Origin of the sequence: Streptomyces sp. NPDC059582 (assembly GCF_042735715.1) — a bacterium.
Taxonomy (GTDB): domain Bacteria; phylum Actinomycetota; class Actinomycetes; order Streptomycetales; family Streptomycetaceae; genus Streptomyces.
Genome location: NZ_JBHWCC010000001.1, coordinates 394,690 through 449,863, shown reverse-complemented (window position 1 = coordinate 449,863; position 55,174 = coordinate 394,690). Strand labels below are relative to the sequence as shown.

57 protein-coding genes (2 of these 57 running past the window's edge) are annotated in these 55,174 nt (G+C 71.9%); 32 read left to right on the top strand and 25 right to left on the bottom strand.

Annotated features, from left to right (window positions below; translation table 11 throughout):
- On the bottom strand, positions 1-111 hold the 5' end (the start) of the coding sequence (locus ACFV0T_RS02025) for a hypothetical protein (RefSeq protein WP_385773385.1). It extends 474 nt beyond the left edge of the window; 111 of the gene's 585 nt are visible here — the first part of the coding sequence; it begins with the start codon at positions 109-111; the stop codon falls past the left edge of the window.
- 577 nt (positions 112-688) lie between these two features.
- Between ACFV0T_RS02025 and ACFV0T_RS02020 the strand changes: the two genes are divergently transcribed.
- Positions 689-2,206: a glutamate--cysteine ligase gene (locus ACFV0T_RS02020; protein ID WP_385773383.1), complete on the top strand. Its 1,518-nt coding sequence runs from the start codon at positions 689-691 to the stop codon at positions 2,204-2,206.
- 473 nt (positions 2,207-2,679) lie between these two features.
- Positions 2,680-3,480, top strand: a complete 801-nt coding sequence (locus ACFV0T_RS02015; protein WP_385773381.1) for a CPBP family intramembrane glutamic endopeptidase — start codon at positions 2,680-2,682, stop codon at positions 3,478-3,480.
- Positions 3,481-3,509: 29 nt separating this feature from the next.
- Here ACFV0T_RS02015 and ACFV0T_RS02010 read toward each other — a convergent pair whose 3' ends face one another.
- The 3 genes from ACFV0T_RS02010 to ACFV0T_RS02000 form a co-directional block, all read right to left on the bottom strand.
- Positions 3,510-4,319: a PhzF family phenazine biosynthesis protein gene (locus ACFV0T_RS02010; protein WP_385773380.1), complete on the bottom strand. Its 810-nt coding sequence runs from the start codon at positions 4,317-4,319 to the stop codon at positions 3,510-3,512.
- 273 nt (positions 4,320-4,592) lie between these two features.
- Positions 4,593-5,333, bottom strand: coding sequence for a VOC family protein (locus ACFV0T_RS02005; RefSeq protein WP_385773378.1), 741 nt, complete (start codon positions 5,331-5,333; stop codon positions 4,593-4,595).
- A gap of 1,130 nt (positions 5,334-6,463) precedes the next feature.
- Positions 6,464-7,672 (bottom strand): nitrous oxide reductase family maturation protein NosD, encoded by a 1,209-nt coding sequence (locus ACFV0T_RS02000; RefSeq protein WP_385773376.1) that lies wholly within the window; start codon positions 7,670-7,672, stop codon positions 6,464-6,466.
- 631 nt (positions 7,673-8,303) lie between these two features.
- Here ACFV0T_RS02000 and ACFV0T_RS01995 point away from each other — a divergent pair.
- Positions 8,304-8,930: a PadR family transcriptional regulator gene (locus tag ACFV0T_RS01995; RefSeq protein ID WP_385773374.1), complete on the top strand. Its 627-nt coding sequence runs from the start codon at positions 8,304-8,306 to the stop codon at positions 8,928-8,930.
- A gap of 96 nt (positions 8,931-9,026) precedes the next feature.
- Here the strand turns inward: ACFV0T_RS01995 and ACFV0T_RS01990 are convergent, their stop codons facing one another.
- Complete coding sequence (locus ACFV0T_RS01990; RefSeq protein WP_385773372.1) at positions 9,027-9,455, bottom strand: SRPBCC family protein; 429 nt, start codon at positions 9,453-9,455, stop codon at positions 9,027-9,029.
- 478 nt (positions 9,456-9,933) lie between these two features.
- On the opposite strand from ACFV0T_RS01990, the gene ACFV0T_RS01985 reads away from it, so the two are divergent.
- From ACFV0T_RS01985 to ACFV0T_RS01975, 3 genes are all read left to right on the top strand, one after another.
- A complete protein-coding gene (locus ACFV0T_RS01985; protein WP_385773370.1) occupies positions 9,934-10,497 on the top strand; it encodes a Clp protease N-terminal domain-containing protein in 564 nt (187 codons plus the stop codon).
- A 402-nt stretch (positions 10,498-10,899) separates the two neighbouring features.
- Complete coding sequence (locus ACFV0T_RS01980) at positions 10,900-11,904, top strand: DMT family transporter (RefSeq protein ID WP_385773368.1); 1,005 nt, start codon at positions 10,900-10,902, stop codon at positions 11,902-11,904.
- A 192-nt stretch (positions 11,905-12,096) separates the two neighbouring features.
- Positions 12,097-13,056 (top strand): DMT family transporter, encoded by a 960-nt coding sequence (locus tag ACFV0T_RS01975; RefSeq protein ID WP_385773366.1) that lies wholly within the window; start codon positions 12,097-12,099, stop codon positions 13,054-13,056.
- A gap of 259 nt (positions 13,057-13,315) precedes the next feature.
- On the opposite strand, the gene ACFV0T_RS01970 is transcribed toward ACFV0T_RS01975, so the two are convergent.
- Complete coding sequence (locus ACFV0T_RS01970; protein WP_385773364.1) at positions 13,316-13,948, bottom strand: FMN-binding negative transcriptional regulator; 633 nt, start codon at positions 13,946-13,948, stop codon at positions 13,316-13,318.
- On the bottom strand, positions 13,948-14,631 hold the full coding sequence (locus ACFV0T_RS01965) for a pyridoxamine 5'-phosphate oxidase family protein (protein WP_385773362.1): 684 nt from the start codon (positions 14,629-14,631) through the stop codon (positions 13,948-13,950). The genes ACFV0T_RS01970 and ACFV0T_RS01965 overlap by 1 nt, the downstream gene beginning before the upstream one ends.
- Before the next feature lie 35 nt (positions 14,632-14,666).
- On the opposite strand from ACFV0T_RS01965, the gene ACFV0T_RS01960 reads away from it, so the two are divergent.
- Both ACFV0T_RS01960 and ACFV0T_RS01955 read left to right on the top strand, forming a co-directional pair.
- Positions 14,667-15,998, top strand: a complete 1,332-nt coding sequence (locus ACFV0T_RS01960) for an aminotransferase class I/II-fold pyridoxal phosphate-dependent enzyme (protein WP_385773360.1) — start codon at positions 14,667-14,669, stop codon at positions 15,996-15,998.
- Between the two features lie 143 nt (positions 15,999-16,141).
- Complete coding sequence (locus ACFV0T_RS01955) at positions 16,142-17,044, top strand: LysR family transcriptional regulator (protein WP_385773358.1); 903 nt, start codon at positions 16,142-16,144, stop codon at positions 17,042-17,044.
- Between the two features lie 6 nt (positions 17,045-17,050).
- On the opposite strand, the gene ACFV0T_RS01950 is transcribed toward ACFV0T_RS01955, so the two are convergent.
- Positions 17,051-17,518, bottom strand: coding sequence for a pyridoxamine 5'-phosphate oxidase family protein (locus ACFV0T_RS01950; RefSeq protein ID WP_385773356.1), 468 nt, complete (start codon positions 17,516-17,518; stop codon positions 17,051-17,053).
- Positions 17,519-17,686: 168 nt separating this feature from the next.
- Here ACFV0T_RS01950 and ACFV0T_RS01945 point away from each other — a divergent pair, with 168 nt between their 5' ends.
- Positions 17,687-18,337, top strand: coding sequence for a cysteine hydrolase (locus ACFV0T_RS01945; RefSeq protein ID WP_385773354.1), 651 nt, complete (start codon positions 17,687-17,689; stop codon positions 18,335-18,337).
- A gap of 6 nt (positions 18,338-18,343) precedes the next feature.
- Here ACFV0T_RS01945 and ACFV0T_RS01940 read toward each other — a convergent pair whose 3' ends face one another.
- A complete protein-coding gene (locus tag ACFV0T_RS01940; RefSeq protein WP_385773352.1) occupies positions 18,344-18,781 on the bottom strand; it encodes a Rieske 2Fe-2S domain-containing protein in 438 nt (145 codons plus the stop codon).
- A 153-nt stretch (positions 18,782-18,934) separates the two neighbouring features.
- Here ACFV0T_RS01940 and ACFV0T_RS01935 point away from each other — a divergent pair, with 153 nt between their 5' ends.
- The 7 genes from ACFV0T_RS01935 (at position 18,935) to ACFV0T_RS01905 (ending at position 24,982) form a co-directional block, all read left to right on the top strand.
- Entirely contained in the window at positions 18,935-19,690 is a 756-nt protein-coding gene (locus ACFV0T_RS01935) for a HipA family kinase (protein ID WP_385773350.1), read from the top strand.
- Entirely contained in the window at positions 19,687-20,070 is a 384-nt protein-coding gene (locus ACFV0T_RS01930) for a DUF3037 domain-containing protein (protein ID WP_385773348.1), read from the top strand. Before ACFV0T_RS01935 ends, ACFV0T_RS01930 begins: the two co-directional genes overlap by 4 nt.
- A gap of 137 nt (positions 20,071-20,207) precedes the next feature.
- Entirely contained in the window at positions 20,208-20,969 is a 762-nt protein-coding gene (gene fabG, locus ACFV0T_RS01925; protein WP_385773346.1) for a 3-oxoacyl-ACP reductase FabG, read from the top strand.
- 11 nt (positions 20,970-20,980) lie between these two features.
- A complete protein-coding gene (locus tag ACFV0T_RS01920) occupies positions 20,981-21,733 on the top strand; it encodes an SDR family oxidoreductase (RefSeq protein ID WP_385773344.1) in 753 nt (250 codons plus the stop codon).
- Between the two features lie 239 nt (positions 21,734-21,972).
- Positions 21,973-23,553 carry an ABC transporter substrate-binding protein gene (locus tag ACFV0T_RS01915; protein WP_385773342.1) on the top strand — a complete coding sequence of 527 codons (1,581 nt, stop codon included), beginning with the start codon at positions 21,973-21,975 and terminating at the stop codon, positions 23,551-23,553.
- An 81-nt stretch (positions 23,554-23,634) separates the two neighbouring features.
- Positions 23,635-24,318 carry a uracil-DNA glycosylase gene (ung, locus tag ACFV0T_RS01910; RefSeq protein ID WP_385773340.1) on the top strand — a complete coding sequence of 228 codons (684 nt, stop codon included), beginning with the start codon at positions 23,635-23,637 and terminating at the stop codon, positions 24,316-24,318.
- A 124-nt stretch (positions 24,319-24,442) separates the two neighbouring features.
- A complete protein-coding gene (locus tag ACFV0T_RS01905; RefSeq protein WP_385773338.1) occupies positions 24,443-24,982 on the top strand; it encodes a hypothetical protein in 540 nt (179 codons plus the stop codon).
- Positions 24,983-25,122: 140 nt separating this feature from the next.
- Here ACFV0T_RS01905 and ACFV0T_RS01900 read toward each other — a convergent pair whose 3' ends face one another.
- On the bottom strand, positions 25,123-25,581 hold the full coding sequence (locus ACFV0T_RS01900) for a hypothetical protein (protein ID WP_385773336.1): 459 nt from the start codon (positions 25,579-25,581) through the stop codon (positions 25,123-25,125).
- Between the two features lie 112 nt (positions 25,582-25,693).
- Positions 25,694-26,206, bottom strand: a complete 513-nt coding sequence (locus tag ACFV0T_RS01895) for a DinB family protein (protein WP_385773334.1) — start codon at positions 26,204-26,206, stop codon at positions 25,694-25,696.
- A gap of 184 nt (positions 26,207-26,390) precedes the next feature.
- On the opposite strand from ACFV0T_RS01895, the gene ACFV0T_RS01890 reads away from it, so the two are divergent.
- On the top strand, positions 26,391-27,302 hold the full coding sequence (locus ACFV0T_RS01890) for a Gfo/Idh/MocA family protein (protein WP_385773332.1): 912 nt from the start codon (positions 26,391-26,393) through the stop codon (positions 27,300-27,302).
- On the opposite strand, the gene lnt is transcribed toward ACFV0T_RS01890, so the two are convergent.
- The 6 genes from lnt to ACFV0T_RS01860 form a co-directional block, all read right to left on the bottom strand.
- Complete coding sequence (lnt, locus tag ACFV0T_RS01885) at positions 27,220-28,794, bottom strand: apolipoprotein N-acyltransferase (RefSeq protein ID WP_385773330.1); 1,575 nt, start codon at positions 28,792-28,794, stop codon at positions 27,220-27,222. The two genes, ACFV0T_RS01890 and lnt, sit on opposite strands and share 83 nt — an antisense overlap.
- Positions 28,795-28,868: 74 nt before the next feature.
- On the bottom strand, positions 28,869-29,384 hold the full coding sequence (locus ACFV0T_RS01880) for a nuclear transport factor 2 family protein (RefSeq protein WP_385773328.1): 516 nt from the start codon (positions 29,382-29,384) through the stop codon (positions 28,869-28,871).
- A 541-nt stretch (positions 29,385-29,925) separates the two neighbouring features.
- Positions 29,926-30,801 carry a YhjD/YihY/BrkB family envelope integrity protein gene (locus tag ACFV0T_RS01875; RefSeq protein ID WP_385773326.1) on the bottom strand — a complete coding sequence of 292 codons (876 nt, stop codon included), beginning with the start codon at positions 30,799-30,801 and terminating at the stop codon, positions 29,926-29,928.
- Positions 30,802-31,077: 276 nt separating this feature from the next.
- A complete protein-coding gene (locus tag ACFV0T_RS01870) occupies positions 31,078-32,286 on the bottom strand; it encodes a PP2C family protein-serine/threonine phosphatase (RefSeq protein WP_385773324.1) in 1,209 nt (402 codons plus the stop codon).
- Between the two features lie 141 nt (positions 32,287-32,427).
- Complete coding sequence (locus ACFV0T_RS01865; protein ID WP_385773322.1) at positions 32,428-32,607, bottom strand: hypothetical protein; 180 nt, start codon at positions 32,605-32,607, stop codon at positions 32,428-32,430.
- Between the two features lie 204 nt (positions 32,608-32,811).
- Positions 32,812-33,687, bottom strand: coding sequence for an undecaprenyl-diphosphate phosphatase (locus ACFV0T_RS01860; RefSeq protein ID WP_385773320.1), 876 nt, complete (start codon positions 33,685-33,687; stop codon positions 32,812-32,814).
- Positions 33,688-33,999: 312 nt separating this feature from the next.
- Here ACFV0T_RS01860 and ACFV0T_RS01855 point away from each other — a divergent pair, with 312 nt between their 5' ends.
- Genes ACFV0T_RS01855 through ACFV0T_RS01840 form a run of 4 tightly spaced genes read left to right on the top strand, consistent with a single transcriptional unit; the run spans position 34,000 to position 37,365 of the window.
- Positions 34,000-35,199 (top strand): Gfo/Idh/MocA family protein, encoded by a 1,200-nt coding sequence (locus ACFV0T_RS01855; protein WP_385773318.1) that lies wholly within the window; start codon positions 34,000-34,002, stop codon positions 35,197-35,199.
- Positions 35,196-36,125 (top strand): PmoA family protein, encoded by a 930-nt coding sequence (locus ACFV0T_RS01850; protein ID WP_385773316.1) that lies wholly within the window; start codon positions 35,196-35,198, stop codon positions 36,123-36,125. Before ACFV0T_RS01855 ends, ACFV0T_RS01850 begins: the two co-directional genes overlap by 4 nt.
- Positions 36,119-36,850, top strand: a complete 732-nt coding sequence (locus tag ACFV0T_RS01845; protein WP_385773314.1) for a cupin domain-containing protein — start codon at positions 36,119-36,121, stop codon at positions 36,848-36,850. Before ACFV0T_RS01850 ends, ACFV0T_RS01845 begins: the two co-directional genes overlap by 7 nt.
- A complete protein-coding gene (locus ACFV0T_RS01840) occupies positions 36,847-37,365 on the top strand; it encodes a GNAT family N-acetyltransferase (RefSeq protein WP_385773312.1) in 519 nt (172 codons plus the stop codon). The genes ACFV0T_RS01845 and ACFV0T_RS01840 overlap by 4 nt, the downstream gene beginning before the upstream one ends.
- Positions 37,366-37,642: 277 nt before the next feature.
- On the opposite strand, the gene ACFV0T_RS01835 is transcribed toward ACFV0T_RS01840, so the two are convergent.
- The gene (locus ACFV0T_RS01835) at positions 37,643-38,164 is read right to left on the bottom strand and encodes a winged helix-turn-helix transcriptional regulator (RefSeq protein ID WP_385773423.1); all 522 of its coding nucleotides are present in this window, start codon (positions 38,162-38,164) and stop codon (positions 37,643-37,645) included.
- Between the two features lie 166 nt (positions 38,165-38,330).
- On the opposite strand from ACFV0T_RS01835, the gene ACFV0T_RS01830 reads away from it, so the two are divergent.
- Positions 38,331-39,500, top strand: coding sequence for a thiolase family protein (locus tag ACFV0T_RS01830; RefSeq protein WP_385773310.1), 1,170 nt, complete (start codon positions 38,331-38,333; stop codon positions 39,498-39,500).
- A 7-nt stretch (positions 39,501-39,507) separates the two neighbouring features.
- On the opposite strand, the gene ACFV0T_RS01825 is transcribed toward ACFV0T_RS01830, so the two are convergent.
- Complete coding sequence (locus ACFV0T_RS01825; protein WP_385773308.1) at positions 39,508-40,281, bottom strand: TVP38/TMEM64 family protein; 774 nt, start codon at positions 40,279-40,281, stop codon at positions 39,508-39,510.
- 50 nt (positions 40,282-40,331) lie between these two features.
- On the opposite strand from ACFV0T_RS01825, the gene ACFV0T_RS01820 reads away from it, so the two are divergent.
- The 3 genes from ACFV0T_RS01820 to ACFV0T_RS01810 all read left to right on the top strand — a co-directional run bounded on the left by ACFV0T_RS01820 (position 40,332) and on the right by ACFV0T_RS01810 (position 43,494).
- Positions 40,332-41,054, top strand: a complete 723-nt coding sequence (locus tag ACFV0T_RS01820) for a DNA alkylation repair protein (RefSeq protein ID WP_385773306.1) — start codon at positions 40,332-40,334, stop codon at positions 41,052-41,054.
- 306 nt (positions 41,055-41,360) lie between these two features.
- Positions 41,361-42,539: an elongation factor Tu gene (tuf, locus tag ACFV0T_RS01815; protein WP_385773304.1), complete on the top strand. Its 1,179-nt coding sequence runs from the start codon at positions 41,361-41,363 to the stop codon at positions 42,537-42,539.
- 109 nt (positions 42,540-42,648) lie between these two features.
- Positions 42,649-43,494 (top strand): spermidine synthase, encoded by an 846-nt coding sequence (locus ACFV0T_RS01810; RefSeq protein WP_385773302.1) that lies wholly within the window; start codon positions 42,649-42,651, stop codon positions 43,492-43,494.
- Here ACFV0T_RS01810 and ACFV0T_RS01805 read toward each other — a convergent pair.
- Positions 43,456-44,766, bottom strand: coding sequence for an MFS transporter (locus ACFV0T_RS01805; protein WP_385773300.1), 1,311 nt, complete (start codon positions 44,764-44,766; stop codon positions 43,456-43,458). The two genes, ACFV0T_RS01810 and ACFV0T_RS01805, sit on opposite strands and share 39 nt — an antisense overlap.
- Before the next feature lie 109 nt (positions 44,767-44,875).
- Complete coding sequence (locus ACFV0T_RS01800) at positions 44,876-45,901, bottom strand: hypothetical protein (RefSeq protein ID WP_385773298.1); 1,026 nt, start codon at positions 45,899-45,901, stop codon at positions 44,876-44,878.
- Between the two features lie 134 nt (positions 45,902-46,035).
- Between ACFV0T_RS01800 and ACFV0T_RS01795 the strand changes: the two genes are divergently transcribed.
- Positions 46,036-46,473 carry a DUF4442 domain-containing protein gene (locus ACFV0T_RS01795; protein ID WP_385773421.1) on the top strand — a complete coding sequence of 146 codons (438 nt, stop codon included), beginning with the start codon at positions 46,036-46,038 and terminating at the stop codon, positions 46,471-46,473.
- Positions 46,474-46,681: 208 nt separating this feature from the next.
- Here the strand turns inward: ACFV0T_RS01795 and ACFV0T_RS01790 are convergent, their stop codons facing one another.
- A complete protein-coding gene (locus ACFV0T_RS01790) occupies positions 46,682-46,897 on the bottom strand; it encodes a hypothetical protein (RefSeq protein ID WP_385773296.1) in 216 nt (71 codons plus the stop codon).
- A 322-nt stretch (positions 46,898-47,219) separates the two neighbouring features.
- Between ACFV0T_RS01790 and ACFV0T_RS01785 the strand changes: the two genes are divergently transcribed.
- Complete coding sequence (locus tag ACFV0T_RS01785) at positions 47,220-49,154, top strand: ricin-type beta-trefoil lectin domain protein (protein WP_385773294.1); 1,935 nt, start codon at positions 47,220-47,222, stop codon at positions 49,152-49,154.
- Positions 49,155-49,294: 140 nt separating this feature from the next.
- On the top strand, positions 49,295-49,945 hold the full coding sequence (locus ACFV0T_RS01780; protein ID WP_385773292.1) for a DedA family protein: 651 nt from the start codon (positions 49,295-49,297) through the stop codon (positions 49,943-49,945).
- Positions 49,946-50,143: 198 nt separating this feature from the next.
- Here ACFV0T_RS01780 and ACFV0T_RS01775 read toward each other — a convergent pair whose 3' ends face one another.
- Positions 50,144-50,698 (bottom strand): gamma carbonic anhydrase family protein, encoded by a 555-nt coding sequence (locus ACFV0T_RS01775; RefSeq protein ID WP_385773290.1) that lies wholly within the window; start codon positions 50,696-50,698, stop codon positions 50,144-50,146.
- Between the two features lie 109 nt (positions 50,699-50,807).
- Between ACFV0T_RS01775 and ACFV0T_RS01770 the strand changes: the two genes are divergently transcribed.
- Positions 50,808-51,566 carry an acyltransferase gene (locus tag ACFV0T_RS01770; protein WP_385773288.1) on the top strand — a complete coding sequence of 253 codons (759 nt, stop codon included), beginning with the start codon at positions 50,808-50,810 and terminating at the stop codon, positions 51,564-51,566.
- 22 nt (positions 51,567-51,588) lie between these two features.
- On the opposite strand, the gene ACFV0T_RS01765 is transcribed toward ACFV0T_RS01770, so the two are convergent.
- Complete coding sequence (locus ACFV0T_RS01765) at positions 51,589-52,446, bottom strand: EamA family transporter (protein WP_385773286.1); 858 nt, start codon at positions 52,444-52,446, stop codon at positions 51,589-51,591.
- A gap of 134 nt (positions 52,447-52,580) precedes the next feature.
- Here ACFV0T_RS01765 and ACFV0T_RS01760 point away from each other — a divergent pair, with 134 nt between their 5' ends.
- Both ACFV0T_RS01760 and ACFV0T_RS01755 read left to right on the top strand, forming a co-directional pair.
- Entirely contained in the window at positions 52,581-53,153 is a 573-nt protein-coding gene (locus ACFV0T_RS01760; RefSeq protein WP_385773283.1) for a helix-turn-helix domain-containing protein, read from the top strand.
- Between the two features lie 43 nt (positions 53,154-53,196).
- Entirely contained in the window at positions 53,197-53,754 is a 558-nt protein-coding gene (locus ACFV0T_RS01755) for a YbaK/EbsC family protein (protein WP_385773281.1), read from the top strand.
- 2 nt (positions 53,755-53,756) lie between these two features.
- Here the strand turns inward: ACFV0T_RS01755 and ACFV0T_RS01750 are convergent, their stop codons facing one another.
- On the bottom strand, positions 53,757-54,998 hold the full coding sequence (locus tag ACFV0T_RS01750) for a cation diffusion facilitator family transporter (protein WP_385773279.1): 1,242 nt from the start codon (positions 54,996-54,998) through the stop codon (positions 53,757-53,759).
- A gap of 93 nt (positions 54,999-55,091) precedes the next feature.
- On the opposite strand from ACFV0T_RS01750, the gene ACFV0T_RS01745 reads away from it, so the two are divergent.
- On the top strand, positions 55,092-55,174 hold the 5' portion of the coding sequence (locus ACFV0T_RS01745) for an ArsR/SmtB family transcription factor (RefSeq protein WP_385773277.1). The gene runs 277 nt beyond the window's last position; 83 of the gene's 360 nt are visible here — the first part of the coding sequence; the start codon lies at positions 55,092-55,094; its stop codon lies beyond the right edge, outside the window.

Here is a 55,174-nt window from a genome sequence, read left to right as displayed (position 1 = left end):
GGCGGTGCGCAGGGAGGGGGTCCGGGCTTCGCGGACCGCGGTGGGGGAACCGAGTGCCGTGAGGACGGAGCGGAGGGCTGGCGCGGGAGCCGGGGGGACATGCAGCGGCATGGTGGGTCGCCTCTCATTCGACAGGCACGGTGGCGCGACGGCGGGGCGGTGCGGCGTGGGGCGGTGCGGACGGCGTTGTCAGCTCGCGGGTCGGAGAGGCAGGGGCCGGGGTCTGTGAAACCAGGGGTGCGGGTGTGCCTGCCGTTCGTCACCTCGACGACAGATTCCTTCGACCGTGGGCGCCAACCTTCTCCGCCTTGTTTCGCGGAGTTTATACGACGAGCGTTCACCCTGTGTTTCGTCTAGCCGTTTCCCGCGGTTTCGGCAAGGGTTCATTCGGTCGGCAGTACGCGGGAATCATCCCGATTCTTGGCCCGCTGCACGGCGATGACCTCGGGTTATGCATGTGCAGCGGTCGGCCAATTCTCGTCGGCGTTTTTCACGAGGAGAAGGGGGTACTCGAAGCGCCGCACTGTTCCATGCCCCGTGAATGTGCCGCCGGTCACTTCCGACCAATGTAGCGGCTGCCCGGCCCGGTGGAGGCGTTATCGATCGCTTCCGCTGGGCATCATCCCACCTGACCCAGGACACCGGCGGCCGGAATCACCGGGCCGCCCCGCGTAGGAGGGACGCTTCCATGGGGGAGAAGGTCGCGGCAGGTCGGTTCGACCTGTCCGATCGCCAGCACTACCGCGACAAGCTCCGGCGGTGCCTGGCGGGGCTGGAGCGGCTTCTGGAGGAGAAGCGGTTCGATCGCCCGAGGAACCTCATGGGGCTGGAGATCGAACTGAATCTGCTCGGAGCCGACGGCATGCCGAGAATGCTCAATGCGCAAGTGCTCGAACGGATCGCGAGTCGTGATTTCCAAACAGAACTCGCCATGTTCAATCTGGAAGTGAACATAGCTCCCCATCGGCTGGGCGGGCGGGTATTCGATCGGCTCGCCGAGGAACTTCGTACGTCCCTGGCATATGCCGACCGGAAAGCCGGCGAACTCGACGCCGGAATCGTGATGATCGGTATTCTGCCGACCCTCGACCGGGACGACCTGGTGTCCTCGAACCTCTCCGCCGTCGACCGCTACACCCTGCTCAACGACCAGATCGTGGCCGCCCGCGGGGAGGACTTCGCGCTCGACATCGACGGCGTCGAGCACCTCACCTGTACCTCCAAGTCCATCGCCCCCGAGGCCGCCTGCACCTCCGTCCAACTGCACCTCCAGGTCACCCCGGGCCGTTTCGCCGACGTGTGGAACGCCGCGCAGGCCGTCGCCGCCGCGCAGATCGCCGTGGGCGCCAACTCGCCCTTCCTGTTCGGCCGCGAGCTGTGGCGCGAGTCCAGGCCCCCGCTGTTCCAGCAGTCCACCGACACCCGGCCGCCCGAACTCCAGGCCCAGGGCGTGCGACCGCGGACCTGGTTCGGCGAGCGGTGGATCTCCTCGGCGTTCGACCTGTTCGAGGAGAATCTGCGCTACTACCCGGCGCTGCTGCCCATCTGCGACGACGAGGACCCGCTCGACGTCCTGGACGCGGGCGGTATCCCGAGCCTGGGCGAACTGGTCCTGCACAACGGCACGGTGTACCGCTGGAACCGCCCCGTCTACGGCATCGCCGACGGCCGGCCGCACCTGCGGGTGGAGAACCGGGTACTGCCCGCCGGACCCACCGTCACCGACGTCCTGGCCAACGCGGCCTTCTACTACGGCGTGGTGCGCGCCCTGGCCGAGGAGTCGCGGCCGGTGTGGACCCGGCTGCCGTTCGAGGCGGCCGCCGCCAACTTCGACGCGGCGTGCCGGTACGGCATCGACGCCCGCCTCGAATGGCCCCGGCGCGGCCGGCTGGGCGGCACGACGGAGGTCGACGCCGTCGGCCTCGTACGCGACGAGTTGCTGCCGCTCGCCGAGGCGGGACTCGACGCCTGGGGTGTCGAACCCGCCGACCGGGACCTGTATCTGGGCGTGATCGACGAGCGCTGCCGGCGGCGGACCAACGGCGCGTCCTGGCAGTCGGCCACGTTCCACCGGGCCCTGGAGAAGGGCCTGTCCCGGGAGGCCGCGCTCGCCGCCACCACCCGGCGGTACCGCGAGCTGACGCTGCTCGGGGAGCCCGTGCACACCTGGCCGGTGGGACTGCCTGAGCCGGTGCCGCTGGGCTGAGCGAGCCGCGGACGCGACTCCGGGATCCATCGGTGCGGGCCGTCTCGCCGTCTCGGTGGCGCGCCGACGTGGTGCGTGGCGCCGTGGTGTGGCGTCTTGGTGTGCGCTGACGTCGTGCGTGGCGTCTTGGTGCGCGCCGACGTCGTGCGTGCTGTCGCTGTTCATGGCGCGGCCGTCGCGCCGCCCATGAACGGGCTGACGAGGACGGTCGTGAGGGGCGACGTCCGGCGACGACGGTGAGGACGGGGGGCGGCCGCGCCCGCGTCGTACCGATCGGGCAAGCTGTGACGTCCCATGACAGTGGTGCCCCTGCCTGGCTCGTGCCGGACGACGGCGCACGGCGTACGAAGGGCAGCAGGCGCGCCCCGTACGGAGTCCGTCCCCCCGACGGCCTGTCGCGCACGATCCTCGCAACCTCTTTCGAGACCCTGGCGATGACGGGCACGGTGCGGGATCACCCAACGGAAGCAGGTGTGCAGGTGGAGACGGGCTCGGTGGCCGATTCTTTTCCGCAGGGGCGGCCCTCGCGGCGCATTCTCCGGGATGAGACGCTGCTCGTACTGGGGCTTTCGCTCGGTGCGAGTGGTGTGTCCGCCTTGATCAGTTTCGTCGGATCGGTCACCAAGCCAGGGGGGCTCAAGGACCAGGCGGCCACGCTCAACGCCTCGGCCGCGCCCGGCCGTCCCTGGCTCGACCTCGCGTGGCAGCTCTTCGGTATCGCCTCGGCGCTGGTGCCGGTCGCGCTGGTCGCCCACTTCCTGCTGCGCGAGGGCCAGGGACTGCGCACCCTCGGGTTCGACCGCACCCGGCCCTGGTCCGACCTGGGCCGCGGGGCGGGCGTCGCGGCCGTGATCGGGAGCACCGGGATCGCCTTCTACCTGGCCGCCCGCGGCCTGGGCTTCAACCTCACGGTGGTGCCGGAGGCGCTGCCCGACGTGTGGTGGAAGTATCCGGTGCTGATCCTCTCGGCGATGCAGAACGCGATCCTCGAGGAGGTCATCGTCGTCGGCTATCTGCTGCGCCGGCTGGGCCAGTTGGGCTGGACTCCGGGGACCGCGCTGGTCGCCAGTTCCGTACTGCGCGGCTCCTACCACCTCTACCAGGGCATCGGTGGCTTCGTCGGCAACATGGTGATGGGCGTCGTGTTCGTCTACCTCTACCGGCGCTGGGGCCGGGTGGGGCCCCTGGTGGTGGCGCATTCGCTGCTCGACATCGGGGCGTTCGTCGGGTACGCGCTGCTGGCGGGCAAGGTGGGCTGGCTGCCGACGGCGTGAGCCGTCGAGCGGGCGGGTCGGCGCGGTGGTCAGGCGAGCAGTTCTCCCTCGATGACGGTGACCGCGTGGCCGCTCAGCAGCGTGCGGTCGCCGCGCAGTTCGGTGCGGACGCGGCCGGAGCGGGGCGACGCCTGGAGACCGGTGAGTCCGGGGCGGCCGAGACGCTCGGACCAGAAGGGGGCGAGGGCGGTGTGGGCGCTGCCGGTGACGGGGTCCTCGTCGATGCCGACGTTCGGGAAGAAGCAGCGGGAGACGAAGTCGTAGCCCCGGGTGGGTTCCTCGGCGCGGGCGGTGGCGATGACGCCGCGCGACGAGTAGGCGGCGAGGGCGCGGTGGTCGGGCTTCAGGGCGTGAATGGTCTTCTCGTCCGGGAGTTCGAGCAGCAGGTCACCGACGTTCGGGCCGGTGTCGAAGGCCGCGAGCGGCGTGGCGCCGAGGGCCTCGGCGACCCCGTCCGGGAGTTCGACGGGCGTCAGCGGGGAGGTGGGGAAGTCCAGCGTGATCGAGCCGTCCTCGCAGGGCGTGGCGATCAGGACGCCACTGCGCGTGGCGAACCGGACGGGGCTCCGGTGACCGCCCGCGGTGTGCAGTACGTGGGCCGTGGCGAGCGTGGCGTGGCCGCACATCGCGACCTCGGTGGCGGGCGTGAACCAGCGCAGCGCCCAGTCGGCCTCGCCGCCCGGGGGCAGCGGGTGGGCGAACGCCGTCTCGGCGTGGTTGACCTCCAGGGCCACCTTCTGGAGCCACTCGTCGTCCGGGAAGGCGTCCAGGAGCAGCACTCCGGCCGGGTTGCCGGCGAAGGGGCGGTCGGTGAAGGCGTCGACGATACGAATGAGCATGCCACGACGCTAGGGCTCCGCGCCCCGGCGGACCAAGGCCAATCGTCGGCGACTGGACCGGATCCGGCTCCGGACAGTCGACGGCCTTGCGCAGGGACGGACGACGGGCCGTGGCCGGGGGGGGGGGGCAGGACGATCGGCTCGCGCCGGGGCAGCGCCCGACGGGACGAACAGGCCGGCGTGCGACGGACGACGGGCCGGCGCCCGACGGACGTACGCGGTGAGCGCGCCCGACCGACGACGGGCGTCCCGGGGTGTCGCGAATGCTCCGCGTCAGGACAGGGCGAGGACGCAGAACTCGTGGCCCTCCGGGTCGGCCAGGCACGTCCACGGGACGTCGCCCTGGCCGAGGTCGAGGTCGGTGGCGCCGAGGGCCCGCAGCCTGGCCACCTCCGCCGCCTCGTCGTCACCGGGGTACGGCAGCAGGTCGAGGTGGACGCGGTCCGGCGCGGTCTTCACTCCCGGCGTGCGCAGAAACTCGAGATAGGGGCCGGCACCCTTGGCGGAGCGCAACACCGCGTGCTCGTCGGTCACCTCGTGCAGCGCCCAGTCCGTCGCCTCACCCCAGAACCGGGCCATGTCCCGCGGATCCACGCAGTCGACCACAACCGCGGCGATCGGCCCGGTGTCCCGGTAGATCTCCCGGGGCTCCAGCACGCAGAACTCGTTGCCCTCCGGGTCGGCGAGAACCGTCCACGGCACGTCGCCCTGGCCCACGTGGGCAGGCGTCGCACCAAGAGCCTGGAGGCGCGCGACCAACTCCGCCTGATGGGCCGCGGAGGTGGTGGCGAGGTCGAGATGCACCCGGTTCTTTGTTGTCGTCCTGGCTTCCGGGACGGGAACGACGTCGACGCCGATCATGACCGGGTCCGGCCAGACGAGGCCGCCGACGGGTCCGACGAAGGTGGTCACGCCGGCGCTGTAAGCACTCCAGCCGAGCGCCTCCGCCCAGAACCGGCCGACCGCTGAGGCGTCAAGAGCCTTGATGATCACGTGCACAGGTCGCAGCGCCATGCCGGCGATCCTATGCGCCCGCTCCGCGATGACATCCGCAGGTTGCGTCGCCGAACAGGGATCAACTCAGGGCTTCGGCGGAGGCGCGTGATGTCCGGTTCGTGATCATGTGGGGCCGAGTAGGGCGAGCGGGCGTTTCGGGCCGTGCGAGTCGGCCCGGAGTGCGGCGGCGACGTTCTGGGTGCCGGCGGGGCGCAGGGCGCCGATGGCATGGTTGCGCCAGGTCGCTGGTGCGCAGCGCATCGCCGGTCCGAAGCTGCGAGGCGTCCTCGGCGAAGGTGGTGGTGTCCCGCACGTGGTGCAGGGCCTCGATCTGCCAGTGCGAGCGGATCGTGTCGGCGAGTTGGGCGGGAGTGGCCTTCCCGGCGCTGAGGCTGGTGACCGCGTGGACGGTCTTGATGCTGACCTTGCCGCTCTGACGGTGCAGGCCGCGCCGTTCGGGCCGGCGGCCTGGCGGGCGCCGGGGAAGAGCAGGTTGTTCACGGTGCAAACCTTGATGCGGCGGATCTCGCCACGGCCGTGACCGCTTTCGCGGATGCGGCTCTGGAGCGGAATCCGCTGCCAGGGAGGGGCTTTGAGCTGCTTGCGGAGCTTCTTCTGATTCCCGTTGACGATCACGATGTGGTGGGCATCGCGACGGGCGAGGTACTCGGCGTGTTCGCGTTGGGTGTGCATGGCGTCGCTGATCACGACGGTGTCGGCCAGGTCGGCGAGGTGGTCCAGAAGGGGATGGAAGTCGTCTCGCACGGCACCGGCCGGGTGCCGGTCAACAGGCAGCGACGGGCGCGGATGCGGTCCCGGGCTGCCGATGGCGCATCGGCAGCCCACTCGCTGATGGCCAGGAGCGAGGTCGCCCGGTCAGTACGGCGCAGGAGGCCGGCGCCGGCACACACACCAGGCCGTGGCGCACACCGCAGGGCTTGCGCGGATCGGGGACAGCGGCCAACCGGGTCAGCCGCCCAGGCAGTTCATGTTCCGCGGCATCAGGCTGACGACCGAGTTGGTCGATGACGGGCGGGATCGCAGAGGATGCGACGGCAGGCACGTGCTTCCGCGGGGAACACTGCCCGGTGGTCGCAGACTGTGTCCGGGATCTGAGAGCCAGCCATCCCTGGATGAAAAGGGCGAGGCTAGAGGCAGATGCCGGGAGGGGCCGCGTTCGGACCGACGTTGCCGCTCCAGGTGTTGGCCGTGCCGTCGGTGCCGGTGCCGCTGGTGCTGTCGCGACAGTCGAGCACGCCGTTGTGACGGAAGACGTTGGACTTGATGGTGTTGCCCCCGTTGCCGCCGGCGTCGATTCGGATGCCGTCCCCCGCGTTGTCGTTGGCGACGTTCCCGGAGATGACGGAGTTCGTGAGGGAGTTCGCTGCCACACTGATGCCGTGACCAACGGTGCTTGAGTTGGAATCTCTGATGACGTTGTTGGAGATGGTGACGTTGGTGTTGGGTGAAAGGCCGAAGGCGTTGGCCCGCACGCCCAGGAATCCCCTCTCGATGATGTTGGAGGTGATCTTCGTGTTCGTGTTGCTGTCACCCAAGAAGATCCCGGGGGCACCAAAGTTGTCCCGGATGATGTTACTCCCTACGTTGGCGTTGTTGGACTTGAAGATGAATGCAAAGGCTCTGTCTCCCAAGGAGGTGTTGCTGTTTACTTTGACATTGTCGATCCCTCCGGGTGCCGGCGCGTCCAGAAGGACCCCGGAGTTTTCGTTACCAGAGAAGGTGTTTGTTTCGATGTCTGCCTTCTTGAGGCCCGCGTCCGAGTAGATTCCGCTGCCACTTGCAGAACCTGGTTTATTGTTCTGGCGGATGCAGTTCTGTTCAACCTCGGAAAGGCTTGTGCCGCTGGATTGGAAATAGACCCCAATTACATTGTTCTGGATCATGTTCTGCCGGACCTGGTGGCCTGAATGTGCCGCGCTCGTGACGATGCCATAGCTGGAGGTGTTGTTCTGAACGGTGAAGCGGGAGAATCTGATGCCGTTCTCCACCAAGCGGACACTGCCTGAACCGCCCGCCGACTGAATGATCGCCTGTCTGGACGGATCCGGAGCTCCGGCCTGGCGGCACGCTGTCCCTGTGGGGGCCACGGCCGGTCCGATCAGCTGCAAATTCGCCTTGTTCACGGTGACAACCTCGTTGTACGTCCCGGCACAGACCCTGATCACGTCTCCTGGTGAGGCCGCAGTGATCGCTGCCTGGATCGTGGTGAAAGCTGCGCCCGGACATTGCGCTCCGTTGTCATCCACAACGAGTACGGCCTGAGCTGCCTGGCTGGGTACTGCGGAAAATGCCGTGGCCATTGCCATGCCCGCTGTGATGAGGACCATCTTCTTCATGACCTTCTCCTTGGCTTTCAGGCGGCCCGCAATCCGCGCAGCCCACAATCCGGTCGCGCGGCGGCATGGTCGGCTAGGTGGCACACAAGTGGCAGCCGGACTGGCGGATTCGCCTGGCATTGAAAGGCCGCCATCAGTTATGCAAACCGAACGAAGAGCGGACAGTCTCCGCTGGTTACGAAGCTAGGTGTGCCACGTTAGGTGTGCAAGTAATGGCACTCTGTATGGGTCGCCGGCCATGCGGCGCCGCCGACCCGCCGGGGCGGGCAAGCGTGTGCCTCAGCTCGTACCGCGTCGAACGGCGCCGGTCGCTGTCGCATAAATCAGCCGGTCCCCCGCCGAGGCGGACCGCCGGCGGGATCAGGATCGCCCGCCCATGGGACCGCAGCCTGGCACCCGTTGAGAACGAGATCTTCGCCGATGTTCAAGAAGAGGGCGACGCAGTGGCCTGTCGAATGCGTCAGGCCTGCTCCCTGTTGCGCACCTCGGACCACCGGTCGAACTTCAGTGGCACTCGGTCAGGGTTCAGCGGTGCCGGACACCGTCCGTTCGGATGGGGCTTGCCCCTGGGCAGCCTACCGATATATCGTTGAAGCATCGCGACAGATCGACGACTGATGGAGTGATTGCGATGCGTTCCCACGGATTCGAGCGTGGACATGGACAGGACGGCCCCTCCCGACATGGCCGGGGCGGCTTCGACGGGCGGCGTGCGGCCTTCGGACCCTTCGGTCCCGGCGGCCCCGGCTTCGGCCCGGGCGGACCCGGGCCCTGGGGTGGCCGAGGGCGTGGCGGGCCCCGGGGGAGGGCGCGTCGAGGTGACGTGCGCGCCTCGATCCTGGCCCTGCTCAAGGACCGGCCCATGCACGGTTACGAGATGATCCAGGAGATCGCCGAGCGCAGTGGCGGGGCGTGGAAGCCCAGCCCCGGTTCGGTGTACCCGACCCTCCAGCTGCTGGAGGACGAGGGCCTGATCGTCAGTGAGACCGAGGGCGGCAAGAAGCTGTTCTCGCTCACCGAGTCGGGCCGCACGGCCGCCGACGAAGGCGCCGACGCACCTTGGGAAGAGGCCTCGCGCGGAGTCGACTGGGAGGCCCTCTCCGAGATCCGCCAGGCCGGTTTCGGTCTGATGGAGGCCTTCGGCCAGGTCTGGAAGACCGGCACCAAGGAGCAGCGCGAGAAGGCGCTGACCGTCATCAACGACGCCCGCAAGAAGCTGTACCTGATCCTCGCCGACGAGGACCAGGGCAGGTCCTGAAGCCGACGGCTGAGCGGAACTCGTGGAAGTCATGCGGGACGACACCATGGGCGCCCGGTGGAATCGCTCCGCCGGGCGCCTCTCTGCGCGTGCCCCTCAGGTCACCAGGCCGTCGAGCTTGCGCAGTGACTCGTTCAGTGCCGCCGTCGCCGAGTCCTTGAGCTTGCCCGCCATCAGCGAGACGGCGGCGCCCGTGAACTCGCCGTCCATGCGGACCGTCGTGCCGTCGCCGTCGGGAGTCAGTGTGTAGCGCGTGGCGACGGTCACCGCCATCGGGCCCTTGCCACGGATGGCGAGCACGCGGGCCGGCTCCAGTTCCTCGACGGTCCACTCGACCTCCGCCGGGAAGCCCATCAGCTTCATGTTCTCCTGGAACGTGGCGCCGACTTCGAGGGTCTCCGGGCCGCCCTTGGGGAAGCTGGTGTGAGTCGCGTTCCACTCGCCGTAGGCGGACCAGTCCGTGAGCTGCGCCCACACCTTCTCGGCGGAGGCCTGGATACGTGCCTCCGCGCTGACTTCGGCCATGCGACCACCTCTTCGTGTCGGGCTACGGTGTCGCGGAACGTAGCCGCAGGGCCCCGAACATTCAATACTGATGAACAGTCAGGAAATGTGGTGGCTCCACGGCTGCGGTGAGCGGTGGGCGGAAAGCGGACAGCCGGGAGCGGGAGGCGGCTCTCCTCGTGGCGGTGCCACGCGTCCCGGAACAGGTCGGCGGGCAGCGCGTCCGTCAGGGCGTCCACCCGGTAGACATGGTGCCTGCCGTCGACCGCAGGCGGCGTGACCAGGCGGTACCCGCTCTCCATGTCCGTGTGGGACGAGCGGCCGGGTGGGCCGGTTGCCTCAGGGGCGTGGAGCAAGGCGGCGCGCGCCGCGCGCGAGGAACGGCGTGATCTCATCCGTAGGGAGGAGATTTCGGCCTGCGGTGTCCACTCTGCGTGGGACGCGAAGATGCTTCGCGCCGGGGATGCCCGGATCCGCAGAGACTGATGAGCTAGGAGATGTGCAACCCCGTATTCCCCGGCAGTCGACCAGTGAACAGGGCATCCGGCACGCCGACGGCGAGGCCGGGCTCAGCGCCGAACTGGTGGCGGTGGTCACGGGTGCCCGGCGCAGGGCGCTGCGGGACGGGGACCGCCATATCGACACCGCCCATCTGCTGCACTCACTGCTGGAGTCCGATCCCGAGGCGCGTGCCGTCTTCGGCGAGGGACCGCAGATGGCCCGCCTGCTCGGCTATCTCGTCCAGCGCAGCATCGGCTACGGCCTGCGCTGGCAGGGCGGGGTCGAGGCCTCCGGCCCGCTGCCGACGCCGCCCGCGCCGTCCTCGGTGACGGAGTCCGCGGCCGAGGGGTTCTCGCCGCTGGCCGCCGGCGCCATGGTGCACGCCTGCGAGCGCGCCGCGCTGCGCGGCGGCGAACCGGCCCGCTGTGTCGACCTGCTCGCGGCGATCGTCCTCGATCCGCAGGCCCGCGCGGTGGAGGTGCTGGCGCGCGCCGGGGTGGACCCGCGTGAGGTGGCCGCCCGCATCGACAGCGGCCTGGAGGAGTACGCCGGGGGCGCCTAGGGCGTGTGCGGAAGTGGCGTCGTCCGCCCGGAGGGCGGGGCCCGCGGCGTCCGGTGCGGTGTGTCGCAAGGCGCAGGGGCGTCCGCGTACCGGGCGTACGCGGGCGATCCCGACAACGCGGCGGGGTGCCGTGCCAGGCGTCGCGGGCCGGACGGGACTTTCGGAACACGCCCTGGACGGCGTGGTGAGCCAGGTCTGCTGAAGCCCGCCTGTCGAGGCCTCCCTCGCTGGGGCTCTGCTCCTGAGGACTGCCTGCCGCGGGACCTGCCGCGGGACCCGCTGAAGGCGCCTGGTCGGCGGGTTCGCCGAGTTCGCGTCGTGTCCGTGGGGGAGCTTCGTGCGCGTCCAGCCGGTGAGACAGGTGTCATCGGGGATGACGCTCCTGTCGCCGCCTGTCATCATGTGCCGGTGCATATGTCAGAGAGCGGTCGGAGCGGCCGGGGAAAGGGCGCGGGGCTGGGTCTCGCGCTCGCGTCGGCGCTGGCCTTCGGGGGATCCGGAGTAGCGGCCAAGCCGCTGATCGAAGCGGGTCTCGACCCGCTGCACGTGGTGTGGCTACGGGTCGCCGGCGCTGCCCTGCTCATGCTGCCGCTCGCCGTGCGTCATCGCGCGCTGGTGCGCCGCCGCCCCGCTCTGCTCGCCGGGTTCGGCCTGCTCGGCGTGGCCGGTGTCCAGGCCTGCTACTTCGCCGCGATCTCCCGGATACCCGTCGGGGTCGCGCTGCTCGTCGAGTACCTCGCGCCCGCCCTGGTCCTCGGGTGGGTGCGCTTCGTACAGCGCCGGCCCGTGACACGTGCCGCCGTGCTCGGTGTGGCCCTCGCGGCCGGGGGGCTCGCCTGCGTCGTCGAGGTGTGGACGGGACTCGGCTTCGATGTGCTCGGACTGCTCCTCGCGCTCTGCGCCGCCTGCTGCCAGGTCGGCTACTTCGTCCTGTCCGACCAGGGCAGCGACTCCGGCGACGACGCCCCCGACCCGCTCGGCGTCATCGCCTACGGCCTGCTCGTGGGCGCCGTGGTGCTGACCGCCGTGGCCCGTCCCTGGACCATGGACTGGTCCGTGCTGACGCGCACCGCGCGGATGGACGGCATCCCGGTGGCCGCCTGGCTGCTGCTGGTCTGGATCGTGCTCGTCGCCACGGTCGTCGCGTACGTCACCGGGGTGGTCTCCGTGCGGCGGCTCTCGCCGCAGGTCGCCGGGGTGGTGGCCTGCCTGGAGGCCGTCATCGCGACCGTGCTGGCCTGGGTACTGCTCGGCGAACACCTCTCCGCGCCGCAGATCGTGGGCGGTGCCGTGGTGCTGATCGGCGCGTTCATCGCCCAGTCGTCCACGCCCGCCAAGGGGTCGCCGGAGCCGGTGGCGGTCGGCGGGCCCGAACGGCAGTTGTCCACTCCCGAACCGGCGGCCTAAAGTGTGGATCATGCATTCGGACGCACTCGTTCTTCCGCCTCCGGCCGCCTGAGGCGGGCCTTCCGGTGATCAGGCCCGGCGTACAGCCGGGCCGCACGGTGCTGCCCGCGGCCGAAGTCCGCGGACCTCGCTGAGCCGAGGTCCTTTCCCGAACTTCCGCGCACTGTCGCTGCGCGTCTGCGGAGAGAACGCATGTCCACTGCTGTTTCCGGCCTGCCCGTCGGGCGAGGCCTGCTGTATCTGACCATCGCCGGTTTCGCCTGGGGCACCGCGGGCGCGGCCGCCTCCCTGGTCTACCGGACCAGTGATCTGGGCGCCGTCACCCTGTCGTTCTGGCGCTGCGCGGCCGGGCTGGTCCTGCTGCTCGCCGCCCGGCTGCTGCGTCCTCGCGCCCGCAGCGCCGCGGTACCGCTGCCGTTGCGCAGCAGGGCACTGCGCGCGGGGGTCACGGGCGTGGGGCTCGCGGTGTTCCAGACGGCCTACTTCGCGGCCGTCGACGCCACCGGTCTGGCCGTGGCCACCGTCGTCACGCTCGGCGCCGGACCGGTCCTGATCGCGCTCGGCGCCCGGCTGACCATGGGGGAGCGGCTCGGCGGGGGCGGGGTCACCGCCGTCGCCGGGGCGCTCGCCGGGCTCGGGGTGCTCGTGGCGGGTGGCGGTGGTGCGACCGTGAGTCCGTGGGGGGTGCTGCTCGCGCTGGTGTCGGCCGCGGGCTACAGCGCGATGACCCTGTTCACGCGCTGGTGGGGGCGCGACGGCGGGGCGGACGCGGCCGGCACGTCGATCGGCGCGTTCGCGGTCACCAGCCTGTGCCTGCTGCCGTTCGCGCTGACCCAGGGGCTGCTGCCGCACACCGCCGACCTGGGCCGGACGCTGTGGCTGGTGGCGTACATCGCGGCCGTCCCCACGGCCCTCGCCTACGCCCTCTACTTCGCGGGCGCGGCCGTCGTCCGCTCGGCCACGGTGTCCGTGATCATGCTCCTGGAGCCGGTCGCGGCGGCGGTCCTCGCCGTCGCCCTGCTCGGCGAACGGCTCACACCCGCGACCCTCACCGGCACCCTCCTGATGCTCGCCTCGGTCACAGGCCTGGCTTTGGCGGAGACACGGACACGGCAGACGGCGGCGCCTGACCACGGCCTGACCACGGTCTGACACGGCCTGACACGGGCGGGTCCGGCGCGGCCTGGTCCGGCGCGGCTTGGTCTGGTCCCCTCCGGGTCGATCCCCGGAGGGGACCAGACCCGGAAGGGCTGCGCTGGAGGGTGGCTGCGCCTGAAGGAGCCCGACCCGTAAAGGCTCTTGCCCGGCGTGGGCCCTCGGAACAGGTCCCCGTCAGGAGGCCGTCCCGTCGGCCGAGCCCTCGGGCCCCCTCCCGTCAGCCCATGCCCGTCAGCCGGTCAGCCGGTGTCCGTCAGCCCGTCTGTCTGCGCAGCAGATGTTCGCGCGCGGCCGCGTCACCGGGGCCGCCGCGGGCCGTCAGTCCGGTCTCGATCCGTGCCCGGATCTCGTCCGAGTGTCTCCCCGCGTACTTGAACTTCGCCCGCACGCCTGTCACTTCGAGCCGCACTCCGCGGATGCCGGACAGCTGACGGCCGTACGGCACCTCGCCGACCGCCACCCGTGCCGAGCCGCCCTCCGGCTGGAAGTGGCCCATCTGGCGGTTCAGCAGCTCGGCCTTGGCCGCCGGGTCGTCCACGACGTGGGCCGTGCAGCGGAGCTGGACCGCCGCGTAGAAGCTCGTCGGCGTGCCGTGCTCCGACGGGCCCTCGGGTGGCGCCTGCCAGGGGCCGGGCACGAAGACGTAGTCGTCGACGACGCTCAGCACCACTTCCCGGTTCGCCTCCAGGGCGGGCCAGAGCGGGTTGGGACGCGCGAGGTGGGTGAGGGCCTCACCTCGCCCGGGGTCGTAGGCGAAGTGCAGGGGCTGCACGTGCGGCGGCTCGCCGGGGAGGCCGTTGACCGCGAGCTGCCCGAAGTCGTGCGTCGCGAGCCAGCCCTGCCACTCGGCGTCGTCACGGGGCGCGTCCCAGGGGTGGATCAGCATCACAGGCCGGCCAGGTAGTCGGGGAGCTCGGTGCCGGGGGCCAGATCGGGGGCGGGGAGCGGGGTGCCGTAACCCTTGCGCAGGGGGACGACGCCGGCCCAGTGGGGGAGGGCGAGGTCCTCGGGCTCGTCGCTCACGCCACCCGTGCGCAGCTTGGCGGAGACCTCGTCCAGGTCGAGGCGGATCACGGAGGTGGCGGCCAGTTCCTTCTTGTTCGCGGGCCGGGAGTCGGCGGCGCGGCCCGGTACGACGTGGTCCACGAGGGCGTCCAGTGCCCGCCGCTTCTCCTCGGGGTCCGTCACCTCGTGGGCGACGCCGTGCACCACCACCGAGCGGTAGTTGAGCGAGTGGTGGAAGGCCGAGCGCGCCAGGATCAGGCCGTCGACGTGGGTGACCGTCAGGCACACAGGCAGCCCCGGTTCGGCCTGTCCTGTCATCCGCAGCGGACGCGAGCCCGTCGAGCCGTGCACGTAGAGGCGCTCGCCGACCCGGCCGTAGAGCGTGGGCAGCACCACAGGCGCACCGTCGCGGACGAACCCGAGGTGGCAGACGTAGCCCTCGTCGAGTATCGCGTGCACCAGTTCCCTGTCGTAGGAGGCCCGGTCCGCGGCCCGGGTGGGGACCGTGCGGTCGGTCGGACGGTAGGCGGCGGGTGATGGCGGCGTCTGGGCGGTCCCCTGCATGGCGCTCTCCATTGCACTAGTGCATAATCAACTTTGTGCTAGGAGAATATCCGATCCAGGGGCGGCGCGCAGCGGACATTTCGGCGAGCGTCGAACGCGCGGTGGGGGACGGTGAGCTGCGCCCCGGCCAACTGCTGCCGCCGATGAGGGAGTTGGCCGAGCAGCTCGGGGTGAACCCGAACACCGTCGCGGCCGCCTACCGCACCTTGCGCGAGCGCGGGGTCATCGAGACGTCCGGCCGGCGGGGCAGCCGGGTGCGGGCCAAGCCGGCCACGACGGGACGCGAACACTTCCGGGTGGAGGTGCCGGAGGACGTACGGGACCTGGCCGACGGCAACCCGGACCCGGCGCTGCTGCCGCCGCTCGCGCCCGCGTTCGCCTTGGCCGCCGAGCAGGCCGACCGGGAGCCGGTCCTGTACGGCGACGACCCGGTGGAGCCCGAGCTGGCGCGCGTCGCGCGGGCCGACCTGGACGCCGACGGGGTGCCGGACGGCGCGCTGGCCGTCACCTCCGGATCGCTGGACGCCGTGGAACGGGTCCTCGCCGCGCACCTCAAGCCCGGGGACACGGTCGCCGTCGAGGATCCCGGCTGGGGCAGTCTGCTCGACCTGGTTCCGGCGCTCGGCCTGCGGGTCGCGGCCGTCGGCGTCGACGACGACGGCCCGCTCCCGGACGCCGTGCGCCGGGCCCTGGAGTCCGGGGCACGCGCCCTGATCGTCACGGACCGGGCGCAGAATCCCACCGGCGCCGCGGTGAGCGCCACCCGCGCGCGGGCCCTGCGGGCGGTGCTCCGGGACCACCCCGACACCCTCCTGATCGAGGACGACCACGGCCACCGGATCGTCGGCCTCCCCCTGCACCCGCTCGCGGGCACCACCCGGAGCTGGGCCTTCATCCGCTCGGTCGCCAAGGCCTACGGCCCCGACCTGCGGCTCGCGGTGCTCACCGGGGACACCGTCACCCTCGACCGGGTCCACGGCCGGCAGCGGCTCGGGCCCGGCTGGGTCAGCCGGATCACCCAGCGGGCGGTGCTACGGCTGTGGACCGGCGCGGCGGTGGACACGGGGGAGGTCGCGGCGGCGTACGGGCGGCGGCGCGACGCGCTGATCGGCGCGCTCGCCGACCGGGGGATCGAGGCCTACGGCCGCAGCGGCATGAACGTCTGGGTCCCGGTCCCCGACGAGACCGGAGCCGTCGCCCGGCTGCTGCACGCCGGCTGGGCGGTCGCGCCCGGCGCGCGTTTCCGGATGAGCGCGCCCCCCGGCATCCGGATCACCGTCTCGACCCTGACCGCGGACGAGACCGAGCCCCTGGCGGACGCGGTGGCGGCCGCGACGGGCGCGGCTCCGGCCCGACGATACGTCTGAGGGCCACGGACCACTCCAGCCGGGGCCAGCCATGGGCGGTATCCCTCGGAGTACCGCGGTCGCGTCGGTTCGCAGCCGTCCCCCGCACCTGTACCTCGTAGGGCCAGCGTAATCACGGCCCAGAACCTCGTAGCATCGCTTACATGTTGAACCTGGAGCGGCTGCGTACCCTCGACGCCCTCGCCCGGCACGGCTCGGTCAGCGCGGCGGCCGAGGGGCTGCACGTCACCACGTCGGCCGTCTCGCAGCAGCTGGCCAAGCTGGAGCGGGAGGTCGGGCAGCAGCTCATGGCCAAGCACGGCCGGGGCGTACGGCTGACGGACGCGGGCCGGCTGCTCGCCGACCACGCGGCGCGCATCCTGTCCCAGGTGCAGCTCGCCCAGTCCGACCTGGAGGCGCAGCGCGGACAGGTCGTCGGCGAGCTCAGGCTGTCGGCGTTCCCGACCGCCGCCCGTGGACTGTTCCCCACCGCGCTCGCCGCACTGCGCGCCGAGCACCCGGCGCTGCGGCTGCGCTCCTGCGAGCTGGAACCCGAGGACGGGATCGCCGCCGTGGTGCGCGGCGACCTGGACCTCGCGGTGGTACTCGACTGGTACAACAAGCCGATCCCGCTGCCCGACGGCCTGGCGAAGGCGCCGATCCTCGACGACCCCGCCGACGTGGCCCTGCCGGCGGACCATCCGCTCGCCGGGCGCGACGAGGTGGACCTCGGGGAGTTCGCCGAGGACGAGTGGATCACCTGGGGAGAGGGCGAGTTCTGCCACGAGTGGCTGATGTACACCCTGCGCTCACGCGGCATCGAGCCCATCGTCGGCCACCGCGCCGGTGAGACGCACACCCAGCTGGGACTGGTCGCGGCCGGACTGGGAGTGTGCGTCGTGCCCCTGCTGGGCCGCGACCCGATGCCGCCCGGCGTCGTCACCGTCCCGCTCCGGCAGCGGGTGCGTCGGCACGTCTACGTCGTCTGGCGCGCCGACGCCGACCGCCGCCCGTCGATCCGCGCGGCGGTCGAGGCGCTGCGGGCGGCGGCGCGGCGCGTGGGCTGAACGCCTCTACGTGGTACCGAGCTTGCGGAAGTCCCACGACACGATCTTCTCGGGCGTCAGCCGCACCCAGGCGTGCCGGCCGTCGTGCGGCATCTCCTCCAGACGGAAGTTCTTGCGGGCGAACAGGGTCTCCGGGACGTCGAGTTCCGCGCGCAGCTCGCCGGTGCGCGGGCTCTCGCCCACGAAGTCCACGGCCCCGGACAGCTCGACCCCCCGCAGCTCGTCGTACTCCTCGCCCGTGTCGACCACGATCGCCACCCGGGGATCACGGCGCAGATCGGTCCAGCGCTTGCTGCGCACCACCGAGTACAGCCACATCGACGTGCCGTCCCACGCGAACCACAACGTGCTGACGTGCGGCGCGCCGTCGGCCGACACGGTGGCGACCCGGCAGGTGCGCTGGGTGGTGAGGAACTCGTCCAGTTCCCCGGGTGTCATCATGATCTTGCGGCCCCGGCGCTGAGTGACGGTCATGCGGCCCCCTCTTCTTTCCTCACGTCGTGTCAGAGGAGGCCGTTCCCGAGCGGGCGGATCCCCTGAGATTCTCTGACGTCACGTCAGAAAAGAATGGTTCGTCTTCCGTCCCCGCGCAATGGTGGCTAGTCTCGCCCGCCCCGACACCGTCGGCGACAAGGAAGAGCCATGCCGTCGTCAGAAGAGCTGTCCCGCCTCCTCGACCCCGTGAACACGGTGCTGCTGACCGTCGAATGCCAGCAGGGCGTCGTCGGCCCCGACAGCGCACTGCCCGAACTCGCCCGCGAGGCACGGTCGTCGGGCGCCCTGGCCAACGTCGCCCGGCTGGTCGCCGCCGCGCACGAGAGCGGGATCCAGGTGATCCACGCCGTCGCCGAGCGCCGTCCGGACGGCCGGGGCGCCAGTCGCAACGCCCGCCTCTTCCGCGTCGCCGAGCGGCTGCCCGTCCAGCAGCTGACCGGGACCACCGCGGTGCGCGTCGCACCCCCGATCGAGGTCGCCGAGAAGGACTTCGTCGTACGGCGTCTGCACGGCCTGTCCCCCCTTCAGGGCACCGATGTCGACGCGCTGTTGCGCAACCTCGGCTGTCGCACACTGATCGTCACCGGTGTCTCCGCCAACGTGGCCGTCCCCAACGCCGTCTTCGACGCGGTCAACCGCGGCTACACCGCCGTCGTGCCGACGGACGCCATCGCGGGGGTGCCCTCCGACTACACCTCCGCGATGATCCGCAACACGCTCGCCCTCGTGGCGACCCTCGCGACCACCGACGAGTTGCTCGGCTGCCTGCGGCGGCCACGGCGGGCCGGGCCCGGCTGACCGGACTCAGGCCAGCTTGATCTCCTCCCCGGACACGGTGATCTCGACGGCGGCCAGCGGGCTGGTCGCCGGGACGTGCTTCACGCTGCCGTCCTCGATGGAGAACTCACTGTGGTGACAGGGGCAGACGATCACGCCGTTCGCGATGCTCGTCACCGGACAGCCCTTGTGCGTGCACTTCGAGGAGAACGCCTTGAAGGTGCCCGCCGTCGGCTGTGTGACCACCACCGCCGGATCCGTGAAGATCTTGCCGCCGCCCTCCGGGATCTCCGAGGTCTTCGCGAGGACGGTGCCGGGGGCCGCCGCGGGGCCCGAGGTGTCCTTGTCCCCGGAGTCCCCCGACCCGCACGCGGTCAGCGCGACAGCGATCCCGGCCGCCCCGACCGTCGCCACGACGGTACGGCGGCTGGGGCCGGTGACGGGCTGAAGCGATTCGCTGGTCATCCTGACGTTCCCTTCCCTCGACTCCTCGATCCCTGGTGATCTGCACACCAGTACGGCCTGGGCGGACCGGCTGTTCAGATGTGCGCGTATCCACCGCGCGATACGGGAGCGGCCGACGTCCGCCGGCCGCGATCGCCCCAGTAACCTGGGGCGATGCTCAAGGAAGTCACCGCGACCCGCTACATCACGGCCCTGCGTGAGGGCGGCTCGCTGCCGGGGCTCGTCGAGGCCGACGACTTCGGGACGTACGTCATGAAGTTCACCGGCGCCGGACAGGGCCGCAAGACGCTCGTCGCCGAGGTCGTGTGCGGGGAACTCGCCCGCCGGCTCGGCTTCCGGGTGCCCGGTCTGGTCACGGTCGAGCTCGACCCGGTACTGGGACTCGGTGAACCCGACCAGGAGGTGCAGGAGCTGCTCAAGTCCAGCGGCGGCACCAACCTCGGCATGGACTTCCTCTCCGGCGCCCTCGGCTTCGACCCGCTCGCCTTCCGGGTGAGCCCCGAGGAGGCCGGCCGGATCGTCTGGTTCGACGCGCTCGTCAACAACGTCGACCGCTCCTGGCGCAACCCCAACCTGCTGATGTGGCGGGGCGAGCTGTGGCTCATCGACCACGGCGCCACCATGATCTGGCACCACAACTGGCGCGGCGCCGAAGCCTCCGCGGCCCGTCCGTACGACATGTCCGACCATGCGCTCAGGCCGTTCGCGCCGGATGTCGCCGCGGCCGCCGCCGAACTCGCGCCGCTGGTCACCGAGGAACTCCTGGCCGAGGTCACCGCCGGGATTCCGGACGTGTGGCTGACGGACGAGCCGGGCTTCGCCACGCCGGACGACCTCCGGCAGGCCTACGCGCGTCCGCTGCTCGCGCGCGCGGGACACGTCCACGAGCGCATCGAGGGGGTCCGGTGAGCGGGCGCAACGTCTTCGAGTACGCGGTGCTGCGGGTGGTGCCCAGGGTGGAGCGCGGCGAGTGCATCAACGCCGGCGTCCTCGTCTACTGCCGGGCCGAGTCCTTCGTCGGGGTGCGCACACACCTCGACGAGACCAGACTGCTGGCCCTCGACCCGGACGTGGACATGCCCGGGGTACGGGCCGCGCTGCGCGCGGTCGAGGGCGTGTGCGCCGGCGGCGAGGCGGCCGGGCAGGCGGCGCGCGACGACGCCGGCCGGCGCTTCCGCTGGCTGATCGCACCGCGTTCCACGGTCGTCCAGCCGGGCCCCGTGCACACCGGTCTGACCGCCGACGCGGCGGCCGAGCCGGAGCGGCTGCTCGACCTGCTGGTCAGGTAATGGATCACACGCGCGCGGTGTGCCGTTGACACCGGGTGCCATCGCTTCTAGCGTCACGTCTGCTGAAGGTACTAAGCGGTCGCTCACCGGAGGGGCGTACCGTGGGAGCCGCATCTCAAGCGCGAGGAGAACCAGCAATGTCCACCACTGAGCAGCGGGTCGCCGTCGTCACCGGCGCAGCGCGCGGCATCGGCGCCGCCACCGCCGTACGACTGGCCGCCGAAGGCCGCGCGGTCGCCGTGATCGACCTCGACGAGGCCGCCTGCAAGGACACCGTCGAGAAGATCACCGCCGCGGGCGGCAAGGCCGTCGCCATCGGCGCGGACGTCTCGGACGAGGCGCTGGTCGAGGCGGCGATCGCGCGCGTGGTCGAGGAGCTCGGCGCCCCGACCATTCTGGTCAACAACGCCGGCGTGCTCCGCGACAACCTGCTGTTCAAGATGACCGCCACCGACTGGGACACGGTCCTGAACGTGCACCTGCGCGGCTCGTTCCTGATGACCAAGGCCGTCCAGAAGCACATGGTGGACGCGGGCTTCGGCCGGATCGTCAACCTCTCCTCGTCCTCCGCCCTCGGCAACCGCGGCCAGGCCAACTACTCCGCCGCCAAGGCCGGTCTCCAGGGCTTCACCAAGACCCTGGCCATCGAGCTCGGCAGGTTCGGCGTCACGGCCAACGCCGTCGCCCCCGGCTTCATCGCGACCGAGATGACCAAGGCCACCGCCGACCGGGTCAAGATGGGCTTCGAGGAGTTCAAGGCCGCGGCCGCCACCCAGATCCCGGTGCAGCGCGTCGGCGAGCCCGAGGACATCGCCAACGCCATCGCCTTCTTCACCAGCGAGGGCGCCGGCTTCGTCTCCGGCCAGGTGCTGTACGTCGCCGGCGGACCGCTCGACTAAGGATCACGGACATGACTGAACTCTCCGGCAAGGTCGCCCTGGTCACGGGCGCCAGCCGCGGCATCGGCTACGGCGTCGCCGAGGCGCTCGTCGCCCGCGGGGACCGGGTCTGCATCACCGGCCGCAACGAGGAAGCCCTCAAGGAGGCCGTCGAGAAGCTCGGCGCCGACCGGGTCATCGGCGTCGCCGGCAAGGCCCACGACCTGGACCATCAGGCCGTCGTCGTCGACCGCACCATGGAGGCCTTCGGCCGCGTCGACTTCCTGGTCAACAACGCCGGTACGAACCCGGTGTTCGGGCCGATCGCCGACCTCGACCTGGACGTCGCGCGCAAGGTCTTCGAGACCAACGTGATCTCGGCGCTCGGCTTCGCCCAGCGCACCTGGCACGCCTGGCAGAAGGACAACGGCGGCGCGATCGTCAACATCGCCTCCGTCGCGGGCCTCTCGGCCTCGCCCTTCATCGGCGCCTACGGCATCAGCAAGGCCGCGATGATCAACCTGACCCAGCAGCTTGCGCACGAGTACGCGCCGAAGGTCCGGGTCAACGCGATCGCCCCGGCCGTCGTGAAGACCAAGTTCGCGCAGGCCCTGTACGAGGGCCGGGAGGCGGAGGCGGCCGCGTCGTACCCGCTGGGCCGGCTCGGTGTGCCCTCGGACATCGGCGGCGCCGCCGCGTTCCTGACGTCGACGCAGTCCGACTGGATCACCGGTCAGACCCTCGTCGTCGACGGCGGCATCTTCCTCAACGCCGGCGTCGGCTGAGTCGCGCGAACCCGACACGGGCGCTGTTTCCCCCTTGACGGATCCATGCGGATCCATGCGGATCCTTACGGATTCCGAGGGAGAACGGCGCCCGTTTCGTCGTACAAGGGACCATGCACAAGCATGACAACGTCGTCATTCACGAGTCGATCTCGAGCACCGTGCGAAGCAGGTTCAACTCCCGTGACACTGCGGTATGGTCTGCCGACCCTTGGTATGGCAGATCGAGGAGCGTGCGCGTGTTCAACCGGAAGCGAAGCCCGCGGCGAGCGGCGGCGATCGCGTCCATATCCCTGGTGGCTGGATGCGGCTACTTCTCGGACAGCGGCGCGGACAGCCAGGGACCGATCGTCGTGGGGACGACCAGCGCCCCCAGCACGCTGGATCCCGCCGCCTCGTGGGACGGCTCCTGGGAGCTGTTCCGCAACATCTACCAGACGCTGCTGGCCTACCCGAACGGCGCGACGACGCCGCAGCCGGACGCGGCCGAGAGCTGTGGGTTCACCGACGACTCCAACCGCACGTACCGCTGCAAGCTGCGTGCGGACATGAAGTTCTCCGACGGCGACACGCTCGACGCGAAGGCGGTCAAGCACTCGATCGACCGGATCAAGAAGATCAACGCGCCCACGGGTCCGGCGGGTCTGCTGGGCAGCCTGGACCAGGTGGAGACGGTCGGCGACCGCGAGATCGTGTTCCATCTCAACCAGCCCGACGCGACCTTCCCCTTCGTCCTCGCCACCCCGGCCATGTCCATCGTCGACCCCGCCGAATACCCGGCGAACTCCCTCCGCAAGGACGGCAAGGTCGACGGATCCGGGCCCTACCGGCTCCGGTCGTACGACGAGGGCAAGCAGGCCCAGCTCGTCTCCAACGGCGACTACAAGGGCTTCGCCGAGCGCAAGAACGACGCGGTGACGATCCGTTACTTCCAGGACTCGTCCGCCATGGTGAAGGCCCTGCGCGACCAGCAGATCCACGTCACCTACCGCGGTCTCGCCGCCGGCGACATCATCGCCCTCGAGAAGAACGGCACCGGGGAGGACCTCCAGCTGGTCGAGGGCACGGGTACCGACATCAGCTATCTGGTGTTCAACCCGAAGGATCCCTGGGCGGGCAAGACCGCCGTGCGCAAGGCCATCGCACAGGTCGTCGACCGGGGTGCGATCACGCACAAGATCTACAAGGACACGGTCGACCCGCTGTACTCCATGGTCCCCAAGGGTCTGACCGGCCACACCACAGGGTTCTTCGACGACTTCGGCGACCCGGACACCACCAAGGCCCGCAAGTTCCTCACCGACGCGGGCATCACCGAGCCCGTCCCGCTCACCCTCTGGTACACCAGCGACCGCTACGGTTCCGAGACGGCCCTCCAGTTCGCGGAGATCAAGCGCCAGCTGGATGCCTCGGGCCTGTTCACGATCACGCTGAAGGACCGGCCCTGGAAGACCTACGTCGACGGCTACCAGAAGGGCGAGTACCCGGTGTTCGGGCGCGGCTGGTTCCCTGACTTCCCCGACGCGGACAACTTCATCGCACCGTTCGTGGGTGAGCGCAACGCCCTCGGTACGCCCTACCAGGCGAAGAAGATCACCCAGGAACTGCTGCCCCACTCCCGCGGGGAGAGCGACCGCGCCAACGTGGTGCGGGACTTCGAGGACGCCCAGCAGATCCTCGTCGACGACGCGCGGCTGCTGCCGCTGTGGCAGGGCAAGCAGTACGTGGCCGCGAGCGTGGACATCTCGGGCGGAGAGCGCGCGCTGGACCCGTCGACGATCATGATGATGTGGGAGCTGTCGCGCAAGACCAACTGGTAGTTCCGTCCGCGGGGCCGAGTGTCAGTGGTCGCCTGTAGGTTCTGAGGCCTGGAAGCGACCGCACGACATAAGGACGTTGACGTGACCGACACCGCCATGCTGCCCGAGTCCTGGCGCGGGGTGCTGGGCGACGAACTTCAGCAGCCCTACTTCAAGGAGCTGACGGAGTTCGTCGAGGAGGAGCGAGCGAAGGGTCCCGTCTACCCTCCGCGCGAGGAGGTCTTCGCCGCCCTCGACGCCACGCCGTACGACCAGGTCAAGGTGCTGGTCCTCGGGCAGGATCCGTACCACGGCGAGGGCCAGGGTCATGGTCTGTGCTTCTCCGTCCGCCCCGGTGTGAAGATCCCGCCGTCCCTGCGCAACATCTACAAGGAGATGCACGAGGAGCTGGGCACGCCGATCCCGGACAACGGCTATCTCATGCCGTGGGCCCAGCAGGGCGTGCTGCTGCTCAACGCGGTGCTGACCGTCCGCTCCGGCGAGGCGAACTCGCACAAGGGCAAGGGCTGGGAGAAGTTCACGGACGCGGTGATCCGCGCGGTGGCCGACCGGCCCGACCCGGCGGTCTTCGTCCTGTGGGGGAACTACGCGCAGAAGAAGCTCCCGCTGATCGACGAGACCCGGCACGTGGTGGTCAAGGGCGCGCACCCCTCGCCCCTGTCGGCCAAGAAGTTCTTCGGGTCCCGTCCGTTCACGCAGATCGACGAGGCGGTGGCACGCCAGGGCCACGAGCCGATCGACTGGACCGTCCCGAACCTGGGCTGACCGCCGCCGGGCCGGTCCCTTCACCGGCCGGCCCGGTGCCGCCTGCCCCGGATCGCCGGTGCCTGCCGTTAGCGTCGGTCGGGAGGGACCGGCGAGGACGGCCGACGAGCACGCGGAGGACGCGGTGGCGGAACAACAGGAACAGACGGCGTCCGATGCCGTACTGACGCGGATCGGGCAGGTCGTGATGCTGCATCACGGGGGAGACCGCGAGGAGGCCCGCCGTCGCCTGCTGGACCTGTGGACGGAGATCGGCGCGCACGGCGACCCGCTGCACCGCTGCACCCTGGCCCACTACCTCGCCGACACCCAGGACGAACCCGACGACGAACTCGCGTGGGATCTGCGGGCGTTGACCGCCGCCGAGGAACTCACGGAGGAACGGTTCACCGGGCGCCGGGACGACGCCGAAGGTGAGGGGGCGGTCGCCGTACGGGCGCTGTATCCGTCGCTGCACCTGAACCTCGCGGCGGACTACGTGAAGCTCGGCCGCTCCGACGCCGCCCGCAGCCATGTCCGCCGGGCCCGCGGGGCCGCGGGCGTCCTGGGCGACGACACCTACGGGGACGGGGTCCGGGCTGCGATCAGCCGGATGGAACTGCGGCTGGGCGAAGAGGACGACACCGACGAGGGGAACTGGGCACCACCACGGCAGCGGCCCTGAGGGGTCGGGGGTGTGAGGGCGGGGGTGCGATGGCGGACCTTGAGGCGTCCGGGCGCGTCAGGGCGGGGGCCCGCCCCTGAGGAGTCCGGGGGCCCGCCGCGGCGGCGTTCTCGCAGGGACCGGCGCCGTCCCGTCGCGACTCAACGTCCGTACGCCTGATCGCAGATCACCGCCTCGGGGCTGTCCCCCCGCCAGCCGCCGTACTTCTTGCCGAGCGCACACACGTCCGTGTTCCTGCGCACCGGCTCGGACAGGTCCGGGATCGCGGCGTGCGGCCGCGGAGAGCGCCGGGCCTCCGGATGCGGCGGCCGGAGGCGGTCGTGCGGTGCCGGTGCCTGCGCGGCCGGTGCCGCGTGCCGCCGCGCCGGGGCCGTCGGTGCGGCGGGCCGGGACGGCCCCACGAGCTCCAGCGCCTCCCGCGCCGGCGCCTGCACGACCTGTGGCTCGGCCTCGCCGTCCGGCCGGGGCACGGGCGCCGGTGCGGGCGCCGCCGGAGCAGTAGGCCCGGCCGCGGGCGGGCGCTGGACCGTCACACAGCCGGTGAGGGCCGAGACGGCCACGGAGACCAGGAGCGTTGCGGTGGTCGTCGTTCGATGCACCCGCGCAACTTTGATGGCTCGGCCCCCGTCAGGCACGGTGGACGAGCGGAGGTTGCCCCACACGGGTGATCTCGCACCCCGTACGAGGGGTTCGCGCTCGCCGCGGCTGACGTCAGTCGCCCGTGACGCCGTCGATGCGCTCGCGGATCAGGTCGGCGTGGCCGTTGTGACGCGCGTACTCCTCGATCATGTGCGTGTAGATCCAACGGAGGCTGAACGGCTTCTCGGTGAACCTGCTCCGCCCCTCGGAGAGGTCGTCGAGGCCGAAGCCGGCCGCGTTGCGCCGGGCGATCCCGATCTCCGCCTGCCAGCTGCCGTACGCCTCCTGCCAGGTGTCCGCGGCGGTCAGGTGGAACTCGCCGTCCCGGTCCTCGTCGCTGTAGTAGAGCGGGCCGGGGTCGTCGCCCGTCAACACCTTACGGAACCAGCTGCGTTCCACCTCCGCCATGTGCCGCACGAGACCCATCAGTGACAGCTCCGACGGCTGCACGGACGCGGTCCTGAGCTGTTCGTCGGTCAGGCCCTGGCACTTGTGGGCGAGCGTCTGCCGGTGGTAGTCCAACCAGCCTTCGAGCATGGTGCGTTCGTCGGCGTTCTGGGCGGGTTCGCTGCGCTCGGTCGTCATGCTCGCATCCTGGCCCACCGCAGCCTGTCCCACCAGGGGACTTCAGTCGCCGCCCGGTCCTTGGAGCGGCTCCCCCCGCGGCGGGACCTCGCGCGCCGCTTCGGCGGCACCGCCGGCCGGCGGCCGCCGGGGCGCCCGTATGCTGCCGTGGAGGCAGGCGTGGACAAGCAGTGAAGGAGCCCCCGTGAAGGTCGGCTGCATCGGACTCGGCGACATCGCGCAGAAGGCGTATCTGCCGGTGCTCGGGGTCCAGCCGGGGGTCGAACTGCACCTGCAGACCCGGACCCCCGCCACTCTCGACCGGGTCGCCGACAGCCTGCGTCTGCCCGACGCCCAGCGCCACCGGGACCTCGATTCCCTGCTGGCCCAGGGACTCGACGCGGCGTTCGTGCACGCGCCCACCGTCGTGCACCCCGAGATCGTCACCCGGCTGTTGGAGGCGGGCGTACCGACCTACGTCGACAAGCCGCTCGCCTACGAACTCGCCGACTCCGAACGGCTCGTGGCGCTCGCCGAGGAGCGTGGCGTGTCACTCGCCGTCGGCTTCAACCGGCGCCACGCACCCGGCTACGCGCAGTGCGTCGAGCATCCGCGCGAACTCATCCTGATGCAGAAGAACCGCGTCGGGCTGCCGGAGGAGCCGCGCACGATGATCCTCGACGACTTCATCCATGTCGTGGACACCCTGCGCTTCCTGGTGCCGGGAGCGGTCGACGACGTGAGCGTGCGCGCCCGGGTCCGCGACGGCCTGCTGCACCACGTCGTGCTCCAGCTCGCCGGGGACGGTTTCACCGCGCTGGGCGTCATGAACCGGCTCAGCGGCTCCGCCGAGGAGATCCTGGAGGTCTCCGGCCAGGACACCAAACGCCAGGTGATCAACCTCGCCGAGACGGTCGACCACAAAGGCCAGCCCACGGTGCGCCGACGCGGCGACTGGGTTCCGGTGGCCCGGCAGCGCGGCATCGAGCAGGCCGTCCTGGCCTTCCTCGACGCCGTGCGCGCGGGCACGGTGCTCAGCGCCCGGGACGCACTGGCGACTCATGAGCTGTGCGAGCGCGTGGTACGCGCGGTGCGGGAGAGCCCCGGCGCAGTCTGACCGCTCGCGCGCCCTCCGTCAGACACAGCGCCGCGAGCACCAGCAGCGCCACCTGCGCCGGCCAGTCCCCGAACCGGACGTACGGGGTGACACCCGTGGCCAGCGGTACGTCGTACACCTGCGAGGCGCTCGCGCCCGTGCCCAGCCACGGCCCGGTCCGTTCCCCGCTCGGGCCGTACACGGCGGAGACCCCGGTCAGCGTGGCGTGCGCCATCGGGCGGCCGGTCTCCGCGGCCCGTAGCGCGGCCAGCGAGGCGTGCTGCTCCGGGGCCCAGCTCTGCTGGAAGGACGACGTCGACGACTGGCCGACCAGTACGACGGCGCCGTCCTCGGCGAGATGGCGGGTCATGTCGGGGAACGCGGTCTCGAAGCACACCATCGGGCCCACGCGCAGCCCGTGCCCGGCGTTCATCACCACCTGCCCGGTGCCGCGCCTGCGGTCCTCGCCCGCCGCCTCGCCGACCGAGGTCGCCCAGCCGAGCAGCGAGCGGGCCGGGACGTACTCACCGAAGGGGACCAGTCGCATCTTGTCGTAGCGGTCGCCGGTCGGGCCCTCCGGGCCCAGCAGGATCGAGCTCTTGTAGATGCCGGGACGGTCGGAGCGGCGGGCGTCCACGTTGACCAGGATGTCGGCGCCGGTCTGCCGGGAGAGCGCGGCGATCCGCCGCGCCAGGTCGGGCCGTTCGCCCAGATCGAAGCCGACGCTGCTCTCGCCCCAGACGATCAGGTCGACGTCCCGCCCGACCAGTTCACGCGTCAGCTGTTCCTCCCGGGCGAAGCGGCGCTCGACGCTGTCGGGGCCCTCGACCACCCCGGGCTGGACGACGGCTATCCGCGCCCGGCCGTCGACATCGGGGCGCGGCGACCACACCCAGGCCGCCGAGGTGGCCGCGGCGGTCGCGACGAGACCGGCCACGGCCGGCATCCGCGACTCCCGCACCGAGGCGAGCACGGCGAACGCGACGTTCACGGCCACCACCAGGAAGCTGAGCAGCCACACTCCGCCGACCGACGCCAGTCGCAGCGCCGGCTCCACCTGCCACTGGGTGGCGCCGAGCGTGCCCCAGGGCCCGCCCAGACCCTGCCAGGAACGCACCAGTTCGATCGCCAGCCACCCCGAGGGCAGGACGCCCAGGGCGGCCACGACCCGGATCCGGGACGGCACCCCGGCCAGGAAGCGGCGCACCAGCCAGGCCCACGGCGCCCACAGCGCACCCAGCAGCCCCGCTATGACGAGCGTGAACACATGCAGGTTCGGCAGCAGCCAGTGGTGCATGCCCAGCATGAACCCGAAGCCGCCGGCCCAGCCGTCGTACGCCGCGCGCCGTCCGCTCGGCGCGGAGCGCGCCAGCAGGATCAACGGCACCAGGGCGACGTAGGCGAACCACCACAGGGAGGGCGCGGGGAACGCCGGCACGGGCAGGGCACCCGCCAGTGCCGCGAGCGTCGTACGACGCCACGGGGAGGCGAGCCAGTGTTCGAGCGTCCTCATACCGAGCCTCCCTACCCGGGACGGGTGCTCCCAGTCTGCGCGTCGGGTGAGGAAGTACGACAGAGGGCCTCGGCTCAGTCGGCCACCGGGTCCGCCACGGGATCGGCCACGGGGTCGAACCGGCGGTCCGGCAGGCGGCGCCACTTCTCCTCGACCACCACCTCGCGCAGCCGCCAGCCGTCGTGCGTCCGCAGCATGGCGAAGGAGTAGCGGCCGCCGCACACGAAGTCCGGCGGCCCGGCTGCCGGTTCGCCGTCGGGACCGGCGAAGCGCATGGGGTTGACGTAGTCGGCCTGAACACGGGCCGTGTCCCCGGTGTCCTGCTCCAGGACCCCGAAACGCACCCGTCGGTTGACGATCAGATGCTGACGCATGGAGAACAGCCGCATGCTGTCCGCGAGCCAGGTGGTGACCTGCCCGACGTCACCCTCGATGCCGCCGGCCGAGCGGTAGTCCGCGCGCCCGTCCGGGGTGAACAGCCCCCGGTACGCCGCCCAGTCGCCGTCGTCCACCGCGACCGCGTAGTCGGTGACCAGTCCGTCCACGGCCAGCCGGTCCATCACCGTCGCGAGCTCCACACGCTGCGTCATCGGCTCAGTGTTGGGCATGGGACGGGCCGCGCCAAGGGGCGTGCGGCGATATTCGGCGGACCTGGACCGTCGCACCCCGGCGCCCGTCGAGCCAGGAGGGCCGTGGCAGCGCGGTGTCGTGGTGACGGCGGCCGAGGAGGAAGCACCGTGCGCGTCCGGTGCCGGGCCGGTGAGCGGGCGCCGGTACGCGTACCGGGTACGCGGGCGCGGACGCGGCGGGGCGGTCCTGTGGATCGGGGGCCGGGGTGACGAACCCGACCAGGTGTTCGCCCCGACAAAGGCGACCGTCGGCCCGTGCCGGTGCACGTGACGGGCCGGCAGATCCGGGCGGGTGCGCGCCGGCACGGGTGGCGACCCGCCGCCGTGGAGTCCGGCAGGTTCGAACTGGTCCATGTCCCCGAACTGGTCCGTCTCCCCGAACCGGTCCGTGTCCGGCACCGGCTGGACGATCCGATCCGCCGGAGGGTCCCGCCGGGCGACGTGCCGGCGATTGCGGGGTGACGCGGAACTGCGGCCGCCCGCGTGACGGCCGCTGGGTCCGCTACGTCTTCTTCGGGCCCTTGGGCCGATGGTGGGAGGCCCGTTCTCGTGCGGTGCGCCAACGCAAACGGGCCTGTTCGACCACGGTGTCCCACTGACGGCGGACCTCGTTGTCCGAGGGGCGGTGACCCTGCCGGATCCGGGCGAGTTCGTCACGTACCTCTCGACCCAGGGCCGCCGACGCGACGATGACCAACATGGCTCCGAAGAGGGCCGAGATCGTCGCGAAGACGGCGCCGACCGCTCCGTAGCGTGCGGCGTAGGTGTTGAAGAGGCGCGGCAGATAGACGGTCGCGCCGAGCGAGTAGAGCGCCGTCAGGACGGCCGCGGTGACCCCGAAGGGGAACAGGTCCGCCCAGTCGATCCGCTTCGCGGACAGGAGTCGGCCGCTCCAGACGAGGAAGGCGCAGGTCAGCGGGACGTCGAGCACCAACGCCAGCGGCGCCAGCGGGCTTCCGCCCAGAATCGCGTGGACCCACCCCGTCACCGTCGAGTAGACGGCCAGAGCGACGATCCACCACAGCCCGTTGCGGGTGTTGCGCACGCTGAGCGGCTTCAGCTGCCACGTCTGTTCGAACAGCCGCTGTGCGGCACGCGCGAGGCTCAGTACGGAGATCGTCAGGAACAGGATCCCGAAGACACCGACGCTCGCACTTGTCTCCTCGGCGGGGGAGAAGAGCGCTGTGACCGCGTCGGCGCCCGCCCCGGTGAGGCCGTAGCGGCTGATGATGCGCTCCCCGGGGTCGTAGGCCGTGACGCTGCTCAGCACGGCGCTGCTGAGGATCGCGAGCGGGATGAGCGCGGTGAGCGCGGTGGAGGCCAGGGCCATCGAGCGGTCGAAGCCCACGATCTTCTGGAACCGGTTGATGACACGCAATGCGAAGGAAGGACGCAGCCAGAACGTCAGGGTCCTGACGACGCGCTCGCGATTGATCTCCGCTGTCCTGCCCTCCGGGAAGATCGGGACCTTTGTGGCGATGCGACCCTAACGGACGGCCGGGCGGGCGAGGCGGGACGACACGGCGCGGGACGGCAGCGCGCGGGACGCCGTGGCGGCACACGGCCTGGGCCGAGGACGGGCCGGGAGCGGGAGGGGCTGGGGCGGGACGACCCGGGAACGGGAGGGTGCGGGAGGGCGACTGTCGTCCGGGGGTCAGTCGGACGGCTGCCGGGGTGGATCGCCCGCGTGTGCCCGGGGGTGGCCGTCGAGGTGGACGCCCAGGTGTGGCCGGTGGAGGTGGCGGGAGGCGGTCCGCTCGATCACCAGGATGACGGCGTCGTCGGCGGGGCTGCCTCCGACGTGGTCGAGCAGGTCGCGATGGATGTGGCGCAGCAGGGCCTCGGGACTGGCCGCGGGCAGGAAGGTCGCGACCCGCTCGACGAGCGGGTAGAAGACTCCGGCCGGTGAGCGGGCCTCGACGACACCGTCCGTGTAGAGGACCAGCATGTCGCCGGCCTCGACGGTGAACGGGTCGCTCGGGCGGGCCCGGGCCGGTTGGGGCAGTTCGCCCAGGCCCAGGGGCGGTACGGGGTGCCGGGCGGGCAGCGTGACGACCTCGTGGCCGCGCACGAGCAGGGGCGGGGGATGGCCGCAGTTGATCATCTCGGCCTGGGGTTCGTGGTCGGGGATGTCGAGCAGGAGCGCGGTGATGAAGTGCTCACCGAGGTCGTGCTCGGTGTCCACCACGTCCGCCAGATTCCGGTACACGCTCTCCTCCACGACACCGACGAGCTCGGGCAGGGTGGCGTACCGGTGAGCGCCCTCGCGGAACGCGCCCAGCACGAGCGAGGCCTCGGCGATGGCCGCCAGGCCCTTGCCCCGGACATCGCCGATGACCACGCGGGTGGCGGAACCGCCGGAGCGGGCGACCGCGAACAGATCGCCCCCGATCTGGGTCTCGTCCTCGGCGGACAGGTACAGCCAGGCCACGCGCAGCGGTCCGACCCGGCGTGGCGGGGGCCGCAGCAGTACGTGCTGTGCCGTCTCCGCCACGGACCGTGCCAGGCTCAGCGCGCGTTCCCGCCGCTCCTGGATGTGGCGCAGGAAGACCGTCAGGGCGGAGAGCAGGATCAGCGCGGTGATCTGCGCCATGTGGTTGGGGGTGTCCAGTCCGCCGTGGAACACCGCGATGAGCACCTGGGCCGCCACGGCCAGGAACCCGGCCAGGGCGGTCATGCGCGTCCCGGCCAGGGAGGCGGCGAGAGCGGGCGCGACGACCAGCAGGGGCCCCAGGTGGACATCGGTCGGGACCTGGAGGTCCACCACGGTGATCGTCACGATCAGTACGAACGGGATCGCCACCAGTCCGCGGCTCAGGGGTTGCTCCAGGAGGCGGTCGACCGATACGCGCCGTACACCCATATGTACATATTGCGCCATGGCCGGGGGACTCGCCGATCTTGATGCGGACGCCGCGCCGGGAGTGCGGCCGACCTCGGGCCGGGCGTGCGTGGGCCGAGGGGGCAGTGGGGCGGGGTTTCTGCCCCGGGAAGGCGTGGCGCCTCAGGCCGCTCTGACGACGCGGCCGCGAATCGCCGCGGCCCACTCGACCACCAGCAGCTCGTACTCCGCGCGCTCCTGGGCCGACAGGGAGCCGCCCGCGCGCAGCCACAGCGCCCGGATCTGCTCGTTCACCTCGGCAGCGGACCGCACGGAACCAGGGGTCGTTAATTGCGGGGACATGGAGGCAAGCCTAGGGGCAAGCACTGACACTGCGCTACCGGGTCGCTACTCAGACCGTATGCGGTTGGTCACGGATCCATGATCGTCCGATCGCTGGGGGGCGACCTGAAACGGACCCACCGTGAGCCCACGCGGCGGGTGTTGGGGAGAGGCGCGGTTCAACTGCTCTGTCCGAGCGGTCGGTTCGCCTCTCCCGGTGGCAGGTCAGCCCGCGGACTCCGCCGCGTGCGGGCTCAACGCGCCCGTCGCCACCAGGGCGATGATGACGATGCCGAGGGCGACGCGGTAGTAGACGAACGGCATGAAGCTCTTGGTGGAGATGAACTTCATGAACCATGCGATGACGGCGTAGCCGGACGCGAACGCGATCACCGTGGCGAACAGCGTCGGTCCCCAGGCCACGTGGTCGCTCTCCAGCGCGTCCTTGGTCTCGAAGATCCCGGACGCGAGGACCGCCGGGATGGCGAGAAGGAAGGAGTACCGGGCCGCCGACTCGCGCTTGTAGCCCATGAACAGGCCGCCGCTGATGGTGGCGCCGGAGCGGGAGACACCGGGGATGAGGGCGCAGGCCTGGCAGAGGCCGAAGATCAGGCCGTCCTTCACGCTGAGGTTCTCGAGCGCCTTGCGCTGCTTGGGCGCCCGGTGCCGGCCGCCCTGCTCGTCGCGGGCCGCGAGCCGGTCGGCGACGCCGATGACGATGCCGACGACGACCAGCATGGTCGCCGTGACCCGCAGGTCGCGGAACGGTCCCTCGATCTGGTCCTTGAGCGTCAGGCCGAGCACGCCGATCGGGATCGAGCCGACGATCACGAGCCAGCCCATCTTGGCGTCGTGGTCGCTGCGCATCGCCTTGTCGAACAGCGAGCGGAACCACGCGGAGACGATCCGCCCGATGTCCTTGCGGAAGTAGATCAGTACGGCGGTCTCCGTGCCGATCTGCGTGATGGCCGTGAACGCGGCCCCCGGGTCCTTCCATCCCGAGAAGGCCGCCGTCAGTCGCAGGTGCGCGCTGGACGACACGGGAAGGAACTCGGTCAGCCCCTGGACGAGTCCGAGGATGAGTGATTCAAACCAAGACATGAAGTGAGGGAGTCCAAGTGCCGAGTGTGGAAGGGGCGAGGGGCCGCCGGGTCCGCCGTGCGGTGACACGGACACGCGTTCCGTCGCGCGCGTTGATCACGTGCGCCGTGAGGCAGCGTAGCGTCCCCCGATGACAGGTCCGCCACAGGGGTTTCGAACACGGTCGGCGCGCGGGGGCTCCCGGGTGTTGACCGGCCGCGGTGCCGCCGCATACGTTTCCACGAAGGGAAAGCGCTTACTGTGAGCTGTGCCTGCCGCGCTTGCCGGGTCTGCCGTTCTGTTCGCCGCTCCGGAGGAGTGCTGATCACGTCCATGTCCACACCCGCCGCCCGCCCCGGGACGTCCCAGGCCCGCCCCGCTCCGCTCACCGGCCGCCGCGTCCGCGCCGCCGTCGTCGGCGCCGGCGCCATCGCGCGCGGCTCCCATCTGCCCGCGCTGGCCCGCCTCGCCGAGGAGGGCGAGACGGAGGTGGTCGCCGCGGTCGACATAGACGCCGGTGCCGTGCGGGAGTTCTGCGCGGCGGGCGGGATCCCGCACGCCTACACCGACCTGGAGCGGATGCTGCGGGAGCAGCGGCCCGACCTGGTCACCGTCTGCACCCCGCCTGCTTTGCACCGTGCGCAGACGGTGACGGCGCTGCGTGCCGGCGCCTGGGTGTGGTGCGAGAAGCCGCCGGTGCCGACGCTCGCCGACTTCGACGCCGTGACAGCGGAGGAGGGCGCCGAGGGCGGCCCGTACGCCTCCATCGTCTTCCAGCACCGCTTCGGCTCCGGCTCCCGCCATGTCCGCGGGCTGCTCGCCGAGCGGGCCATGGGCCGGCCGCTCGTGGCGCACTGCCAGACCACCTGGTACCGCGACCGCGCCTACTACGCCGTGCCCTGGCGGGGCCGTTGGCGGACCGAGGGCGGCGGCCCCGCGATGGGGCACGGGATCCACCAGATGGATCTGCTGCTCGATCTGCTCGGGCCGTGGGCCGAGGTGCGCGCAATGGCCGGTCGGCTGGTGCACGACGTGGAGACGGAGGACGTCTCGACCGCCCTGGTCCGGTTCGAGAACGGGGCCATGGCGACGATCGTCAACAGCGTCCTCAGCCCGGACGAGGTGAGCCGCATCCGGGTCGACTGCGAGCGCGCCACCGTCGAACTCACCCACCTCTACGGGCACGGCAACGCCGACTGGCGCATCACCCCGGCCCCGCACGTGCCGGCCGACGAGGCGGCGGTCTGGCGGGACTTCGGCGCGGACGTGCCCAGTTCGCACCTGGAGCAGCTGCGCGAACTGGTGGCCAGCATGCGCGCCGGGCAACGGCCGCGCAGCAGCGGCGAGGAGGGGCGCGCCGCCCTGGAACTGATCAGCGCGCTGTACAAGTCGGCGTTCACCGACGTCACGGTGCGGCGCGGCGAGATCCGACCCGGTGACCCCTTCTACCCGGCCCTGCACGGCGGTGTGCCCGGCTGGGCGCCCGAGAGCGCTGCCGCCGGGTCCCACGCGAACGAGGAGGTACCCGCATGACGAACGGACTGCGCGTCGTCCACGCGTACGGCGACCGCGTCATGGTGACCGAACCCACCACCGGCGTCGAACTGCTGGCCTACGTCTACCGGCCGGAGGCGGCCTGGGAAGCGCCGAAGCCGTACATCCACCCCCTGCGTACCCTGGCCGGCGACATCGTCACCGACTACCGTCCCCACGACCACCGCTGGCACAAGGGGTTGTCGCTCACCGCCTCCCATCTGTCGGGGGCGAACCTGTGGGGCGGCAACACCTACGTCCACGGCGAGGGATATCTCCGACTCCCCGAGCGCGTCGGCTCGATGGCCCATGTCGCCTTCGACGAGGTCGCCTCCGAAGGCGACCGCGCCGTCATCGCCGAACGGCTCACCTGGCACCCCCACGGCGGGGAGCTGTGGGCCGAGGAACGGCGTCGGGTCGAGATCCACGACGTCGACCCGGCCGCCGGTTCCTGGGCGCTGACCTGGACGACCGCCGTGACGAACCGGCGCGACGAGCCGTTGCGGTTCGGCAGCCCGACCACCGCGGGGCGCGAACTGGCCGGATACACCGGCCTGTTCTGGCGTGGCCCGCGCGCCTTCCGCGAGGGTCGCGTCATCGGACCCGACGGCGAAGGCCAGGAGCTCATGGGCAGCCAGTCGCCCTGGCTCGCGCTGTGCGGTGAACACGACGGCGCGGACGGCCACGCCACGCTCGTCTTCGCGCACGCCCCGGAGAACGACCACTCCGGTTCCGGGGGCACCCACCCCGCGCACTGGTTCGTCCGCAACGACCCCTTCGCCGCCGTCGCCCCGTCCTGGGCCTTCCACGACGAGCTCGAACTCGCCCCCGGCGACACGCTCACCCGGCGCTACCGGGTCGTGGTCGCCGACGGGGCGTGGGCGCGGGAGGAGATCGCCAAGTACCTGGAGGCGCACCCGTGGTGAGTCCGGCGGAGTTCGCCGGACTGCCGGGCGGGATCGGACTGTCGCGGCTGTCGGTGTACGACTGGCCGGCGGCCGACGGTCACTGCGGCGGAACCCCCCATATGCACCTGGCCTGTTCGGAGGCGTACGTCGTCACCGGCGGGCGTGGCGCCGTGCAGACACTCACCGCGTCCGGGTACGCGGTCACGCCGCTGGCGCCGGGCACGGTCGCCTGGTTCACGCCCGGCACGATCCACCGCCTGGTCAACGAGGGCGATCTGCGCATCACCGTTCTGATGCAGAACGGCGGGCTGCCGGAGGCGGGCGACGCGGTGCTCACCCTGCCGCCGCCGTACCTGGCCGACCCGGGGACGTACGCCGCCGCGACGGCGATCCCGGACGACGCGCCCGACGCGGAGCGGGAGCGGATCGCCCGTGCCCGCCGCGATCTCGCCCTGGAGGGCTACCGGGCGCTGCGCGCCGCTGAAGGTCCCGAGGCGCTGGCCGCCTTCCACCGGGCCGCCGGCGCGCTGGTGCGCCCCCGGATCGCCGAGTGGCGTGAGCGCTGGCGGCGCGGCGCCCAGGCGGCCGCGGCGGCGACGGGGGAACAGCTCGACCGCCTCGAACGGGGTGAGTTCTCCCACCTCGGCGGGGCCGTCGTACGATCCGAACAGGCTTCGGGGCAGGGGAGGTTCGGGATGTGCGGGCGGCTCGACGTGTACGAGAGCCGGCAGGAGGGCGCGTGAACGGTCCGGCGGCCGGTGCGGTCCGCGAGCGGACGGGCGACGACCTGGCGCAGTGCGTGCGGATCCTGGCCGAGGTCCATCGGCGTGACGGCTATCCCGTGGACTGGCCCGACCGGCCCGAGGCGTGGCTGTCCCCGGCCGCCTCACTGGGGGCCTGGGTGGCCGAACTCGACGGCCGTACCGCCGGCCATGTCGGCCTGTCGCGCGGCGGCCAGGGCGATCTCGCCCCCGGGTTGTGGTGTGAACGCGCCGGTACGGACGCGGAGTCGGCCGCCGTCGTCGGGCGGCTGTTCGTCGCGCCGTGGGCGCGGGGGCACGGCATCGGCGCGCTGCTGATCGACCGGGCCGTACGGGAGGCCCGCGGGCACGGCCTGCACCCGGTGCTGGACGTCGTGGCCTCCGACACCGCCGCGGCAGCGCTCTACGAGCGGCTGGGCTGGCAGCGCATGGCGACGGTGGAGCAACTGTGGGGGCCGGGCCGCACGGTGGCCGTCCACTGCTACGCCGGACCCTGAGCGCCGGCCACACGACTCCGGGTGGTCCGCCCGTCATGCCGGGTCCTGGGCGTCGGCCACGTGGCGTTGATGTGGGCCGCCTGTCGCGTCGGGTGGTCCTGGGCGTCGGCCACGCGGCTCCTGCGTGGTCGGCCTGTCATGCCGGGCCCTGAGCGTCTGCCGCCCGGCTCCGGCATAGTCCGGCGCGGTACCCGCGCCCCCGGGGGCAGCGGGGGCGCGGCGCGACCGGCCACGGTCGGCTCGCAGGTGGGGTTCCTCGCCGGGCCCGGCGCAGCGCTCAGGCCGCCGTCGGTCCCGAGACCGTCCAGTCCGGGGCCTGGGGGTGGGCCGTGAGGTCCTCGTGGCGTAACTCGTCGCCGCCGGCGGCGCAGGTCACGCCCGCGACCAGTTCGTCGCCGCGGAGGTGCTCGATCATCAAGGGCCGGTCGTCGTCCGCGCGAGGATGGCGGTCGCCCCACGCCATGAGGGTCATCAGGACCCCTTTCGGCTCGGTACCGGCGTGGGCCGGCCGGTGATCGAAGCGCTGTGGATGCTCGCGGTAGGCCCGCCTCGTCTGGATCCCGGCGTCGACGAGCCGCCGCGGTCGGGAGGCCGGCAGGTCGCGCGGGGCGTCGATGTCGCGTACCAGCCGGTCGGAGCGGCCGTTGCCCAGGAGTACCTCCCGCGGGACGAGAAGGGAGTACTTCTCGCCCACGAGCAGCGCCACGCGTCGGCGACCGAGCAGGGGAGCGGCGTCGGCGACCGAGCAGGGGAGCGGCGTCGGCGACCGAGCAGGGGAGCGGCGTCGGCGACCGAGCAGGGGAGCGGCGTCGGCGACCGAGGGGGGGAGCGGGTCCGGACGGCGGCCGTGCAGCCGATTCCAGAGTGAGCTTTGATTTTCAAACTAACCGCGTTATGGTGAATCCGGATTCCCTACTCACCAGTAATCGCCCTGGTGGCCCCCAGCGGCCAAGGAGGCCCGCACCATGCGTGACGCAGTCATCGTCGAAGCCGTACGTACCCCGATCGGCAAGGGCAAGCCGAACGGCGCCCTCGCGGACGTTCACCCGGTCGAGCTCCTCGCCCACACTTTGCGCACCCTCGTCGAGCGCTCCGGAGTCGACCCGGCGCTCATCGACGACGTCATCGGCGGCACCGTCGACCAGGTCGGCGAGCAGGCCATGAACACCACCCGCTACGCGGTCCTGTCGGCCGGCTTCCCGGAGACGGTCCCGGCGACCACCGTCGACCGCCAGTGCGGCTCGTCCCAGCAGGCCGTGCACTTCGCCGCGCAGGGCGTCATGTCGGGTGCCTACGACCTCGTCGTCGCCTGCGGCGTGGAGTCGATGAGCCGGGTGCCGATGTGGTCGAACGTGCCCCCCGGCAAGGACCCCTTCGGCCCCGGCGTCGCCGAGCGCTACCCGGAGGGACTCGTCCCGCAGGGCGTCAGCGCGGAACTCATCGCCGCCAAGTGGTCCCTCACCCGCGACCGGATGGACGACTTCGCCGTCTCCTCGCACCACAAGGCGGCCGCCGCCTGGGACACGGGCCTCTTCGACGCCGAGGTCACGCCGCTGCACGGCGTCTCGCGCGACGAGTGCGTACGGCCCGGCAGCACCCCCGAGATCCTCGCCGGCCTCAAGTCCGCCTACTACGACCCCGGTTTCGCCGAACGCTTCCCGCAGATCGAGTGGAACATCACCGCGGGCAACGCCAGTCCCGTCAACGACGGCGCCTCGGCCGTGCTCATCACCTCCAGCGAGACCGCGGCCCGCCTGGGCCTGCGCCCGCTGGCCCGGCTGCACAGCTTCGCCGTCACGGGCTCCGACCCGCTGCTGATGCTCACCGGCGTCATCCCGGCGACCGAGAAGGTGCTGCGCAAGGCCTCTCTCACCGTCGACGACATCGACCTGTTCGAGGTCAACGAGGCGTTCTCCAGCGTGGTCCTGGCCTGGCGGCAGGAGACCGGCGCCGACCTCGACAAGGTCAACGTGCACGGCGGCGCGATCGCGCTCGGCCATCCGCTCGGCGCGAGCGGCACGCGCCTGACCACGACCCTGGTCCACGCGATGCGCGAGCGCGGAGCCCGCTACGCGCTCCAGACGATGTGCGAGGCGGGCGGCCTCGCCAACGCCATGATCCTGGAAGCCGTGTGACGTGACGTCAGTTCGGGCGCAGGTGGTGGCGCTTGCACCATGCCACCACCGCGCCCGCCAGCGCCGGTACGGTGATGGCGGCCATCGCGATGAGGAACGCGGGCGAGGTCGGCGATGAGGCCCGAGCGCCCGCGACGACGTACGCGGCGGTGTTCGGGACCGACCCGAGCGCAGTCGCGAGCAGGAAGGGCAGCCAGCCCATGCGGGAGACGGCGGCACAGTAGTTCGCCGCCCAGAACGGCACCCCGGGGAACAGGCGGGCCGCCATCATCGAGCGGAAGCCGTGCCGGCTGAGCTGCCCGTCCGCCGCCTTCAGCCAGCGGCCCCGCAGCAGCGGCCGCAGCGCGTCCTGCCCGAGCAGGCGGCCCATACCGAAGGCCAGCGCGGCGCCGAGTACGGTGCCCGCCAGCGCCGAAGCGGTCCCGAGCCCCGAGCCGAACAGCGCGCCCGCCGCCAGGTTCAGCAACGGCCGCGGCACGAACGCCACCGTGCACAGGCCGTACGCCACGACGAACACGACGGCCGCCGTGGGACCTCCCGCCTGCGGCGGCCAGCCGTGCGCGAGCAGCTTCTGCGGTTCGAACAGCAGCACGCAGCACGCCGCCGCCGCGAGCAGGGCGACGAGCAGCGCGAACCGGGACCAGGGCGAGAGCAGCGCTCTCGCGCAGCGCGCGGCGAAGCCGACGGGTGTGGGCAGCGGCACGGCGACGGCGAGCTCCGTGGCGGCGGCCAGGGGAGAGGCCGTTGCGGTGCCCCCAGAGCGGGTGGTGGCATCGAGCATGCCCGTGACAGTAACCGACTTGGGTGTCTGATCGCCGTATGGTTCGTCCCATGACCGTCACAGGTGCGGGCCCGGCGCACGTGCCGGACAGCGTTCTCGCCGACCTCGTGCTCGAACGGCTGACCGTCGCCTACCCGGCCGCGGCGGACCCGGAGAGGGCCGCCGTCATGCGCGCGTACATGAAGGACGTGGCCCCCTTCCTCGGCCTGTCCTCGCCCGAGCGGCGTGCGTTGTCCCGCACGGTCCTGGAGGGCACGTCCCGTCCCGACGAGGCCGATTGCACGGCGATCGCGCTGCGCTGCTGGCGGCTGCCGGAGCGCGAGTACCAGTACTTCGCCGTCGACTACCTGCGCCGCCACTCCGCTCGCTGCTCCGCCGGCCTGCTGCCGGTGGCCCGCCATCTGATCACCACGGTCCCCTGGTGGGACACGGTCGACGCGCTCGCCGCGCATGTCGTCGGCGCCCTGGTCGAGGCCGACCCCCGGCTCACGGCGGACATGGACGCCTGGATCACGGACGACGACCTGTGGGTCGCCCGTACGGCCCTGCTGCACCAACTGCGCTTCAAGGAGCGCACCGACACCGACCGTCTCTTCGCCTACTGCCTGCGCCAGTCCGGGCACACCGACTTCTTCGTCCGCAAGGCCATCGGCTGGTGCCTGCGCGAGTACGCCAAGACCGACCCCGAGGCCGTCCGCGGCTTCCTCGCCCGCGAACGCGGCCGGTTCGCGCCGCTCTCGGTCCGCGAGGCGCTGAAGAACATCGGGACCTGAGGGGCGATCCGGGGCCCGAACCCGGGCGCCGGGAAAACCATTCGACGGGACGTCACGCGTCGGCGATGATCGGCGTCATGTTCCGGTACGCCTTCCTCCTCGCAGCATCCGCGGTCGCGGATGTCCCGAAGGCTGCCGTTCCCGTGGTCCTCGCGACAGCCGACGGCGCCCGAAGCTGACCCTCTCCGGAAATTCCGGCGGACCCCGCAGGGGGAGGGTCGGCCAGTTCCTCGGGGTCCCCGTCCCGGCCGCGCTCTGAGCGCCGGGACCCTCACTCGGCTCACTGAGAGACTTCGAGGTACCGCCATGCCCAAAACGGCGTACGTGCGCACCAAACCGCATCTGAACATCGGCACCATGGGCCACGTCGACCACGGAAAGACCACCCTGACCGCCGCCATCACCAAGGTCCTCGCCGACCGCGGGGCCGACGGCTCCACCCGATACGTACCGTTCGAGCGCATCGACCGGGCGCCGGAGGAGGCCGCGCGTGGCATCACCATCAACATCGCGCACGTCGAGTACGAGACCGACACCCGGCACTACGCGCACGTGGACATGCCGGGCCATGCCGACTACGTCAAGAACATGGTCACCGGGGCCGCGCAGCTCGACGGGGCGATCCTCGTCGTCTCCGCGCTCGACGGGATCATGCCGCAGACCGCCGAGCACGTGCTGCTCGCCCGCCAGGTGGGCGTCGACCACGTGGTCGTCGCGCTGAACAAGGCCGACGCGGCCGACGAGGAACTCGCCGACCTCGTCGAGCTGGAGGTCCGCGAACTGCTCACCGCGCACGGCTACGGCGGCGACGCCGCCCCCGTCGTGCGTGTCTCCGGGTTGAAGGCCCTGGCCGGCGACCCGCGCTGGACGGCGTCGATCGACGCGCTGCTCGACGCGGTGGACACCTACGTGCCCATGCCGGAGCGGTACGTGGACGCGCCGTTCCTGCTGCCGGTGGAGAACGTGCTCACCATCACCGGCCGGGGCACCGTCGTCACGGGTGCCGTCGAGCGCGGCACGGTCCGCGTCGGCGACCGCGTCGAGGTACTCGGCGCCGGGGTCGACACCGTCGTCACCGGTGTGGAGACCTTCGGCAGGCCCATGACGGAGGCCCAGGCCGGCGACAACGTCGCGCTGCTGCTGCGCGGGGTGGCCCGGGACGCGGTCCGTCGCGGGCACGTCGTCGCGGCACCCGGCAGCGTCGCGCCCCGACGGCGCTTCACGGCGCAGGTCTACGTGCTGTCGGGGCGCGAGGGCGGCCGCACCACCGCGGTCTCGACCGGGTACCGGCCGCAGTTCTACATCCGCACCGCGGACGTGGTCGGCGACGTCGACCTCGGCGACGCGGCCCTCGCCCGGCCCGGTGACACCGTCACCATGACGGTCGAGCTGGGCCGCGAGGTACCGCTGGAGCCGGGGCTCGGCTTCGCGATCCGGGAGGGCGGCCGGACCGTCGGCGCCGGGACGGTGACCGCCGTCGAGTGAGGCGGCGCGCCACCCGGGCGCGGGGACCGCGGGAACGGCCACGGCCGCTCTCGTGGTCCCCGCGCTCCCCGCGCTCATTCCGGGAGCCGCACGCAGGCACAATGGGACGGTGAACGAGCCCATACCCGTCAGCCGAGCCGTCGATCACGGGTTCGCCAAGCTGATGCCCGACGTCGACCGGGAGCGGGCCTGGCTGCTGACCGTCGACGGGGCACCGCAGTCGTACGTCGACCTGGACGAGCCGACGCACCTGGAGTTCGAGTACGCCCGCAGGCTCGGACACGTCCTGGACACCGTCTTCGAGCCGGGACGCGCGCTGGACGCGCTGCACCTCGGCGGGGGCGCGTTCACCCTGCCCCGGTACCTGGCCGCGACCCGGCCCGGCTCCCGGCAGGACGTCGTCGAGGCCGACCAGGGCCTGCTGAAACTGGTCGTGGAGCACCTGCCGCTCCCGGCCGACGCGGACATCGCGCTGCACGCGGCCGACGCCCGCGGCTGGCTGGAGGCCGCCCCCGGCGACTCGGCGGACGTCCTCGTCGCCGACGTCTTCGGCGGCTCGCGCGTCCCCGCCCATCTGACGTCCGTCGGCTACGCGCGCGAGACCGGGCGGGTCCTGCGCGAGGACGGCGTCTATCTGGCCAACCTCGCCGACGCCGCGCCCTTCGCCTTCCTCCGTTCCCAACTGGCCACCTTCGCCACCGTGTTCCCGGAACTCGCGCTGATCGCCGAACCGGGCGTGCTGCGTGGCCGCCGGTTCGGCAACGCGGTCCTGGTCGCCGCCCGCCGCCCGCTCGACACCGCCGCCCTGACCCGCCTAGCCGCCGCGGACGCCTTCCCGGCGCGGGTCGAACACGGCGCCGCGCTAGGGGACTTCACGGGCGACGCGCGTCCGGTGCGGGACGAGGACGCCGTAGCGTCACCCGAGCCCCCCGACGGAGCGTTCGGCATCGGCTGAGCCGTTCTCGGCCTCCGGCTCGCCCCCGGACACCCGCTTGGTCCGTCGCCGCAGATCGCGTACGTCCGGTACGCACAGCACCGCCGCGGTGACCACCACGACCAGCGCGGAGCACCCCCACAGCGCGTTGGTCCGCCCGAACGTCCCCTCCGCGGGCCCCGCCAGCGCCATCGCCGGCGGCATCAGCGCGACCGAGCCGAACCAGTCGTAGGCAGAGACCCGCGACAGCTTGTGCTCCGGGATCTCCTGGTGGAGCGCGGTCATCCAGGAGACGCCGAACACCTCGAGCGTCACGCCGGTCACGAGCATCACGGTGCACAGTGCCCAGACCGGCACCGGCACGGCCAGCGCGGCGGACGGCAGGGCCAGCGGGAACACGCACAGGGTGCCCGCCAGGAGCAGACGGCGCGGCTTCCAGCGGGTCATCAGCAGCGCGCCCACGACCGTGCCCGCGCCGAAGAAGCCCAGCGCCAGGCCCCAGGGGCCCGGCCCGCCCAGATGGTCCCGGGCGACGAGGGGGCCGTAGACCGCGTCGGCGGCGCCGACGACCGCGTTGGCGATGGAGAACTGCACGACGATGCCCCAGAGCCACGGTCGGCCGATGAACTCCTGCCAGCCCTCGCGGAGATCGGCCAGCAGTCCGCCGCCGGGAGCGCGCGGCGGGATGTGGCTGACGTCGAGGAAGGCGCGCAGCGCTCCGGCGACCGCGAACGCCGCCGCGTCCGCGGCGAGCACCCAGCCCGGCCCGGCCACGGCGACCAGCGCGCCGCCCAGGGCCGCGCCGCCCAGCGCCGCGCCCTGCATCGCCATCCGGAACATCGCGAAGGCGCGGCCCGCCTGCTCGCCCTCGACGGAGGACAGCAGCATGCCCTCGGCGGCCGGGCTGAAGAACGCCTGGCCGGTGCCGCCGAGCGCGGTCAGCAGCATCATCTGCCACAGCTGCGGCTCGCCGGCCAGGACGAGCGCGGCGAAGGCCGCCTGGGAGAGGCAGTTGAGGGCGTTGGCCGCGACCATCACCCGGTGGCGGGGGAGCCGGTCCGCCACCGCGCCGCCGACCAGCAGGAACAGCACGAGCGGCAGGGTGCGCGCGGCGGCCACCAGGCCCACGTCGCCGCCGTCGCCGCCGGCGTCCAGCACGGCGAACGCGGCGGCGATCAGCGCGCCCTGGCTGCCGAGGTTCGTGACGAACGCGGAGGCGGTCAGCAGGCTGTAGTTGCGGTCCGCCCAGGCGGGTCTGCGCGGGCGGCGGCGGGAGGTGGCGGTCGGGGTCACCGACCGACTATCCCCGCAGGCGCCCCGGGCCGCCAAACCGATGCCGTTATCCGCCTCTTCGGCGCAGGTCGGGCGTGATGCGCCGTTTGTCGCCTTCTGTCCGGCCCGGTCAGCCCCTCGTCGGCTCCCCGTGCAGCCGTACCGTGCTCAGGATCTTCATGACGGTCGCCTTCGGGACCTCCTTGTCGACGCCCTTGGCGCCGTAGAGGTTCCAGGAGACGAAGTCGTCGGCGGAGTTCTTGAAGCCGAACGTGATCGCCTTGCCGTCGCTCGCGCACTTGCCCTTGCGGGGCGTCCGCGTGGACTGCGCCCAGGCGTAGCTGCCCTGGACGCCCGAGGCGGTCGTGTAGGGCGTGGCCTTCTTGTCGAAGGTGATCGACTTCTTGTCCGGCTGGGTGTAGCCGCCGTAGACCCACCAGGCCGGGGTGTTGACCGCGACCTCGTCGGAACTCTTGGCGCCGCTGGCGCCCTTCGTGCCCACCACGGCCAGCGGGGTGTCGTCGGTCCGGCCGTCCTTGTCGTCGTCGGACGTGCACCACTTCGACTGGTACTCGGCCGCGCCGGACATCGTGATGATCGGCTTGCCGTCGTCCGACTTGGTCTCCTCGAAACCGAGGCTGAGGCCGGGGGACTGGACCTCCCAGTCCGCCGGTACGTCGAAGGCGATGCCCCACTTGGGGTTCACGACGACCTTCCACCCGGCGACCGTCGGCTTCTCGGTCTCGTTGCCGCGCGGGTTGTCGTCCGTGCCGGACGCGGTGGCGGCGGTGTCGCTCGGCTGCGCGGACGCGGACCGGCTCGGCTTCTTGTCCTTGCCGTACACCTCGACGTCGTCCTTGTCGCCGCTCAGGACCAGGTATCCGGTGACACCGGCCGTCACCACCACGGCCGTCGCGGCCAGGATCGCGACCAGTTTGGTCCGGTTGCCGCCGCCACCGCCACCGCCGGGCTGCGGCTCAGGGGCGCCGACGGCTGCGGGTGTGCCCCACTGCGGTTGCTGCCCATAGGGATTGGGCTGCTGGTAGCCGGGCTCCTGGTACGGATTCGGCTGCTGGTATCCCGGCTGCTGGTACGGGTTGTTCTGCCCCTGCGGGTTCTGCTCGCCCCCGGGCGGCTGCTGTTGTCCTGGCCACATGCCGAGCAACCCTAGTGCCGCTTGGGACACGAATGGGTCACCGCCCTTTGTCAGGGACGTACCGAAGACAGAGCCCGGGACCTGGCCAGCGAAGACTACTCGTGGGTAACATGCTGGTCATGAGCGCAGACCAGATGTCGATCGGCGAACTGCTCGCCGCCACGGTGCCCATGGTGCGAACCCTGAACCTGGAGTACCTGGAGACCACCCCGGAGAAGGCCGTCCTGGCCCTCCCGGACCAGAGCGAGTACCGCAACCACGTGGGCGGGCCGCACGCCGGAGCGATGTTCACCCTCGGTGAGTCCGCCAGCGGCGCCATCGTCCTGGCCGCCTTCGGCGACCAGCTCTCCCGCGCCGTGCCGCTGCCGGTCAACGCCGAGATCGCCTTCAAGAAGATCGCGCTCGGCCCGGTCACGGCCACCGCCACGCTCGGCCGCCCCGTCGCCGAGGTCGTCGCCGAACTCGACGCGGGCCGGCGCCCGGAGTTCCCCGTCTCCGTCGCCATCCGGCGCGAGGACGGCGCCGTCACCACGGAGATGACGGTCGTCTGGACCCTGCGTCCCAACAGCTGAACCGACGACGGTACGGAAGAGGGTCCCGGCGCGGGGTGTCGTCCCCGGCCGGGACCCCTGTCGTCGCCGGGAGTGAACGGCTGCGGACGGGGGCAGCCTCGGTGGGGCCGCCGTCGGCCGGGATGCGGGCGAGCTCGACGGCCGCGTCGCCCCGGCCGGGCGGCGACGCGGGCGCGCCCGGCGGTCGGGCGCGTGCCCGTCCGGTCCGTCAGGCGGCGACGCCTGGTGGGTCGCCGGGGCGTTCCCGGCGCGTGTCCGGCGAGGGCCGCCGGTCCTCGGTCGCGGCGTCCTCGACCCTGGCGTCCGCGGTTCCTGCGTACTCGACCCTCGAGCCCGCGAGGCCCCCGACGAACTCGGCGTCGCGCACGGCGCCGAGTCGCACCATCATGCGGACGTGCTGCGGCAGGGGGATGAGAGCGCCCATGGCGGAACGTGCCCGGACGGCCTCGGGTCGGCCGGAAAGTTGGAGATTCTGTGCGCCATAACGCTTTCCACGCACACAAGTTGGGTTCCGGCTGCGATCCGATATCGAATGCGGGTGCGGATACTCGCGGTAACTCATTTCGATTGCACCGTTTCTGACTTTCACTCACTCGAACTTCTTGTTCGCTGTCAGCCGTCTGTGCGAGGGTGAGCCTCCCCGCGGGACAGTAATGGTCAGGCCATAGGTACGCACCAATCAGCACCTGATTTCCGATGGACGTCCATGTGGCCTGCCGTCCCGCGGCTCGGAAGGAAATGGTTCCGTGCAATCCCCCAACCCCCCACGCCCGCCCTACCCGCCACGCCCCGGAGCGGCGCCCGGGGAATCGGACCGGGACCTCGTCGCGCAGCTCGGCACCCCCGAGGCCGGTGATCGCGCCGTCGCCCTGCTGCTCGTGCGGCACTGGCGGGCCACCTACGACTACGCGGGGGTCTGTCTGGCCGCGTCGGACGGTTCCGCCCAGCTCGTGGCGACCGCGGCGGTCCACCGGGTACTCGCCCGGCTGACGGCCGGACAGGTCGGCGGTGCCCTGCGCCCGCAGTTGCTCGTGGCCGTACGGGACACCGTGCGGGAGTGGGCGGGCCAGGACGGGATTTCCGCGGTTCTGCCGGAACTGCGCAAAACCACCGGAGGTCGCGGACTGCGCGTCGCGCGGCCCGTCACCCCGGAAAGGCGGCAGCTGGCCGAGCGCGCATTCCAGGCCCTTCCGGGGGCCTCTCAATGTCTGTTGTGGCACACGGAGGTCGAAGCCGAACCCCTATCCGTACCGGCTGGTCTGTCGGGCGTGGACCGGGCCACCGCGGCGACCGCGCTGCAACACGCGCGGGAACAATTCCGTACGGGCTGCGTACGTGCCCACCGCGAACTCGCGCCCACCCGGGAATGCCGCTTCCACAACCGTCTCCTCGACGTCTCCATGCGCCGCGGCGGAACTCTGTTGCCCGATGTGCGGCGCCACCTGACGCAGTGCCGGTACTGCCGTCACGCCGCCGAACAGCTCAGTCATTTCGACGGCGGCCTGGACGTCCTGCTCGCCGAGACCGTGCTAGGCTGGGGCGCCCGCCGCTATCTCGACTCGCGCCCGGGGCGGGGCGCCGCACCGTGGGAGTCGGGGTTCCTGCGGGTGCCCGGCCGGCCCGGCGGACGGCACCGCCACGCGTCGGGGTCCCGCCTCGACCCGCCCCGCAGACCTTCCCGGGCCGTACTCGTGGGGGCCGGACTGACCTCGCTCGCCCTGCTCGCGACCGTGCTCGTCACCAAGGGCTGGTCCGACGACCGGGGTGTCCCCGGACCGGACACCACCTGGGGAGCGCCCGGCGTCGGCATCGTGCGCCCGGGCCCCGAGGGACAGCCCTCGTCCGACGGAACCCCGCCGACGGCCTCGGCCTCCTCGGCCGGGTACGCCGAGACCGTCGCCCACGGCAGGCTGCGCAGCCCCGCCGCCGGACTCTGCCTCGACGCCCACGCCGGCCTGGCCGAGGCTGGAGCGCCGGCCGGGCTGGCGGTGTGCTCCGCCGCCGGCTCCCAGCAGTGGGCGTACCAGGGCGACGGACTGCTGCGCAGCGCGGCCGACCCCGCCCGCTGCCTCGGCGCCGATCCCGACCGGCACACCGTCACGCTGGTCGGCTGTGTCGCGCAGGCCGGGGAGGTGACGTCGACGTACGACCTCACCATCCACGGCGAACTGCTGTTGCGCCGGGGCGAGGGTCTGGTCGTGGCGCCGGGATCAGGGGCCGCGCGTGACGACGTCGTGGTCGCGGCCCGCGACGGGAGCGACGCACAGCGATGGCTGTTCGACCCGGGGACGGGCCAGGCCCCGGAACGCGATCCGCGCGACACCCGTACGGGCGGGCCCCGGGCCACCCGGCCCGGCCCCACGGCCCCCGGCAGCGGCGCGCCGCACGGGACGCCGGGCGCCCCGCCACGGTCCCTGAAGCCGGAACCGGAGCCGGAGCCGCGGTACGACAAGCAGTTCGTGCGGGTGGGCTGCTGCGACGAGGGTGAGCCCGCCGCGAAGGCGTCGCCCGTCGTCGGCCTCGGCTCCCTCGCCGGTGACCTGTCCCGCGCCGTGTCGGCGACGGTCGTCACGGCGGCCGGCCCCGGAACCGTGCTCGCCCGGCTCGGTGGCCGGGGCGGCCCGGACCGCCAGGACAGCCCGAGCCTCCCCGGGACGGTGCTCGCGCCTCGGACCGGATGATCGGGCAGGGGCCTGCGCGGCGAACGCCGATGCGATCGCTGCCACGCCGACACGTCCGGGTGACCCGGTACGCTTCCTGGCGTGCGCCCTGTCCCGGCGCGCGCCGGGAACACAGGGGCTCAGAACGGGAGGAAGCCGCGGTGCACGTCCAGGAATGGCTCGACACGGTGCCCGCGGGTGCCGTCTACGCCGTGGTGGCTCTGGTCATCGGTCTGGAGAGCCTGGGCATTCCGTTGCCGGGCGAGATCATCCTGGTGTCGGCGGCCCTGCTGTCCTCGCAGCACTCGGGCGTCAACCCCGTCGTGCTCGGCGCGTGTGCCAGCGTCGGAGCCGTGATCGGCGACTCCATCGGCTACGCCATCGGCCGCAAGGGCGGACGGCCCCTGCTGGCCTGGCTCGGCAGGAAGTTCCCCAGGCACTTCGGCGAGGGGCACATCGCCACCGCCGAGCGCTCCTTCGAGAAGTGGGGCATGTGGGCCGTGTTCTTCGGCCGCTTCGTCGCCCTGCTGCGCATCTTCGCCGGCCCGCTCGCGGGTGTGCTGCGGATGCCGTACTGGAAATTCCTCATCGCCAACGTGCTCGGCGGCATCGTCTGGGCGGGCGGCACGACCGCCGTCATCTACTACGTCGGTCTCGTCGCCGAGGACTGGCTGAAGCGGTTCTCGTATCTGGGGCTGGTGCTGGCCGCGCTCATCGGCGTCACCTCGATGCTGGTGCTCAAGCGCAGGGCGAAGAAGGCGACGGCGCAGAAGGAGGCGGCCGAGCGGGAAACCGTCCCGGCCACCGACTGAGGCCAGGGCCGGAGCCGGGGCCCGTCCGGCGATCGACTCGAAGGAAAGCCGCGCGGGAGAACCCCGCGGAAACGCCTCACACGAAGGCTTCGCGGGAAACGGCGGTGGCCGTTCCGCCCGATCCATCCGGTCCACTCCGCTCCGCCTGAGTCTCCAGGCCGGCGCGGATCGGCCCCGGGAACCGGGCGGCCGCCGGGCTCAGCCCTCGTCGACCTCGTGTGCCTCGACCTCGTGCACCTCGCGGTGTGCCTTGGCCAGTTCCGCGTACATCGTGCCGTTCAGGGTGACGCCCTGGCGTTCCTCCTCCGTCAGCTCCCGCCGGACCTTCGCGGGCACGCCCGCGACCAGGGAACCCGGCGGCACCTGCATGCCCTGCGGCACCAGGGCCTGGGCCGCGACCAGGGAACCGGCGCCGATCACCGCGCCGTTGAGCACCGTGGCGCCCATGCCGACCAGGCAGTCGTCGCCGACCGTCGCCCCGTGCACGACGGCGTTGTGCCCGATGGACACGCGCTCGCCCACGGTCACGGGAAAGCCGGGGTCGGCGTGCAGGGTGCAGTTGTCCTGGACGTTGCTGCTCGCCCCCACCGAGATCCGCTCGACGTCGCCGCGCAGCACCGCCCCGTACCAGACGCTCGCTCCCGCCTCCAGCGTCACGTCGCCGATCACCGTCGAGGTGGGGGCCACGAAGGCCGCCGGGTCCACCTTCGGTTCTCTGCCGCCGATGCCCGTGATCAGCGCGCTGTGCGTCATCACCGTCTCCTCGTGTCCGGGGTACTCCGGCACCGTACGCCACCCGGTGGGGTGAAGATCACAGGGCTCCGGGCGGATGGGCGGACCCTGTGCCGACTACGGTGAGCGGGTGCCGAAGCGCAAGAACACGTTCTCATCCTGGTGGCGCCGCCTCGCGCAGCGGGCCGTCCACGCGGGCTGGGCCTGGGTGCAGCGCACGGGTTCCGTCAGCGCGGAGCACCCCGGGCGCTTCCGCTTCGGCTCGATGGGACCGGCGACCCGACTCGCCTTCCCGCTCGGCACCGTCTTCGGCGAGGCCTGGATCCATCTCGGCTCCCACTGCATCGTCGGCGAGCAGGTCACCCTCACCGCCGGCCTGATGCCCGACCTCGACCTGGGCCCGGACCCGATCCTGCGCATCGGCGACGGGGTCGTGCTCGGCCGCGGCAGCCATGTCATCGCCGACACGACGGTCACCATCGGCAGCGACTGCTACTTCGGGCCGTACGTCTACGTCACCTCCACCAACCACTCCTACGACGACCCGCACGAGCCCATCGGCAAGCAGTGGCCGCGGATGGAGCCGGTGGAGATCGGGCCCGGCTGCTGGATCGGCACCGGGGCGGTGATCCTGCCGGGCGCGCGGATCGGCCGGAACGTCGTGGTGGCCGCCGGCGCGGTCGTGCGTGGTGTCGTGCCCGACCACGCGGTCGTGGCCGGGGCGCCCGCCCGGGTCGTACGGCGCTGGACGCCCGCCGAGGGCTGGCAGCCGCCCCTGCGCACCCCGGCGCCGGTGCCGATCCCGGACGGCGTCACCTCCGAGCAACTGGTCGCACTGTCGGGCCTCGACGAGGAGACGGTGGCGAGACTGGCCCGACTGGAGCCGTGAGGCTCGTCGAGCCGGACCAGGGTCAGCCGGTCGCCAGCAGGAGTGTGCCGACCAGGGCCAGACCCGCGCCCGCCGCCTGGATGGTCCGCAGCCGTTCGCTGAGGAAACCGCGCGCCGCCAGCGCGGTCACCACGGGGTAGAGCGAGGCGAGCACGGCGGCTACCGTGACCGGGCCGTGCTGGGCGGCGACCGAGTACGTGCCGTTGGCCGCCACATCGGCGAGGCCCACGAAGGCGAGCGCCGGGAGTGAGGCCCAGGGGAAGCCGCCCGTCGGCAGGGCCGGCGTGCCCCGGCGCACGGCGGCGTACAACGCGGCGCCGCCCACCGCCACGTTCGTCAGGCGCTGCACGAAGAGCGCCAGGAAGAGACCGGTGACCGTGGTCGACGCCTCGGCGATCAGCGCGAAGACCGTGCCGAAGCCGAGCGCGGCGATCAGCGCGAGCAGGAGCGCCCGACGCTGCACGGCCGCGCCCCGCACCTGCGGGCCCCCGGCGAGCACGACGCCCGTGACGGCGACCGCGATCCCCGCGACCTGGATCAGCCCGGGACGTTCGCCGAGGAAGAGGCCCACGCCGACGGGGACGGCGACGCTCAGGGTGGCCAGCGGGGAGACGACCCCCATCGGGCCCAGGGCGAGCGCCTGGTAGAAGGAGAGCAGCGCGACCGGGCCCACCAGTCCGGCGGCGCACGCGAACCACAGCCGCGGTCCGGCCTCGCTCCAGCCGCCGGTGGCGACCACGATCGTGCCGAGCACGACCGCGGCGATCCCCTGGGAGACCACGACCACCGTCAGGGCCGGGACGCGCCGTGTCAGCACCCCGCCGCCGAAGTCGGCCAGGCCCCACAGCAGGCTGGTGGCCAGGGCGAAGAATGCGGTCACGGGGACGCCTCGCAGTACAGTTCGGTGAACACTCTGGTGCACCCCACAGTAGTGCAACGGAATGAACTATGTCATCTAGAATATTGAACTCCGGATGTTCCAGACATCCGGCTACTCCGGATATTGGACGGAATGTGTCGGACCTCGATCTGCTGACCCAGTCCCTGGCGCGCAACGTCAAGCGCTGGCGCACCGAGCGCGGCTTCACCCTGGACGCGCTCGCCGCGCGGGCCGGCGTCAGCCGCGGCATGCTCATCCAGATCGAGCAGGCCCGCACCAACCCCAGCATCGGCACGATCGTCAAGATCGGCGACGCCCTCGGCATCAGCATCACCACGCTGCTCGACTACGAACAGGGCCCGACGGTCCGTATCGTCCCCGCGGAGCAGGCCGTACGGCTGTGGCACACGGACGCGGGCAGCTACAACCGCCTCCTCGCGGGCACCGAGGCCCCCGGCCCGCTGGAGATGTGGGACTGGCGGCTGATGCCCGGCGACGACAGCGTCTCCGAACCCCACCCCACGGGCACGGTCGAACTCGTCCACGTCACGGCGGGCGAACTGACCCTCACCGTGGACGGTGTGGCGTACCGCGTCCCGGCGGGCGCGAGCGCGTCCTTCGAGGCCGACACCCCGCACACGTACGGCAACCAGGGCGATGTCCCGATGGAGATGGTGATGGCGGTCTCCGTGCCGCCCGTACGCTGAGATGCCTCGGGGGCGGCCGCCGGACGGCTGTTACCGTGCGGCCATGCGCGCACCCATCGGAGACTTCGACCACGCCACACCCGCCCCGGACTGCCTCGACGAGCTCACGAGCCCGGTCGCCGACGCCCTGCGCCGCTGGACCGGCAGCGTCCCCGCCGGGGAGATCCTCTACGTCGAGACCGACCCGCGCTGGGCCGACACCGCCGTCTTCGTGGAGCACTACGGCCGGGACCTGCTGGAACGGTCCGCGAACTGCGTGGTCGTCGCCGGCAAGCGCGGCGGCGAGGCCACGCTGGCCGCGTGCGTGGCCCTGTCCACCACCCGCGTCGACGTCAACGGCGCCGTGCGCCGTCAACTCGGCGCCCGCAAGGCCTCGTTCGCGCCCATGGACATGGCGACGGGGGAGAGCGGCATGGAGTACGGCGGGATCACCCCCATCGGGCTGCCCGGCGCGTGGCCGGTGTTGGTGGACTCGGCCGTGGTCGACCTGCCGTACGTCCTGGTCGGCAGCGGACGGCGGCGCGGCAAGCTGCTGGTGCCGGGAAAGGCTTTCGCCGAACTGCCGGGCGCCGTCGTGCTGGAGGGGCTGGGCGTGGCCTGAGGTCACCGGGGCGTGTGGTGGGCCAGCGCCAGATGCGGGTCCGCCTCGCCCGGAACCGCCGCCGGATCCGCGTGCACGAGGGCCGCGGTGAGCCGTGGGACGGCGTGCAGCAGCGCGTGCTCGGCGTCGACGGCGATCGCGTGGGCCCGCCGTACCGTCGCCTCCCCGTCCACCACGACCGCCACCTCGGCGCGCAGCCGGTGCCCGATCCAGCGCAGCCGCAGCTCGCCCACCTCGCGTACCCCCTCGACGTCCGCCAACGCCCGCTCGGCCCGGTCCACCAGCGCCGGGTCCACCGCGTCCAGCACCCGCCGGAACACCTCGCGCGCCGCGTCCCGCAGTACCAGCACGATCGCGGCCGTGATCGCCAACCCGACGACCGGGTCGGCCTGTTCCCAGCCCAGGGCCGAGCCGCCGGCACCCACGAGCACCGCCAGCGAGGTGAACCCGTCGGTACGGGCATGGAGTCCGTCCGCGACCAGAGCGGCCGAGCCGATCGAGCGGCCGACGCGGATCCGGTAGCGGGCCACCCACTCGTTGCCGGCGAACCCGACGAGGGCGGCCACCGCGACCGCCGGGACGTGGTCGACGGGCCGGGGGGACAGCAGCCGCTCGACCGCCGTCCAGCCGGCGAAGGCCGCGGACGCGGCGATCGTCAGCACGATCGCCAGTCCGGCCAGATCCTCGGCGCGGCCGTAGCCGTAGGTGAAGCGGCGCGTCGCGGCGCGCCGGCCGAGCACGAAGGCGATGCCCAGCGGTACGGCGGTCAGCGCGTCCGCCGCGTTGTGCACCGTGTCGCCGAGCAACGCCACCGACCCGGACACGGCCACCACGACCGCCTGCCCCAGTGCCGTCGCCCCGAGCACCGCCAGCGAGACCCACAGCGCGCGCATACCGCGGGCCGAGGACTCCAGCGCCGGGTCGACCTTGGCGGCGGTCTCGTGGGAGTGCGGGGTGAGGAGATGGCCGAGTCGGTGGCGCAGGCCGGGGGCGGGACGGGGGTGCGGGTGTCCGTGGTGGTGCCCGGACTCACGGTCATGCCTCCGCTCGTGCCCGTACTCGTGGCCGTGGCCGTGGCGGTGCTCGTGCCGTTGCTCGTGCCCGGACTCGGCGCCGTGCCCGTGCTCGGGCTCGTGACCCTGCTCGTGTCCGTGTCCGTGTCCGTGTCCGGGTCCGTGCTCGTGTCCGTTCTCGGGCTCGCCGTCCTGCTCGTGTCCGTGATCGTGACGGTGTCGGTCGCTCACGGGGATCCCCTTCCGGTGCGCGGGAGCGGAGGTGCGTCGCTGCGCAGGCGCGCGGGAGTGGACGCGCGCCGTCCACAGAGCCATTATGTGCGTATGAGCGCACGCATGCACCTGTCACCTGCGCATCATGCGCACCCGCGCACTCCGGGCGAGGAGCAGTTCGCGCTCGCCGCCGA

Bases quoted from the DNA above. Each gene is read 5' to 3' on its own strand.
- ACFV0T_RS01990 (WP_385773372.1), bottom strand. From the start codon at position 9,455: ATGGCCGAAGTCAGCGCGGAGGCACGTATCCAGGCCTCCGCCGAGAAG.
- ACFV0T_RS01790 (WP_385773296.1), bottom strand. From the start codon at position 46,897: ATGGGCGCTCTCATCCCCCTGCCGCAGCACGTCCGCATGATGGTGCGA.
- ACFV0T_RS01850 (WP_385773316.1), top strand. From the start codon at position 35,196: ATGACGAACGGACTGCGCGTCGTCCACGCGTACGGCGACCGCGTCATG.
- ACFV0T_RS01830 (WP_385773310.1), top strand. From the start codon at position 38,331: ATGCGTGACGCAGTCATCGTCGAAGCCGTACGTACCCCGATCGGCAAG.
- ACFV0T_RS01975 (WP_385773366.1), top strand. From the start codon at position 12,097: ATGTCCACTGCTGTTTCCGGCCTGCCCGTCGGGCGAGGCCTGCTGTAT.
- ACFV0T_RS01795 (WP_385773421.1), top strand. From the start codon at position 46,036: ATGTCGATCGGCGAACTGCTCGCCGCCACGGTGCCCATGGTGCGAACC.
- ACFV0T_RS02020 (WP_385773383.1), top strand. From the start codon at position 689: ATGGGGGAGAAGGTCGCGGCAGGTCGGTTCGACCTGTCCGATCGCCAG.
- ACFV0T_RS02010 (WP_385773380.1), bottom strand. From the start codon at position 4,319: ATGCTCATTCGTATCGTCGACGCCTTCACCGACCGCCCCTTCGCCGGC.
- ACFV0T_RS01800 (WP_385773298.1), bottom strand. From the start codon at position 45,901: ATGTGGCCAGGACAACAGCAGCCGCCCGGGGGCGAGCAGAACCCGCAG.
- ACFV0T_RS01945 (WP_385773354.1), top strand. From the start codon at position 17,687: ATGCCGTCGTCAGAAGAGCTGTCCCGCCTCCTCGACCCCGTGAACACG.
- ACFV0T_RS01965 (WP_385773362.1), bottom strand. From the start codon at position 14,631: ATGCAGGGGACCGCCCAGACGCCGCCATCACCCGCCGCCTACCGTCCG.
- ACFV0T_RS01865 (WP_385773322.1), bottom strand. From the start codon at position 32,607: ATGTCCCCGCAATTAACGACCCCTGGTTCCGTGCGGTCCGCTGCCGAG.
- ACFV0T_RS01775 (WP_385773290.1), bottom strand. From the start codon at position 50,698: ATGACGCACAGCGCGCTGATCACGGGCATCGGCGGCAGAGAACCGAAG.
- ACFV0T_RS01820 (WP_385773306.1), top strand. From the start codon at position 40,332: ATGACCGTCACAGGTGCGGGCCCGGCGCACGTGCCGGACAGCGTTCTC.
- ACFV0T_RS01855 (WP_385773318.1), top strand. From the start codon at position 34,000: ATGTCCACACCCGCCGCCCGCCCCGGGACGTCCCAGGCCCGCCCCGCT.
- ACFV0T_RS01970 (WP_385773364.1), bottom strand. From the start codon at position 13,948: ATGCTGATCCACCCCTGGGACGCGCCCCGTGACGACGCCGAGTGGCAG.
- ACFV0T_RS01955 (WP_385773358.1), top strand. From the start codon at position 16,142: ATGTTGAACCTGGAGCGGCTGCGTACCCTCGACGCCCTCGCCCGGCAC.
- ACFV0T_RS01920 (WP_385773344.1), top strand. From the start codon at position 20,981: ATGACTGAACTCTCCGGCAAGGTCGCCCTGGTCACGGGCGCCAGCCGC.
- lnt (WP_385773330.1), bottom strand. From the start codon at position 28,794: ATGAGGACGCTCGAACACTGGCTCGCCTCCCCGTGGCGTCGTACGACG.
- ACFV0T_RS01825 (WP_385773308.1), bottom strand. From the start codon at position 40,281: ATGCTCGATGCCACCACCCGCTCTGGGGGCACCGCAACGGCCTCTCCC.
- ACFV0T_RS01950 (WP_385773356.1), bottom strand. From the start codon at position 17,518: ATGACCGTCACTCAGCGCCGGGGCCGCAAGATCATGATGACACCCGGG.
- ACFV0T_RS01870 (WP_385773324.1), bottom strand. From the start codon at position 32,286: ATGGGTGTACGGCGCGTATCGGTCGACCGCCTCCTGGAGCAACCCCTG.
- ACFV0T_RS01880 (WP_385773328.1), bottom strand. From the start codon at position 29,384: ATGACGCAGCGTGTGGAGCTCGCGACGGTGATGGACCGGCTGGCCGTG.
- ACFV0T_RS01860 (WP_385773320.1), bottom strand. From the start codon at position 33,687: ATGTCTTGGTTTGAATCACTCATCCTCGGACTCGTCCAGGGGCTGACC.
- fabG (WP_385773346.1), top strand. From the start codon at position 20,208: ATGTCCACCACTGAGCAGCGGGTCGCCGTCGTCACCGGCGCAGCGCGC.
- ACFV0T_RS02000 (WP_385773376.1), bottom strand. From the start codon at position 7,672: ATGAAGAAGATGGTCCTCATCACAGCGGGCATGGCAATGGCCACGGCA.
- tuf (WP_385773304.1), top strand. From the start codon at position 41,361: ATGCCCAAAACGGCGTACGTGCGCACCAAACCGCATCTGAACATCGGC.
- ACFV0T_RS01755 (WP_385773281.1), top strand. From the start codon at position 53,197: ATGCGCGCACCCATCGGAGACTTCGACCACGCCACACCCGCCCCGGAC.
- ACFV0T_RS01995 (WP_385773374.1), top strand. From the start codon at position 8,304: ATGCGTTCCCACGGATTCGAGCGTGGACATGGACAGGACGGCCCCTCC.
- ACFV0T_RS02005 (WP_385773378.1), bottom strand. From the start codon at position 5,333: ATGGCGCTGCGACCTGTGCACGTGATCATCAAGGCTCTTGACGCCTCA.
- ACFV0T_RS01935 (WP_385773350.1), top strand. From the start codon at position 18,935: ATGCTCAAGGAAGTCACCGCGACCCGCTACATCACGGCCCTGCGTGAG.
- ACFV0T_RS01940 (WP_385773352.1), bottom strand. From the start codon at position 18,781: ATGACCAGCGAATCGCTTCAGCCCGTCACCGGCCCCAGCCGCCGTACC.
- ACFV0T_RS01895 (WP_385773334.1), bottom strand. From the start codon at position 26,206: ATGACGACCGAGCGCAGCGAACCCGCCCAGAACGCCGACGAACGCACC.